The sequence below is a fragment of the Streptomyces sp. NPDC002306 genome (assembly GCF_053593435.1).
Map to the genome: position 1 here is coordinate 1 of NZ_JBSFCK010000015.1, position 57,671 is coordinate 57,671.

Below are 57,671 nucleotides of genomic sequence, written 5' to 3' on the forward strand. Positions count from 1 at the left end.
TCCCGGCCGATCGCCGCGATCAGGCGGCCGGGTGTGGTGGCCTGGAGGGCTTTGCCCCACAGCCGGTACCAGGTGCGGATGTCGCAGTCCTCGACCGTGAGCCGCACCCCATGAGCTTCGACGACCCGTTCGGCGATCCGCCGCGCCCGCTGGTCCTTCGCCGCGGCCGTGCCCGCCGCAGCCTCGACCAGGCGGGCGCGGCCCATCCGGTACCCGGCCGACAGCACATCACTCCGGTATGCCTGCCGCGGCACACCTGCCTTGTTCGCGTCCCGGGCGCCGCCGGGCACCGCGACGGTGCGGGCGGGGAGTCCGACTGCTGTGCGGCGCTCGTCCCGGGCCTGCTGCCGTTTCGACGGGCCGTACTGTGCGGGGTTGGTGGCCCGCCGGGACCGGTCGAGGGCACGCTTGCGCCCGCGTTCCTTCCGCCGGACTCGCTCGAGCGCGTCTCGTTCGTCGTCGGTGAGCTCGATCCGGCTGGTCCGTATGTCTCCGTCGGCGGGGTCGAACGTGTCCGGGAACGACACGACGGACAGGTTCGACACGTTCCCGTCGATGCCTCCGGCCCGGTCCAGACCGGCCGCAGCCTGACGGCGGGCCCGGGTTGCGGGGGACGCATATCCGCCGGCGAGGACCATCATGTGCGCTTCGTAGGCCCACCCGCCGGGCGCTGATGCGTCACGGCGGCGGACCAGGTCGACCTTGTGCCAGGAGTCCGGGTCGTTCAGGAAGTGGAGCAGGCGCGGCCAGCGGCCGGCGCCGGACGGCAGGCGGACCGGGAGGACCAGGTCGCCGCGGCGGGAGTCCGCACCGCCGGAGAATATGAGCGTGAGCGGCCCGGTGTGGTCCCACCACGTCGCCGCCCTCGTCTTCGGCGTTCCCTTCGGGGTGGTCTCCCCGGTCGGGACACGGCCAGACGGCCGGGCCAGCGCGGTCAGCCTGCACGGCTGCTCGAGGACCTTCGTCCCCGTCTCCAGCGCGGCCGCCTGCACGGGCGTGAGGGGCTCCGGGTCCAGGCTCCGATGCTGGTAGGCGGTGAGGTGTCCGGCGAGGGTGCCGTGGAGACGGAACGTCTCCCACTTCCGCGCCGTCGTGTGCGACCGGGCACGCCCGGGTATCCGGACGTAATCCCACCACGATCCCGTCCTGGGCCGGCCGGACCTGCGGCCGGACGCGTCAGGGAACAGATGCCGGGAGACGCCCTCCCACACCTCGTCGGCCTGATGCATCACCAACGCCTTCGTCACGTGATGCCCGAGGTTGCGGGATCTTTCCATGTGCCGGTACCCGCGGTGTTCCGTCCCCTCACGGGACAGACCCAGCACAGCCCGCCACGCAGCAGCATCCACCTCACGCCGGACATCGCCCGCCCAGTACGCGTCGACCGCGGCACGAGCATCCCGCTGCAGGGCACGTTTCACCGACCACATAGCCGCAAACAGCTGCTCGAGCCGGGCAATGTCCTCGGGCAGGTGCACATCGAGCGGCAGCCGGATGACCGCGAGCTCGGTGTCCGCCCCGCGCTTCCAGCGCTCGGACTTGTTCTTGCCGCGGAACCGGCGCGCAGGAACAGCAGCGGAGGCAGAAGGCGCATGCTGCGGACGTGCAGTCATGAGCCCTCCACCTCCTTTTTGGACGCGCCGAACACCTGCAGACCTGTCCGACCGCAGGCCGGATCAGCAATCGCAGGAACAGTAGCCCGCCCCACTGACAACGGGCCCTGCACCCATGCGGGTTGGCTGGCTACGCTCACCGGCATGTACCTGCGGCTCGCCCACTGCACCCCTTCCGACCTGCGGGCATGGACCGGGCTGGCGGGCCCGCAGATGCACCGGCTCGTCGAACAACTATGGGCGGCAGTGCCGGACGCGGGCGGCGCTGGGCGCTGCCGTTCCCCGCGGCACGCTGCCCGGCACCGCAGCGGCGTCCCGTCGGGCTCGTCCGGGCCCGCACTCAACACGGACGGCTACTTCGTGGGCCGGATCAAGGGCAACCTCTACTGGGTGACCGACTCGTACTACCAGGCCATGTTCCTGAGCACCCGTGAGGGTGTCGTGCTCGTCGACGCCCCACCCACGATCGGACACAACCTGCTGCGCGCCATCGAGCAGGTGACCAGGGCCAACGGCATGCCCGGCAAGGTCACGCACCTCGTGTACTCCCACTCCCACGCCGACCACATCGGAGCCTCGGCCATCCTGGGCAAGGACGTCGTGCGCATCGGCCACACTGAGACCCGCCGCCTGCTGCGCCTGGACCGGGATCCCAACCGCCCTGCCCCGACGGTGACGTTCGACGACCGTTACGTCCTGAAGGTGGACGGCGAGCGACTGGAGCTCGCCCACCACGGCCCGAACCACTCGCCGGACAACATCTTCATCTACGCCCCCGACCAGGCGACGTTGATGGTCGTGGACGTGCTATACCCCGGCTGGGTGCCGTTCAAGAACCTCGCCGTCTCCCAGGACATCCCCGCCTGGCTGAAGGCGCACGACGTGGCCATGGACGACCCGTGGAAGACCCTGGTCGGCGGCCACCTCGGACGCCTGGGAGTCCGCGCCGACGGCGACATACAGAAGCGGTACATGGCGGACCTGGACGCCTCCGTACGCAACGCCTCGGCCACGGTGGACCCCACGCCCTACTTCCAGAAGTACGGACCCACCGGAAACTCCTGGGCCATCTTCAAGACCTACCTCGACGCCGTCGCCCAGCAAGCCGCAGACCCGGTGATCGCCAAGTACACCGGAACCCTGGCCGCCGCCGACGTCTTCACGGTCGACAACGCCTTCGCGCTGCTTGAGTCGCTGCGCATCGACGCCGGACAGCTCGGGCCGTTCGGCGTCCGCCCGTAGCAGCCGGACCAGCTGGCCCATTCTCTGCAGTCGATCGGCGTGCGAGGCACCAAAAGCCCTTCGGCCAGCACAGCCGGTGCGGGACGCGGCTGCGCAGGCGCCAGCCCGCGCAGCCGCGTCACCCCCGCGAGCGGGACACCCCTGGTGCGGCGAGCCGGCGGCGCTGACCGGCCCATCCGTCCGGCAGACCACCGCACGTCGACCACCACGAGAACAGACCCCAGGAGCAGCCTCCGGCTCCTGCCGGCCCCGCGCCCTGGCACGCTCGCCCAGGACCGGCGCCCGGGATCCCCCACCTGTGGTGCCGACGGCCGCCGGCTCCCTGCAGCCGATCAAGCACGGGGAGCCGGTGACCACCGCGCCGCCTCCTCCCCTGCCTTCGACAGGTGATCCAGAAGGCAACCCAAGACGGTCACAGGGTTCGACTCGATCGCGCGGCGAATCCAGTTGCACCTTGACCTGCGAAAACTCCGCGCGCCCGCCTCGCACCAACATTCTTGATAGTTCAATCCAGAACCTGTTAGGCTCGCCGATGCAGGGTCACCGGACCTCGCCGCATCTCAATTCTGGATTGAACAATCCATTAACCAGGACGGAAACCCCATGACTCACTTGCTCCACATCGACTCCAGCGCCCGCAGCACCGGCTTCGGCTCCGTCAGCCGCCGCCTCTCCGCCCAGTACGCCGAGGCGTGGAGGGCCCAGAACCCGGACGGCACCGTGACCTACCGCGATGTGACGGCCGACGTGCCGAATCTGGTCAGCGAGCACTGGGTACGCGGAGTGTTCGGCCCGGCCGAGATCCACGACACCCACTCCCATGCCGCGGTCAGCGCCGCCGAGCAACTGATCGCCGAGGTCAAGGCGGCCGACGTCCTGGCCCTGGGCGTCCCGGTCTACAACTTCAACGTGCCGGCCTCGTTCAAGGCATGGATCGACCAGATCTGCATGGCCGGCCGCACCTTCACGTTCAACGCGGAAGGCCCGCAGGGACTGCTGAGCGGCAGGAAGGCCGTCATCCTGCGCTCGTCCGGCAGCGACTTCAGCGACCCGCGCTTCGCCCCGCTGGAGTTCCACGAGCCCTACATCCGCGGCGTCCTCGGCTTCCTCGGCATCACCGACGTCGAATTCATCTCGGTCAACGGGCAGACCGAGGACCAGCTCACCCCCCACCTCGAGAAGGCCGCCGCCGCCATCGCGAACTCCGTAGGCGCCGTCGCCTGAATCGCCGCCCGCCGCCGATCGGGCGCCGACCACATCATGGACCCCATGCCGGAGACCTGACGCAGAACGGCCACCGCGTCCTGCCAGTCCTCCTTCTGCACACATACGGAACAAAGCCCAGACAAGGAAAACACCATGGACATGCAGCTGGAAAACAAGGTCGCCGTGGTCACCGGAGCCAGTCGGGGCATCGGACTCGCCGCGGTCCGCGCACTGGCCGCCGAAGGCGTCAAAGTGGCCGCCGGCTCACGCAACGGCAGCGCCGACCTGGACATGCTCGCCGAGAAATACGACGTGCTCCCGGTGTCCGGTGACCTGTCCACCGCGAAGGGCATGGAGGCCCTGGTGACCGCCGCGCAGGAGCGCTTCGGCGGCATCGACATCCTCGTCAACAACATCGGGGTCCTGACCCCACGGCTCGGCGGCGTCCTCTCGGTCACCGACGCGGACTGGACGGCGACCCTCAATGCCAACCTCTTCAGCGCGATCCGAGCGGTACGCGCCGCACTGCCGTCGCTGATCGAGCGCAAGGGCGCGATCGTCACCGTCAGCTCGGTCAACGCCTTCCTGCCCGACCCCGGCATCATCGACTACACCGTCTCCAAGGCCGCACTCACCAACTTCTCCAAGGCCCTGTCCAAGGAGGTCGGCCCCCAGGGCGTCCGCGTCAACACCATCAGTCCCGGACCGGTCGAAACCGACATGTGGCTCGCCGAGGGCGGCATGGCCGCGAGTGTGGGCAACGCGATGGGCGTCGACAAGGAGACCGCGCGCGAGCAGATCGTCGACAGCCTCGGCGGCTTCGCGACCGGCCGCTTCACTCGCCCCGACGAGGTCGCCGACCTCATCGTGATGCTCGCCGGCCGGCGCACCGCCAACATCACCGGCGCCGACTTCGTCATCGACGGCGGCCTCATCAAGACCCTGTGAAGCGCCGCCTTCATGGACGGCGTCGGGCAGACACATACGGCCGGGTCCGGGGGTGCCGGACATCACCGCCCCCGATGCGGCACCGCGATCGCTGCGACGAACGGGCATGAGAGAGCGGTAGGTCATCTGCACCATCGGCCGCCGGAGGCGGCCGCCTCGGGCGGCCGACAGCGCGGAGGCACGCACGCGCGGCGCGACGACGCCGCGCCGCCGACATCGACCGGTAGCGCATTACCGTGGCCCACTGGCAGAAGCCCATAAGAAACGGCGCCTCAAGTCCGTCCCAGAGCGGAACTTCACGACGGTACCGATTCTTCTTGCAGAGTCTCGCGAATTCCCGCCGTCACGCGGCAGCTGGCCCAGCGCGCTGATGACCGCCGCGGTCGTAGGAGACTCGTCGCAGGCACGTAGATACGCACCTATCGCCCTCCGGTTTCGCTGCAGCACATCAATACGTCGTTCAATGCTGCTGAGTTGTCGGCGCAGTCCGTCCAGGTCCTTGGGCGCCGGGCAGGGCTTGACTTCTGTCTCCCCCTTCGCGGCTTCAATGTCTCGGCGATCAGGGCCTCTATCAGAGCCTGGGTACCCGGTCGTCGACCAGGACCGTAGCGCTCCCGGGCGTCACGACAGCCGCTACTGGTGCGAAGAGCCCACGTCCCCAACATCGTCGCACAGTCAGTACAGAGTCTTTTCCGCTTCCTTTGTGAACGGGACGAAGCCTTCGACCCGGCCGTCCAACACCTTTCTGGCCCATTCGGGATCGGCCAGGAGCGCACGGCCCACCGCGACGAGGTCGAAGTCATTGCGCTCCAGTCCCTCGACGAGCCGTTCCAACCCGGCCGGCTCGGCATTGTCCGTGGTGAGGTCACCGTCGAGGCCGACCGAGCCGACGGCGATGGTCGCCTTGCCGGTGAGCTTCTTCGCCCAAGCCGCGAGGTTGAGGTCGGATCCCTCGAACGCCGGCTCCCAGTAGCGGCGGGTGGAGGCGTGAAACGCGCTGACGCCTGCATCAGCTATGGGGGTGAGCACGGCTTGAAGCTCGTCGGGGGTGTCGGCCAGCCGGGCATCGAAGTTGTACCCCTTCCACTGGGAAAAACGGAAGATGACCGGGAAGTCCCGCGCGACCTTCTCCCGGATGGCCTGCACGATCTCGGTGGCGAACCGTGTCCGCGCGACGGGGTCGCCGCCGTACTTGTCGGTGCGCCGGTTGGTGTGGGACCAGAGGAACTGGTCGATGAGGTAGCCGTGGGCGCCATGGATTTCGACGCCGTCGAAGCCGATCCGCTCCGCGTCCGCGGCCGCTTGCGCGAAGGCGCCGATAACCTGGTCGATGTCCGCGCGGGCCATGGCGTGACCGCCGCTGCTACCGGTGAGTGTGAGGCCGGACGGGCCCACCGGGGGCGCGCTCTCGAACGGCGGTTTTCCTGGTTCGCGCACCATTCCGATGTGCCAGAGTTGCGGCACGATGCGTCCGCCTGCGGCGTGTACCGCGTCGGCCACCCGGCTCCAGCCGACGAGTTGCTCCTCCCCGTGGAACCGGGGGACTGCGGCGTCTTCACCAGCGGATGGGTGGTTGACGTAGGTGCCTTCCGTGATGATCAACCCCACCCCGCCCGCGGCGCGGCGCGCATAGTAGGCGGCTACGTCCTCGCCTGGGATTCCTCCAGGCGAGTGCGAGCGGGTCATCGGGGACATGGTGATCCGGTTGGGGACGGTCAGTCGCCCCAGGCTGAAGGGCCGGGACAAGGCCCGGGCCGCGTGGATTGTCATGTGCTGCTCCTGAATCATGTGCGGTGCCCTGGGATCGTGTCCGGGGACCCAGCCCTGGCCGGAGCAGTGCACCTAGGCCGGGAAAAGTGGCCGCGCGGCGCTACTCCGTGCTGGGGACGACGGTCTCGGGAGAGAGTCGTCGCTGTGTGATCCAGGAACCACCGAAGCTCACTTCCGACCAGTGGTCGGTGGACTGGCCGTTGCGCACGCGGCGATGGAGATGCCACTGAGCTGGACCTGGCGGCCGTACATAGGGTCCCGATCTTCAGGAAGATCATGGGTTCCTCATGCGCACAGCCGGTGACTGGACCCCACCTGACGTCTTGGACAGGACGGGGCATTTACTTGACACAGCAAGCGTCTCACTTGCCTATTGCAAGCGTCAAGGAGGTTGTGATCGAGCCCACGCGCCACGCCCGGACGTGCGCGAGACCGTTCTGACGGACGGCTGGACCCGGCAGGCAAGGCGGCGCTCTCCCGACCTCATCACCGCTGACCGCGCGAAGGCCTCCGAACGGGATGCGCATGAGCGTGCCGCCCGCGACCAGGACGCCGGAATCAAGCACAGACGTGTCCTGCTCAACCAGGCCGGCTGCTGCGGTGCCGGGCTGTGGCATCAGTCGCCTGACGCCACTGCCCGACTCACCGGCCCCATAGAGACACCATGCGATGCATCTGGGTAACTGATCGTTTCAAGACGAGGTTCGGAGTCGCTTCAGGCAGACGATGCCGCAGGCGAGTTGGAGCAGGCCGTGGTGGAAGTCGGCGCCCGTCTCGTAGCGGGTGCGCCGCGTCTCGTCCAACGCTCCGCCCGTGACGCCCTCACCCTCGATCCCCACCACCACAGTGCGCATGCCGCCGCAGCCGCACTGATCGCGGCCTGCCCGACGTCGAAACCGACACCACCCTCGCCGAGACTCCGCGTGCCGGCACCGAGGCCCCCACCGCTTGTGTCGAGACCGAGGTGCACACCCCTGACACCCACAACATGCTCCATCGCGCCAGGCGCAGCCTCGGGGAAGCCGGACAGGTGGACAGGTTGCAGCCGCCCGCGACCACCGCCGGCAGCGTCCGTCGGACAGCAGCCACTCCGGCCTCCGGGCGGAGATGCTTCGCAAGCAGCGGCCTACGGAGGTGGTACGGGTCCATGGCGTCTTCCTCGGCTCACCCAGACGGCTGGCCCCCCGGAGTCGGCCATCACTACCTCCCGATCACGGTGCCGCGCGTTCCGCCGTCGGCAGCCACACGCGCATCGTCGAAGGCCCGCGGTTCGCCCAGAAGTGGTAGGGCACCAGGACGATCCCCGCGCGCGCGGCGGCGGGAGCGGCGGCTCGGTCGAGGGGCCGGTACGGCCAAGCAGCGTCGCCCGGTTGGCCCGGTACGGCGAGTTCGCCAGGTGCGACGACGGTGTTGTCCGGGCCGTCCTGCGGCTCGGCGGACGGGTCCACTCGTACGACGTCGGCTTCGTGTCCGCCCGGCAGGTCCACCGACTCGGCGCAGTACACCAGCGGCCCGCGCTGGACGGCCGCGGTGCCGCGCACCGCGTCGATGCGCGGGTCGGGCCCGATCCAGCGCGGTGCCATGGGCAGTTCGAGTCGTATCTCGTCACCGGGCCGGAAGATGCGGGTGACCGTGGCCGTGCCCGGTGCCACTGCGCGGCGTGCTCCGTCTGCGTCGACCAGCCACGCGGTGGTGCCCTCGGTCCACGCGGGGACGCGGAGTGACAGGGTCCAGGGGTGGTGTGGGGACCGTCCGATCCGCACGGTCACGCTCCCTGCGGACGGGTAGTCGGTCCGGACCCGCAGCGCGACGCCGTGGCCGCCTGCGAGGGAGGTGGCGATCTCCGCATCGGCGTACTGGTGCAGTTGGATGCCGTGGTCGTCCGCCGTCGCCAGATACGCGGGCAGCTCTGCCAGGGTCCGCGCCACGTTGGTTGGGCAGCAGGACACCGCGAACCAGGGTGCGCGCAGGCTCGATTCGGCGCGCGGGCTCTCGGCGTCTGCCGGGGGTACGGTGCCCCGGCGCCGCCGGTGCAGGGTGTTGGCGTAGAAGAAGGCCCGGCCGTCCTCGGACGGGGAGGTCGCGATCACGTTGAACAGGGTCCGCTCCATCAGGTCGGCGAAGCGCGGCTCGCCGGTGGCGAGGAGCAGCCGCCAACTGAGCATCACGGAGGCGACGCCGGCGCAGGTTTCCGAGTAGGCGCGGTCGGGCGGCAGTACGAAGTCGTCGCCGAAGGATTCGTCCCTGTGGTGTGAGCCCATGCCGCCGGTCAGGTAGGTCCGCCGGGCGACGGTGGCCTCCCACTGCCGTATCACCGCAGCGAGCAGGGCGTCGTCCCCGGTCTCCACGGCCACGTCGACGGCGCCTGCCGCGAGGTAGAGGGCGCGGACGGCGTGGCCGCGCAGAACGGTGGCCTCCCGGACGGGCATGTCGTCCTGGTGGTAGGCGCTGCCGAACTCGATGTCGGCAAGTGTGCCGTGCCCGCGGCGGTCGACGAAGAGCGCGGCCTGGTCGAGGTAGCGCTGCTCCCCCGTCGCCCTGGCCAGTTCGACCAGGGCCGTCTCGATCTGGGGGTGTCCGCAGACTCCCTCGTTGCCGCCTCGGCCGAAGGTGGCGCACACGTGGTCGGCGGCCCGCCGGGCGATCTTCGCCAGCTCGCCCTCGCCCCTGGCCCGGGTCTGGGCCACACCCGCCTGGATGAGGTGTCCGTAGCAGTACAGTTCGTGGCCCCATGCGAGGTCGCTGTAGCGGGGCTGCTGGCCGGAACGGCCGAAGGCGGTGTTCAGGTAGCCGTCCGGTTCCTGGGCCGGGGCGATGGCTTCGGTGAGTGCGGCGATCCCCGTGTCCGGCGCGGTGTCGGCACGCCGCCCGTCCTGCCAGGTCATGGCTTCGAGCAGTTTGTAGACGTCGGCGTCGGCGAACTCGCGGCCGCGCCGGTCTTTGTGGATCCGGCCCTCGGCGGCGGCTCGGAAGTTGCCGATCCAGCCGACACGTTCCATCCAGTCCCGGCAGTGGTCGAGTGTGGCCATCGCGTTGATCTGCCGGCGCCGGGCCCAGAAGCCCCCGGTGATCCTGACCTCGTCGAGACCGAGGGGGCGCAGCCGGCCCCGGGTCGGCGCCACCGGCAGGACGAATGAACCCTGCGTGTTCTCTCTCACCAGTTCATGCCTTCGGTTCGTCCTTTCGGTCGTTGGTCGTGCGCATGCGGCAGGTGCGCGTCTCAGCCCTTGAGCGCGCCCGACATGAAGCCCCGTACGTAGTGCCGTTGCAGCAGCAGGAAGACGAGGAGGCAGGGCACGGCGAGGACCACCACGCCCGCCTCGGTGGCCCCGTAGTCGACGGCGCCCATGCTCTGCTGCCGCAGGTTCGCGACGGCCAGCGGCAGGGGTGCCTTCTCGCTGTCCGAGATGAGGATCAAGGGTGCGATGAAGTCGTTCCAGGCCGCGAGGAAGGCGAAGAGGCCCACGGTGATCAGCCCTGGTCGTACCGCTGGGAGGAGGACCCGGCGCAGAGCGCCCGCCGTGCCGCACCCGTCGACGAGTGCGGACTCCTCCAGTTCGCGCGGCACCGCTTCGAAGGAGATCCGCATCATGAAGGTGGCGAAAGGCAGTTGGAACATGGCCAGCACCAGGCTCAGTCCGATCAGTGAGTTCTGCAGGTGGAGCCTGCCGAGCAGCACGTAGAGCGGGATGAGGAGCGTGGCGTAGGGGACCATGAGGATGGCCAGCGTCAGCAGGAACAGGAGGTTCTTGCCCGGGAAGTCGAAGCGGGCGAAGGCGTATCCGCCGAGCAGCGACACCGCGAGGGTCAGGGCGACGGTGAGCGCTGCGACGACGGTGCTGTTGAGGAGGTAGCGCCACAGGCCCGCGTCGTACTCGAGGAGCGTGCGGTAGTTGCCGAAGCCGTAGCCGGACTGCTGTGCGGTGCCGGGCTGAGCGCTGACCGATGCCCAGGCGTTCCACAGCAGGGGGAAGAGGAAGATGACGGCCAGCCCTCCGGCGACGAGGTAGTGGGGCATCCGGCCGTGGGCGCGGGTGAGCACCGTGGTGTCCCTTCTGCCGGTGGTGTGGCTCATGACTCGTCGGCGCGGCGCAGAGCGCGGAACTGCGCGACGTTGAGGAGGAGCAGCGCGGCCAGCACGATGATCGAGAGGGCCGCCGCGGTGCCGAGGTCCAGGCGCTGGAACGCCTCGCGGTAGATCAACTGCACGACGGTGACGGTGCTGTTGTCCGGTCCGCCCTTGGTGAGGACGAAGAACTGGTCGAACGCGAGCAGCGATCCGGTCACACAGAGCAGCAGGGACAGGGCGAGGGATGGCCGCAGCAGCGGCAGGGTGATGCTGCGGAAGATCTGGCCGCGGCTCGCGCCGTCGATCCGCGCCGCCTCGTACACCTCGTGGGGGATGCGCTGGAGGCCCACGAGCAGGATCAGCATGTAGAAGCCGGCGAACTTCCAGACGATGAGGAACACCGTCGACAGGAGGGCGGAGGTCGGCGTGCCGAGGAAGGACACCGGATCGTCGACGAGTCCGAGCTTTTCCGCAATGCGGCTGAGCGGGCCGGTGGTGGGGCTGTACAGGCCCCAGAACAGCAGGGAGGCGGAGGCCAGTCCCAGGGCGCCGGGCAGGAAGTAGACCGTGCGGAAGAAGCCCGAGCCGGGGCGGGATTCCTGCACGAGCAGGGCGAGCAGGAGTGCCAGGGCGAGGAGGAGGACCGTGACGATCACGGTGTAGAGGAGGCTGAAGCGTACGGCGGGCCAGAACAGGGTGCTGTCGGTGACGTCGGTGTAGTTCTCGGGGGCGTTGGCGCCCTGGTCGCCCGCGAGCAGTGGCCAGTCGCTGAGCGACATCTGGCCGGAGAGCAGCAGGGGCAGCAGGAAGAAGACGGTGACGAAGACGGCTGTGGGGGCGGCGTAGCCGAGCCCTTGGACCGTGCGGGAGCGCCACAGGGGCGCGGTGGCGCGGTGGCGCGGGACGGGCGGGCCCGGCGTTGCGGCCGGGTCGTGGGTCCGGCCGCCGCCGGGTCGGCTGCCTTCACCTGCATGACTCTCCTCTGCCGTGGGACGTGGGAGGGGGTGTCGGAGGGGCCGGTGCCGGGAGCGTGCGCCGACGTGCGGTGCCGCTCAGTCGGCCAGCGAGGCGGTGACCGCCTTGTTGTCCTTGTCGACGGATGCCCCGTCTCCGAAGACGGCATTGCGCATCAAGGTCAGCCAGGGTCCGTTGGGGTCATTGAAGGTCTGGCCGAACTTCAGTGCGTACGGGGTGCGGCCGGACGCCACGAGCTGGTTGATCGTGACCAGCCGCGGGTCCGCGTCGGAGTACTTGTTGGACGCGAGGTCGGTGCGCGCCACCACGTCCTTGTGCGCGGCGACCACATCGACCTGCGCCTTGTCGCCCAGTGACCAGGCGAGGAAGTTCCAGGCCTGGTCGGCCGACCTGCTGGTGGCGGCGATACCGATGGCGTCACCGCCCACGAAGGTGGACTTGCCGCCGTCGGGGCCGGGGATGGGCGCGACTCCGAGGTCGAGGTTCTTGGGCATCAGCCCCAGGGTGGTCGACGGCATGGGCATGACGCCGACCTTCCCCTTCGGGAAGACCCCGGTCCAGGTCGTGCCCGTCTCTTCGCGTGCTCCGGGGGCCACGATGTCGTCCCGCACCCACCCTTGGTAGGTCGCGTAGACCTTCTTGGCGGTGTCCGAGTCGAGATTCGCCTCGGTGCCTTCCTTGTTGAGCACCTCCGCGCCGCCGGCCCAGATGGACGGCCACCAGGTGAAGACGCCGCAGCCACCGCAGTTGCCGCCGAAGAAGGTTCCGTTGACGCCGTTGCCGAGCGCGTCCACGGCCCGCGCCTGGCGGTCCCACTCGCTCAGGGTGGTGGGTGGCTTGGCGGGGTCGAGTTTCGCCTGCCGGTAGAGCTCCTTGTTGTAGAAGAGCACGGACAGATCGAGGGTGTGCGGTACGACGTACTTCTTCCCCTCGTACGTGCCCGCCTTGATGTGCGACTGGGCGAGGTACTTGGCGAAGGGCAGGGCGTCGATGCGCTGGGTGAGGTCGGCGAAGAGCCGGCTGGAGGTGTAGTTCGGAACGAACACCACGTCGGAGGCGAAGAGGTCGGGGAGGTCGCGGGATCCGGCGGCCGCACCGATCTTGGCCTGGTAGTCGTCGGTGGGGATCACGGTCAGTTCGATCTTGTTCTTGTGGCTCGCGTTGTACGCCTTGACCAGTGCCTCGCTCTGCGGCCGGGTCGCCGCACGCGTCCACATCGTCAACGTGGCGCCGTCGTCGACACCGTTCGCGTCCCCGGCTCCCCCGCCTCCCCCGCCGCTGGAACCGCCCTCCCCCGATCCGCATGCCGTCGCCAGGCTCGCGGCGGCGAGCAACGCGACGGCACCCGTGACGAGGCGGCGCACGCGTCCACGCGGTCCGGCCGTGTTCCCCATGGCGATCCCCCTTGCATGGCGGCGGGCGCCGAGCGCGCCCGCGGGTCGGGACGATGAAATGTTGTGGCGCTGAACTCTGGGACCGACTTCCGGGACGATCTTCAGCGGCTGGCCTTCGCAACGACCTTCAGTGGCGGGCTTCCAGGACCGGATCCAGCGACGAACGCCCGCCTGGGAAACAGACCGAAAACCCTTTCAGAAAGCTAGGACTCGGCCCGACGCCCGTCAATGCCCTTGCCACGACGACTACATGGGAGTCACCGAAACCTGGCGAAGCACCCTGTCCACAACCGCCGCCGAAACTTCTCGCGTACGGTTTTACGCGCGACGTGCCACCCCCGACATCCTCGGCACGCGACGCGAGATGAGGAGAACATCCATGACACCGGCCTCAGGCGGCCCTCGTTCGCATCCCGCCACGCTCAGCGACGTCGCCCGGCTGGCAGGCGTGTCCATCGCCACCGCGTCCAAGGCCCTCAACGGCCGCAGCCAGGTGCGCGCCGCAACACGGGAGCGGGTGGTCGAGGCGGCCGAGCGGCTGGCGTTCCGGCCCAATCAGCTGGCGCGCGGCCTGCTCGCCGGGCGGACCGGCACGGTCGGTCTGCTCACCAGCGACCTGGAGGGCCGGTTCAGCATCCCGATCCTCATGGGCGCCGAGGACGCCTTCGGAGCGGGCGAGGTCGCGGTCTTCCTCTGCGACGCCCGCGGCGACACGATCCGCGAACAGCACCACGTCCGCGCGCTGCTCGGACGCCGGGTCGACGGCCTCATCGTGGTGGGCAGCCGGACCGACCCCCGTCCGTCCCTGGGCCGCGAACTGCCCGTCCCCGTCGTCTACGCGTACGCGCCGTCGGACGACCCCGCGGATCTGTCCATCGTCCCCGACAGCGTCGGCGCCGGCCGGATCGCGGTGGAGCACCTGCTCGCCTGCGGCCGTACCCGGATCGCGCACATCACCGGCGACCCCGGGTACCTCGCGGCGCGGGAGCGGGCCGAAGGGGCGCGGGCCGCGCTCGCCGACGCCGGTCTCACCCTGATCGGCGAACCACGGTTCGGGGCGTGGTCGGAGGGCTGGGGTCGGGCGGCCACCGCACTGCTGCTCGACCAGCACCCGGAGGTTGACGCCGTGCTGTGCGGCAGCGATCAGATCGCCCGCGGCGTCATGGACGTACTGCGCGAGCGCGGCCACCGGGTGCCGGACGACGTGTCGGTCATGGGCTTCGACAACTGGCACGTCCTGACCTCCGCCTCCCGCCCGCCGCTGACCAGCATCGACATGAATCTGGAACAGGTCGGACGTGCTGCCGCGCATGCCTTGTTCACCGCGATCGCCGGGGCGGCGCGCTCGGGGATCGAGGCCCAGCCCTGCCGTGTGGTCATCAGGGGGTCCACGGCGCCGTCGTCCTGAACATCACGGCTGACGACGTCGGCTGTCACGCATCCGTCGTGACACCTCATCAGCCCGCCCCCACCTTGCGAAACCCTTTTAGGTTGCTTTTCAGCACTCCTCCGCTCATCCAGCCGCCGCCATCGCGGGCAAACCCTTGTTGCCAACCCGGCAGCGAGCATCCGATGAGCAGACCCAACGCCCCACCGATGCTGACGGGCGATCGAGTCGGCCATGGCCCGCCTCGCCCACAGCCTGACTCGGATCGGACGCAGTGGCGCTTGTTGAACCGGAGATACGACGGCGTCCCGGCTGGTCACATCCCGCGCGACAGGCCCTACGCCTCGCGGGTGCGCTGGCCCAATCCTGCGGGCGGGTCACTCCAGCCCAAGCAGACCGAGGCTGAAGGCGGCGCTGTCCCAACCGGCCACCTCCTCGCCGATCAGGCAGCGCTACAACCACTCGGCAAAGGTCATCGAGTGTCCGGCCCAGTCACCCTCCGCCCCCTGGACCACCACACCCTCTGAGGATCCATGGACCCGCGGAGCTCCGAACACTGCAGCATCTCCCTGATCGGTGGCGGCGCCGGCACCGGACCCTCGGCAGTGCCGAAGGTGAGCTGTGCGAGATCGCGCACCAGGGTGATGGCTCCGGAGAACCATGGGCCTCCCCCACGCTCTCGCCGCGCTGGTACCCGACGGCGTCCGGGCAAGCGCACCAGGTGCTCGACGAGTACGCCATCCTGGGCCCAGCGCGTCAGCCGGCTCCGCCGCTGTGATGCGCAGTGCCGCCAGTCGGGTGGCCCGCAGACGCTTCCTCCCTGCCGCGCGGACGACCCGCCATACTCCGCAGCCCGCCACGACGGCCGCCGCACTCACCGTCACCGGCCACACCTGCAGCAGCACCTGTCCGGCCGCGACCGCCGCTTTCCCCGCCATCCACAGGACTGCCGCGGCGACCACGACGGCCGCCGGCCACTGCGCGCGCGTGCGCGGAGCCCGCCACATGCTCCTCGCTCCGGCCATCAGCGACACACCGGCGCCGACACCAACGCCGACCTCGACCTCGACGGCTGGGGTGTGGGTGTGGTCCGCAGGGCAGGTCGAAGCACCGCCGAGACCGAAGGTCTGGCCCCATAACCACACTCCGGCCACCAGCCCCGCGATCGCCCAGCCACTGAGCCTGCCGCCCCGGCCCGGCCGCGGATTGCGGCGGATGTGCGTGCAGACGGGGGACGTCGCGCCCGCTGCAGCCGTCAGAACCGGCCACCTGCGGTGGCTTCCCCGGCCCGGACAGGGAGCATCATTGCCAGCAGACGTTCCGCCGGCCGAGACCGACATGGCCCGGCCGAGGCGTCAGGGAACAGCCAGACGATCTTGGTATTCCTGCCGGCATGCCTGCTCTCGCACCGTGCACCCCAGCACACCGCGGGAGTCTCGCGCGAAACGGCCAGCAATCCACCAGGCCGACCCACCGTGTCCAGCATCCGAGTGAGGCGCGACCGGCGCCCGGATCAACCCGCCGTCGCGTTGGGCCACTCGGACAACGCCCGCACCGGCGCAGTGCCCGTCTGCAGCGAAGATCACGCAGCGCCTTCGCGCCGCGGCACACGACCGGGCATCCCCGCCAGGCCGGCAGTCAGCTTGTCCCAGACCGGCCCGTAGCCGAGTACATGAGCGTTGGCCCGTGCGAGGGCAAGGTCACCGCCACGCCGCTGAGCCCGCGCCTGTTCACGGCCGACGAACTGGAGCACTTCCGCGACATCGACGGTCTCCTGTGGCTGGCCGTGACCGCAGACGTCAACGGCGAGGTAGCCGACGAAGACCTGCTGACCAACGTCGGCTGGGCCGTTCGAGGAGATGGCCGCCTACGCCTCCTGCGGCACCCGGGGCAGACCCGGCGCCGTTCTGGGCTCCGGCACCTGCGGCAACGGCGGCTGCCTGGCCGAGCTTTGGGGCCTGTACGGCAAGCCGGATCCGGCACCGCTGAAGCCCGGGGACACCATCACCGACACCGTCGTCCCCGGCCAACCCGTGCAACACATCAGCCCCGCAGGGACCCGGCCCCGCACACCCACCTGACAGAAGACACCCAGGACAGGAGAAGCCAGGAACCGCCTGCGCGGAAAGTCGTCGTGATCACCGAAGCGGCCCGCAGCCAAGACACAGCCCATGCCGCAGCCCTCGCCCGGCTGGGCGTCCCTTGTCAGCGCCAGGGACGCGGCGCCCCAGCCCGACTGAAAGCTTCTCGACGTCTCCGCTGCCAAACCTGGGCAGCACTTGGCCGTCCCCCGGCGCGCCGCCGACAGGGCCGTAACCGGCCTGGACACCAATTGCTGGCATCACCTAGCACGCCCGCCTGAGCGAAGCCATGCCCGAGGAGCTCGCGTAAGTCCTGGGCCCGGCGGGGAGTTGGGGCGGTCCGAAGCACGCTGCGGTGCGCCTGGAGGGTGGCAGCGCACCGACCCGCTCGGCGCGATTCCTCGCCTCGAACGGAGTGCCGAAGGCACCTCTTCCGCCACCGAGTCAAGGTGAAGCGTCAGCGCGCATACGAGTCCCCGCCGGACACCCGGCGGGGACTCGTATCTATGCGCGAACGTTGGTCGTGCGGCTGGGTCAGCTACAGACCGCGTAGACCGTAATGGTGGTGAGGGCGCCAGCTGTCGCGGTCACGGTCCAGTGGTCTCCGTTCGGGAAGCTCTGCCCGAGGACGGTGGCGAGGCCAACCGCAGACAGTCCTCCAGAGATGGGACTGGTGCCGGCCGGACACGCCGGGGAGTCGTAGGACGCGTTGACGCCCAACAGAACGTTGTAGTCCTGGGAGACGATCTGCGCGTCCACCGGACCGGCGGGGCCAGTGGGACCGGTGGCGCCAGCAGGGCCGGTAGCGCCCGCCGCACCGGAAGGACCGGTCGCACCCGTCGCGCCCGTGGCGCCCGTGGCACCGTCGACACCGGCAGGACCGGTCGCACCCGTCGCGCCCGTCGCCCCGGCAGGACCGGTCGCACCCGTGGCACCCGTCGCGCCCGTGGCACCGTCGACACCGGCAGGACCGGTCGCACCCGTCGCGCCCGTCGCACCGGCAGGACCGGTCGCACCCGTGGCACCCGTCGCGCCCGTGGCACCGTCGACACCGGCAGGACCGGTCGCACCCGTCGCGCCCGTCGCCCCGGCAGGACCGGTCGCACCCGTCGCGCCCGTGGCACCGTCGACACCGGCAGGACCGGTCGCACCCGTAGCGCCCGTAGCGCCCGTGGCACCCGTCGGCCCCGTCGGCCCCGTGGGGCCGGTGGGTCCTGTCGGACCGTTTTCACAGTGGTCGTATCCACAGTCCCCACCGGCCGGCTTGGCGGCAGAGGCTATGTTGGCGACCGTCTTCGTGGGCTCCATCGCGAGAGCCGGTGTGGCCATGCCCGTGAGCACGAGAGCGAGGGATGCAAGGCTGCTGCCCGCGATCCAAGTGCTCCGCTTGGGGAGCGGGAGCGGACCGAGTGAGGACCTTGTCCTGGAGTCAGGACGCATGCGTTCTCCTGATGTCGCGAAGGGGGTTAGTCACGCCGCCCCGGCAGGGGCAACATGCACATCATTACCATGTGCGATGAGTCGCGCACGTTCAGTGATATTGACGCTCCGCCGCAGGCCGCCCACCACTTTGCGTGCGCATGACATCTCCCGGCCGAGCTTCGATACTCCAGGCCCTACACCCACTTGGGCGCGACCCTCAGTAAGGCAAGGGCGGCAGCCGGCCTTGCCGGCACCCGCCGGTTTCCTGCCGCCCGGGGCAGCTCGCTCATAACAAGAATCGGCGTTGCGCCGACAATCCATGAGTCGAAGTGTCTAAGGTGACTGCGGCGACTTCCTCCCGTGTGATTCAGGCTTTTATCGTCATGCTCGATTAGAAACTCGAAGGTAGGGCCAGAACAATGAAGCCGACCATCTGTCTCTGCATGATCGTAAAGAACGAATCGGCCGTAATTGAGCGGTGCATCGCCTCGGTACGCGACATCGTCGACACCTGGGTCATCTCCGACACAGGCTCGACGGATGGCACCCAGGATCTGATTCGAAAAGCCTTCGACGGCATCCCCGGCGAGCTGCACGACGACCCGTGGGTGAACTTCGGGGTCAATCGCACACTCAACATCGAACGCGCCCGCGGGAAGGCCGACTACCTGCTTCTGATGGACGCCGACATGACAATTCGGCAGGTAGGACCATTGCCTTCGCTGTCCTGTGCGTCCTACATGATCCCGCACGCCGGCAGTCTCGCCTACCGGATCAAGCGTCTCGTCCGCGGCGATTTGCATTGGCGCTATGAAGGGGTGACACATGAGTTCCTGACCGCCGCCGAGGAGCACGAGCAGGAGAACCTCGACGCCCTGGTGATCGAGCACTTCGCCGACGGAGGATCCCGGCACGACAAGTTCGAACGGGACATGGCCCTGCTGAGCGCGGAGCTCGAGCGTGATCCCACGAACGCGCGCAGCACCTTCTACCTGGCCCAGACCATGCGTGACATGGGCCGCACCGAAGAGGCGATCACCCTTTACGAACGCCGTGCGGCGATGGGCGGCTGGGGAGAAGAGATCTATTACTCCCTCCTGCAGGCAGGAATCCTCAAGGATGAGTCCGGCGACTGGCCGGCAGCCATGGACACCCTCGCGCGGGCATGGGAGCAGCGTCCGCAGCGCCTTGAAGCCTGCTTCGAATTGGTCTCGCGGCTGCGGAAGCGTGGAAACTACCATGCCGGACATGCCTTCGCGTGTGCGGGAATCAATCGCGCGGAGCCCGACGACATTCTCTTCACTCACCCATGGGTCTACAGGTGGGGGCTGCTCTTCGAATATTCCATCGTTTCCTACTGGGCAGGGGATGTTCAGGGCTCTCTCGAAGCGTGTGATCGTCTCCTGGCCATTCCTGACCTGCCGGAGGCGCATCGTCTGCAAACACTGCGGAATCGCGAATTTGCCGTCGCCCGCCAAGCCCAGGACTCGAACAGTATCGAGGCTGAAACGTCCCGGAAGTCTGGGGCCGGAATTTAACGGAAGGCTCGGAAACCAGGGGCATAGAGGTCTTCTCGGCAACGTGATAGTTGCCGTGTGCGACGGGGCGCGGATGCCCGCTCGCGGTCTAGCTCTCCGGTGCCAGGGTGCGAACGACGTCGAACTCGTTGCCCTCGGGGTCTGCCATGACCACCCAGTTCCGGCCTGAGCCCTGGCCCACATCCGTCTTGGTGGCGCCGAGGCCGAGCAATCTGGTCACCTCGTCCTCGGTGCTGCCGTCGATCGGGCTGACATCGAGGTGAAGCCGGTTCTTCACGGTCTTGCCTTCGGGCACCCGGATGAACAGCAGGGTGGGCGGCATCTGGCGGGCCCGAACATCCTCGACGGTCGGCACCCAGGAGCCGATCTCGACCTTGCCCTCGCTCCGGTCGATCACCTTGAAGTCCAGGACCTCGCACCAGAAGGCCGCGAGCCGCTCCGGATCGTGGCAGTCAACAGCCAACTCGGTGAACCTACTTGTCATGACTCTCCCAGATAGTACGGACGGGGCTCAGAGTATGCCGCCCGTCCGACAGATCCGAGATCTTCCTGGCTAGGGATATCAGACGGGCTTGACCCGGCATCAGATTCGGGAGAAGCATCCGGTAGGAGCAGGTCTGCGAAGAACAGGTTCCGGGTACCGCGAGGCTTCACGCGTCGACCACTATCACCTGCATCGGCGTGCTCGATGTCAGCCAGGCCACTGCTGAGGCTCTCGCGAGGCTGCTGCCGGAACACCGTGAGCGTCTCGGGACCCGCAAGGGCACCCGCGTCCTGGAGCCGTTCAAACAGAGCGTGTTGATCCTGCGCTGGTTCCTGGACGGTACCCGGCTGACTCAACTCGCCCGCGACAACCGGATCTCCGTCCCGACGGCCTACCGCTACCTCCACGAAGAGCTGACCGTGCTCGGCGACCACGCCCCGGGCCTACTGGCGCGCGCGGCCGCGGCCGACACCTCGGCACGGCCAGCACCCGGCACAACCCCGCCCGCCCCCGCGCCTGGAGGCAGCTGCATCCACACCGCCGACAGCAGTACGAGTTCGAAAGTCCCTTCCAGGCGGCACAGTTCAGGCAGCGCGTTCTGCACCCACCGGGTGCTCTCCCCCGGATACTGGCTCCGCGCGGCCTACCGCAGCTCGCGCACCGGCTCCGCCGCCACCTCGTACCCACGCCGTGCCAGCGCCGCGGCGTCCCGCCCGGTTCTGGCGCGAGCGCCGGCGCCGGCATTCAACACCGAACCGAAGCCTGCGGCAGCAGATGCAGCACCTGGTCGTGCATGTCATTGAAGGTGGCCCATGCACAGGGCCTACGCGCGAGCATGGCGGCACGGGCTATGGGATGACGGGAGGCTCCAGCTCTCGGCGTACATATCCCGCTCCGCAGCCGAACAGCTCACCGAGCCGTTCGTAGCGGGCGTACTGGGCGCCGGTGACCGTGATGTCGTAGCCGTCGACGAACCGCAGCAGGATGCGAAAGCCCAGGTCGGGGTCTGCTTCCGTCATCACCTGCTCGAGCGCCTGCACCCCCTCACGGACCACGGCGTCACCGGTCGCTTCCAGAATCGGAGCGATCACCCGGAGCTCGGACAGCACCACGTGCGCGAGATCGGTGCGCACAGAACGTGGCCTGGGTGTGTAGGCAGGATCGACCACGACCAGGTGCTCCCGGCAGACTTCGGCGATCTGGCGCAGCCAGGTCCGAACGTCGGCGTCGAACTCCTCACTCGCGCGCCGCCGCCGGGAGGCCGTCCTCCACACTGCGGTGATCTGCTCGTCCGTGAGCGGGGAGTCCAGCAGGATGGTGACATCCTCCATCAACGCGGCCGCCTGCGCCCCGGGCACGAGGCCGCTGTCGGCGTGTACGAACCTGACGACGTGCTCACGTGGCTCTCCCGTGCCCTCGTACCGCCATGCGTCCCACTCCGCGTCAAATTGGCGGGAGAGCGCGGGCAGTCCGAATCCGTACACGAAATTTCGCCCGATGGTGTCAAGAGGCGGCCAACGCACGCTGAGGCCCTCGAAGACAGCAGTGAGGGGGTAGTCCAGCTGATCGCCGAGGCGCAGGAAGCTGTGGTACTGGTCGTGCGATACCCGCACGGAGTACGCCTTCACAGCGCGCAGCAGCAGCCGTAGGCCGAGATCCGCGTCGGCCTCGCGGACCACCCGTTCCAGTGCGTGTGCCAGGTCCGGCACCGGGATGGCAGTGGCCAACGCGGGCGCAAGCAGGCGCAGTTCGGCCGTCACGGCGTCGCGCAGTTCCTCCTCGGTCACCGTCGAGCCGCCCTCGGCGTCGGCCGGCGAAGGCCGCAGTGGCGGAGGCAGGGGCGGGCAGACCGTAAGTACTCGGCGCAGCCAGGCCCGTGTGTCCAGACCGTTCTCGGCCGGGTCGAAGCCGCGGCGGGTCGCGGCCAGCCATACGGCCTGGAGCGCCTCGTCGGACAGCGGCGACTCCAGCAACAGCCGCACGTCCCTGCCGAGCTGGTCGTCCTCGTCGAGGGCCGCCCGTGCGGCGAGGGTCGCCACCGTCGGTTCGTCGACGCGGAATGCCGCGCGACGGCAGACGGTTTCGGCCAGACCGCTGAGGCCGAAGTCCGCCGCGTAGTCCACGTAGTACGCCTCGCGGTGCGCCATCACAGAACCTTTCACGCCCACGGGCTCCTCCCGGCCACACAGGAGCCTGTGGCCTCATTTGGCCCGGCCGATGCCTCGGCCCCCTTCCTGCTCCTGGTCAGATGCCGTTTTCAAGCGGTCCGGGATCGGCCGTCGTCTGCTTCACTCGAGTACGACCGTGACTCCGTACTCGCGCAGGAGGTTCACGGTCGCCTCGAAGTAGGACAGGCCGTCCTGGTGGTCCAGGATGTGTTCGGCGAGGGCGTGACGGGCGGCGTCGGCATGGTGCCAGACGAGGGTGAACGGGGGGACCACGGAGGGGCCGCCGCCCAGATAGTCCTTCACCGAATCGAGGCTTCTCCCGTAGTGGGCGCCAGGGCCGAGTAGGGCTTCGCCGAGTGCCAGGAGCAGGCTGGTCCGGTCCGTGACGTGCTGACCGTCGAGGCGGTACGTCCCGCCTGAGAGGCCGTCAGGCCCGTACGGGCCGACGCGGGTGAGATCCAGCCATTCGGATCTTCCGCTGGTGTCGAACTGTGCCCACTTGTTGGGTTGGGTGGGAACCCCGTCGAACCATATCTCCAGAATTGGACGGGCGGCCAGCGTGTGACGGTCGTCGCCAGGGTCGGTGAGAGTGACGTCGATCAGGGTTCCGCCGAGGACGGACGGGCGTGCCTCAACGGTACGTAGCTCGAGTCGGTGTGTGTCCATCGTGCGGCCCTGACGGTCGAGGCACCAGAGCGCGATCGGACTGGCGTTCCGCGGAAGGGGACGGCACAGCAGGTCCAGCAGCGGTTCAGCAGGTTCGCATCCGACCAGGTGCACGGGCTGGCTCGGTTGCCGCGGGCGAGGGGAGAACAGGCCGTCGATGGACCGACAACTGCCTGACGGGCCGGTCTCCAGGAGGGTCGGGAGCCACAGGTCGAACCGCGAGTTCACGGGCAGGCGTTTACTGTCCCAGTGGTCGTCTTCCGCGACGCCGGCGCCCAAAACGACATCCACGCGCCCAGGTTCCCCGGGTGTAGGCCAGTGCGCCAGGACGGCCGTGTTCTCCAGGTCCCAGGACCAGAACGGGAACGGCCCTTCGTTCGAGGGATCCGTGGGCTCGATGGAGATCGTTCCATCGCCCAGCAGCCGTACCGGCTCAGCGGTCCTGGTCACGGCCTGGGCCAGCAAGCTCTCGCGCGGACAGCCACGCAGAGTCAGTACCTCCCGCGGCAGCGGAGGCGGGTCCATGAACAGGCCCTCGACCTCCGCGCACCGCCCCCACGGCACGGCCGGTTCCTTGTCGTCGAGGTCATCCTTCACCAGGAGATACCGGACCGGAAAGTCCCGCCCCCACACCGCATACTCCTCGGACCGCACGCTTCTCCCTGCTGCCAGGCTGACCTCGCGCGCCAACCATACGGGTTCCCTACCGCCCCGAATATCGCGTTCTCGGAAGGACGCTCCCCGCCAGTCGGAGTCGAGCGATGACGGTCCCCGGGGTGGTGAACGAGCAGGCCATCGTCAGCTCTTCCGGAGCCCCTTGCCACCGGCCGACCGCATCCCGCTTGACCCAGTTCCGCAGTCCCTCAGCACTGACCCCGAGCTCCCGAGCCGCCTCGGTGACGGTTCTCCCGGACAAGCGCACTTGCGCGATCGCGTCCCGCCTGGGCTTCTCCGTGTACCGCAGCCCGCCGCGGTTGCTTCCCCGGTCTCCAGATGTCCACATCGCCAGCAGATCGGCACTCTCGGAGTCGGCGTCCTGGCTCCTGTCGGCGGCGTCCGCGTTACCGGCCTCGGCGTGCATTTCGCGCTCCACCAAATCCCCCAGCTCGCTCCAGCTGTCCTCGAACTTGGTCAGTCCTTGCTGATCTGCGGTCTGGGTGCGCCAGAGTGACCAGCGCCGCGTCCCAGGTACTCTCGCCCGGCTGGCGGTAAAATCGGTATGGGTGATCGGCAGGAAGTCCTTCAGCCCCGAGCCGACGATGCAGGGCTCTTCTCGCCGTAGGTCTCCGCCGGCACCCACACGATCAGCGGCGTCTCAAAGGACCAGGCGCGCCGCGTCTTGCGGGGAGAGTGTGCGCCAGTTCCTCGTGGGTCAGATTGTCCTCCTCGCCTACGTCGTCGGCGGACGCCAGCTGCGGGTCAGCGAGGACAGGGCGCCGCAACACCAGCATGGCGCCGATCAGAGTCCCCTAGCGGGCAGCGTCTACGACGAGGTCCAGTCCTCGCTCGGCCGCAGCCGTGAGGAACTCCGGTCGGCATCCACCGCGGCGGCCTGTCCGCACAGGCAGGTCCACCGTCAGGCCGAGCGGCTACCGCGCGGGGACACGTCAGCCAGGATCCACCACCATGCATCCGCCCACCTTGAGGTCCACGTCACCCCTTCGCCCTGCATCTGTCATCAAGGTCAGAGGTGAAGTTCTCAGTGCCCCCTCTCGCCGCACTGGAGGTGCTCCATGAACACGCGGTACCTTCCGATCCCTACGGGGCACCTCCGAAGCCGCCACTACCGCCGCCGAACCGTGCACACCGACGTTCCGGCTCGCCCGTCAGCATCGGACGCGATCGATGTACCGGCCGCCGGTCGTGAAGACGGAGGCATCCGGACATGACCGCCTTCCACTGGATCTTCGGAGATCAGCTCGGACCTCACTTCCTCACGCCCGGTCCGGGCGGCCCGGAACGCGACTCGCCCGTCGTCATGATCGAGGCGCGGTCGGTCTTCCAGCGGCGCCGCTTCCACCGTGCCAAGGCCCATCTTCTGCTCTCCGCGATGCGCCACCGCGCCGCCGAACTCGGGGACCGGGTCCACTACGTCAAGGCCGACACCTACGGCCAGGCGCTGCGCGAGACGGTCGGCGCCAACGCCGTGACGGTGCACCACCCCACCTCACGCGCCGCTCTCGGATTCGTCCGTGCGCTGGACGGCGTCCGTGTGCTGCCCGCCCGGGGATTTATCGTCCACCAGGAGGACTTTCGGGCGTGGGCCGACGGTCACGGGGGCGAGCGCCTGCGCCAGGAGGACTTCTACCGATGGGTGCGCCGCACCCACGACCTGCTGATGGACGCCGGAGAGCCGGCGGGAGGGCGTTGGAACCACGACCACGACAACCGTGAGCCCCCGCCCACCGGCGCCCGCACGCTGAACGCCTCAAAACCGTATCGTCCGCGCGAGAACGGTATCGACGACGAGGTCCGCCACGACCTCGACCGCTGGGAACGCTCCGGCGAGGTGTCCTTCGTCGGGCGGGACGGTCCGCGGATCTTCCCCGCGTCCCGCCGAGAGGCCCGCATCGCCCTGCGCAGCTTCGTCGCGCACCGGCTCGCCGGGTTCGGCCCGCACGAGGACGCCATGCTCGCCGCCGATCCGGTACTCAGCCACAGCCTGCTGTCCTCGTCGCTCAACTTGGGGCTCCTGGATCCGCAGGAATGCGTCGACGGCGCCGAGCGGGCCTGGCGCAGCGGTGACGCACCAGTCAACAGCGTCGAAGGATTCGTGCGCCAGATCGCGGGCTGGCGCGAATACGTATGGCAGCTGTACTGGTACTTCGGCGAGGACTACCGCCATTGCAACACCCTGCGCCACCACACCCCGCTACCCGACTGGTTCCTGGAACTCGACGCCGAAGCGGTCACCGCACGCTGCCTGTCCACCGTCCTCGCGCAGGTGCGGGACAGCGGTTGGACCCACCACATCCCGCGGCTGATGCTGCTGGGCAGCCATGCGCTGCAGCGGGGATGGGACCCGGCGGCGGTGACCGACTGGTTCCACCGCTGCTTCGTCGACGGCTACGACTGGGTGATGCTGCCGAACGTCATCGGCATGTCCCAGTACGCCGACGGCGGACGGATGACGACCAAGCCGTACACCTCGGGCGGCGCGTACGTGAACCGTATGAGCGACTACTGCGGCCCCTGCGCGTACCGACCGACGGTACGGGCGGGCGAGAACGCCTGCCCGTACACAGCCGGATACTGGGCATTTCTGCATCGCCACCGCTCCCGGCTCGAACACAGCCCTCGGATGTCGCAGGCCGTACGGGGGCTCGACCGCCTGACCGACCTCGACGAACTACTGGAACAGGAACGGCAACGTGGAGACGAGCCGCCCTGATCAAGACCACGAGCATGGAAGCGTCGGCCGGTAAGTCGAGCCAGCTGCGGGCGCGTTGGTACCGAGACGCAAGAACTCTCACGTGTTTCGGTGTTCACCGGTGTGCGCGGAAGAACTCGGTGAGGTCCTGCGCGAGGAGTTCGGGTTCTTCGTGGGCGGCGAAGTGTCCGCCACGGGGCATGCGGGTGTAGCTGGTGAGGTTGTATGTGCGTTCTGCCCAGCTGCGGGGCGGCTGGGTGAGGTCGGCCGGGAACAGGGCGAGGGCCGTGGGCACGTCGACCCGTTCCACCCGCCTCGTCAGGCGCTGCGCGTATTCGTAGTAGGGCCGGAAGGAGGTCGAGATGGTGTGGGTGAACCAGTAGAGCGATGCCTGCGTGAGGAGGAAGTCGTCGCTGAACCGGGACGACAGGTCTCCCCCGCAGTCGCTCCACGCCCGGTACTTCTCCACGATCCAGGCGAACAGCCCGGTGGGCGAGTCAGCCAGACCGTAGCTCAGCGTGAGAGGGCGGGTGCTCTGTTGGTGCTGGTACCCGCCCTCTTCCGCGGACCACGCGGCGACGGAATCGAGGTACTCCTGCTCCTCGGGGGTGACACCGGCAGCGTCATAGGCGGCCGGGCTGGCGATCGCCGTCAGATGGATGCCCGTCACGGCCTCGGGGTGGGCTTCACCGAGCCGGGAGGTGATGCCGGCGCCCAGGTCGCTGCCGTGTGCGGCGTAGCGTGCGAAGCCGAGTTCGTCGTGCATGAGCCGGTGCCAGATCTCGTGGGTCTGCGGCAGTTCGGAGAGCGAGGGACGCTGAGGTGAGAAGGCGAATCCGGGCAGCGAGGGGATGATGACGGTGAAGGCGTCGGCGGCGTCACCCCCGTAACGCGACGGCGTGGCCAGCCGGCGGGCGAGGGTGGTCAGTTCGAGGAAGGAACTGGGCCACCCGTTGGTCAGGACGATGGGCAGGGCGCCGGGGTGTTCGCCGTCGAAGCGGAGGTAGTGGACGGGGGTTCCGTCGATATCCGCGAGATGGGACGGCAGGGCGTTGATGGCGGCTTCGTGGGCACGCCAGTCGTATCCGGAGGCCCAGTAGGTGACGAGGCGTCGCAGTTCTCCGGACTCGGCGCCGGCCTCCCAACCTGTGGTGGGCCAGGCGGTCGGCCAGCGTGTGTTGCGCAGTCGTGAGCGTAGGTCGTTGAGCTCGTCCTCAGGGACGGCGATCACGGGCGCGTGGCGGGTCATGGGAATCTCCAGGTTTCCTTCTCACAGAGCGGCGGTGTGTGCCAGGGCGTCGGAGCCGCTCTGCGTGCGGTTGTCAGGGGACCGGCGGGTGGTCCCGGCGATCGCAGCGGACCGGGGCATGAGAACCGCGATGACGAGCAGGGCAGGCCCGACAGTGGTCTCGTTGCTGAGGAAACCGCTGAGCGGCGGGCCACCGACGAAGCCGCGGTATCGCGTGCCCGTCAGAGAGGACCACGTCGCCCCGGCGAGCCCCAGACCGGCGAAGACCGTGTAGGTCGCCCTCGGGCCCGCCGTCACCTTCCGTTCTGTCGGCGCCGTTGGGATGGCTGCAGACGTTCCGGTCACGATCCCGGCCGACCGGCTGGGCCGAGCGTCTGGTCGATCGCGTCCCGCGTCCTCTCGCGCGACTCCGGCGCTGTCGTGAGCAGAGCATGCATGATCATTCCCTCGAGCAGGGAGTCCAGGCGGGCGGCGCTGTCCGGGCCGGTGAAACGGGCCAGAACGGCGCGGCTGTCCTCCGTCCATACCTGCGTCAGGGCTCGCAGTGCGGGGTTACGGAGGGCCGCCAGGTGCAGCTCGAAACCGAGGACCGCACTGCGGTGCCTGGCAGGACCTCCGTGGACGAGATCGACCAGGACATCAACGAATTGCTCGTGCGTTTCGACATCCTCGAACAGAGCCTCAAACAACGCGGACTGTAGTTCGACATGCCGGGCGAACGCCTGCGTCTGAAGATCGGCCAAGCTGGCGAAGTGGTAGGTGATCGACCCGAGCGGCACGCCGGCCCGGGCGGCGATGACCCGATGCGTCGTCCCGGCCACCCCGTGATCCGCGATGACGTCGAGGGTGGCGTCCAGGATGTGCGTCTTGCGGCCGGGGTCGTTGCGGCGGGCCCGTCGCCGCCCGCCCCCGGATTCGGCCGAGGTCTGGCGCCCACCACCGGCCATTTCCTCGGCCGTTTCACCTTGCGGAGGGTCCGCTGACGGCGGCTCGATGTGCGGCATGCCGGCAAACGTACAAGGCTTAAGAACAGATGTACAAATCAACGGATGCTCATCGCCACCGCACTGCGGCAACGCACCCGCACCTACCGCACCGCCTGCGGTCCGGACGGCGACCATAGGGCATGCGTCCGACGTCGTCAGCGGGATCGGGCCCCGGGGAACTCCGCCAGATCCCCAGGGCCCGTACGCACGGCGCTGCCCGTGAGCGATCGCATGCTCGGCACGCCGCATACGCCCGGGGGAAGCGGTCTCGGGGGCACGCTTCCCCCGGGCGATGCTCCTCAGACTCACACGCTGTCGACAGCCCGGCTCATTGGATCATCACCCTGGGTAGCCGGATCTCCATTCGCTGCACCACTGATGCGGCCACCGCGGCTCGAATCTAGACTGGCGAAAAGCATAGAAAGCCCCGGATTAGGGAGATATGCACCATGGCTAAGCGAGGGAACAAGCGACGCGCCCGTAAGAAGAAGAAGGCGAATCACGGCAAGCGTCCCAACGCTTGAACCGACCTGAGCACCCCACCGAGGGCTTCCGCCTTGGCCACTCGGATGGGAAGCAAGGACCGGGATCCTGCAGAGGTGCGCGGCCGGCAATGCTCACCGCTGTCCGGAACTGCGGAGGCGGCGGGTGGGGTCGCCCCACCCGCCGCCGTGGGTTCAAGGGAACCGAAGGTCCCCTCCTCGCCCCTTGAGTTCGCCGGCACTCACAGCAGGATGCGCAACGGGTGTTCGAGAACGTCCACGAACGCCTTCATCCACTCGGCCGCGGTGGCACCGTCCACCGACCGGTGGTCGACGGCGAGAGTCAGACGCAGGACTGACGCGACGTTGATCGCACCTTCGTCGACGACTGCTTCCTGCCGCACCGCGCCGACGGCCAGGATCGCGGCCTGTGGCGGGTTGATGATCGCCGCGAAGCTTTCGGTGCCGTACATGCCGAGGTTGGTGATCGTGATCGTGCCGCCTTCCAGCTCGTCCTGCTGGAGCCGGCGCTCCTTCGCACGGGCGATCAGGTCCTTCGTCGCCTTGGCCACGCCACTCATCGACAGCGAGTCCACACCGCGGACCACCGGGGTGACCAATCCCCCGTCGGTGGCGACGGCCACAGCGATGTCGACATCCGAGAAGTGCCGGATCGAGGTGTCGTTCCACCGCACGTTCATCGCGGGAACGCTCGCGTGCGCGGACGCGATCGCCTTGACGAGCAGGTCGTTGATCGACACTTTCACGCCCTGGCCGGCGTTGATCTGTTGGCGCAGCTCAAGCAAGGCGTCGACGCGGGCGCCGGCGTTCAGATAGAAGTGCGGCGTGTGCTGCTTGCTCTCCGTCAGACGGCGGGCGATCGCCGTCCTCATCCGCGTGTTGGGCACGTCCACGAATCGCGGGCCGCCCGCCGAAGTCCCGCTGACCAGGATCTCCGCCTCGGTGACAGCCGGCACTGTTTCCGCCGGTTCCACCGGTTCCACCGGTTCCACCGAAGTGACGACGGCTGCCTCGACGTCGGCGCGCCGGATTCGTCCGTGCGGGCCGCTCCCGACCACGGCTTTCAGATCGACGCCGAGTTCACGCGCACGACGTCGTGCCAGGGGGCTGGCGAAAATGCGCTCGCCGTCGTCCGCCGCCACGGCGGGCGCCGCAGCGACCGTGTCCGCCGGCGTCGCGGGCTCTTGCGGCGCGGTCGCCGTAGCTGTGGGCGCCGTCTCCGGCGCTTCTTGGATGCCCAGCGAAGCCACCAGGGCGTCGACCTCGGACGCCGGCGCGTCCTTTGCGCCCCAGACCGCGATCGGTGTACCCACCGCCACTGTCGTGCCCGCTTCGACCAGGAGACGCAGCAGTACGCCGTCGCTCTCGGCTTCCACGTCGACCGTGGCCTTCTCGGTCTCCACCGTGACGATCGGGTCGCCGGCCGCATAGGGGGTGTTCAAGCCGACGTTCCAGGCTTCCAGGATCGCCTCTGTGGTGTTGGCGGCGACCTCGGGCATGCGCATGATCTCAGCCATTGTTGTGCCCCTGCGTGATCTCGCGGAGCTTGGCGACGACTTCCTCCGTGGAGGCGAACGCGGCACGCTCCAGTACCTTGCTGATGCTCGGGGACGCCTCGCCACCCGTCACGCGCTCGATCGGGGCGTCGAGCCAGTCGAACAGCCGGCGTTGGATCTCGTCCGCGAGCCAGCCGCCGTAGGAGGTGCCGATGGCGCCCTGCTCGGCGATGAGCACGTTGTTGGTCTTCTTCACCGATCGGGTGATCGTGTCCCAGTCCAGGCTGGCCCGGTCCAGCCAGCGCAGGTCGATGACTTCGGCGTCCACTCCCGTCTGTTCGACGGCGGCCAGAACGGCGGGCGTCATCGCCAGGTAGGTGATGATGGTCAGGGCCGCTCCCTCGCGGCGTACGGCTGCCTTGCCGACGGGGAGGTAGTGGTCGTAGTTCTCCGGCAGTCCGGGTCCGGTGGAGTTGTACAGATCCACGTGCTCGAGGACCACGACCGGGTCATCACAAGCCAGAGCCGTGTTCATCAGGCCGACGTAGTCGAACGGCGTTGACGGAGCGACTATTCGCCAGCCCGGTGCCGTCGCGAAGATGCCGGCCGGGTCCATCGAGTGCTGCGATCCATAGCCGGTACCGGTGGCGACCTTGCTGCGCAGGACGAACGGCACCCGCCCCTCGCCTCCGAACATGTGGCGGGCTTTTCCTATCTGGTTGAACAGTTGATCCGCTGCCACCCACATGAAGTCGGCGTACATGAACTCGACGATCGGGCGGAACCGGCCGTCCAGAGCCAGTCCGCCGCCGAGGCCGGCGAACGCGTTCTCCGAGATCGGGGTGCCGAGTACGCGGTCGGGGAACGCCTCGCTCAGACCGCGGGTGGCGCCGTTGGTGCCGCCGTTGAGCCGGTGCACGTCCTCCCCCATCACCACGACATGAGGGTCGGCCTCCAGGCGGCGTCGCATCACGTCGGCGACGGCGTTGATGAATTTGACATCGGTCAAGCCGTCGGCGAAGTCCTCGGCGTCGGTGAACTCGATCTCGGCCAGCTCCGACAGGTCGCCCCGGACGCCTTCATCGACGAACGCCGGGTCGGGCCACTCCGAGGGCCGGATGCGTCGCTCGCCTGGCTTGCCGCCCGGACGCGGTTCCAGGAGGACGTCGCCGAGTTCGGACATCAGAGCCTTGGCCCGCTTGATGGTCTCCGCGACCGCCCTCTTGCTGAGGATCCTGCGTCGCACCAGGTGCTCCACCATGGTGTCGATCGGGTCGCGAGCGCGCCACTGCGCTTCTTCCTCCTTGCTCCGATACCGGAACGCCGATCCGGGGAAAGGACCGTTCTGGTGGAAGTAGCGGTAGACATCGGCTTCGATCATCGTCGGACCGTCGCCGCTGCGCATATGGGCGAGTGCCTGCTGCGTCACGAGGTGCACGGCCAACGGATCCATGCCGTCGACCTTCCAGCTCCGGATGCCGAAGCCCGGGCCGCGGCCGGACAGCCGTGGTTCGGCGGTGACTTCGGACACGTGGGTGGAGACGGCGTAGAGGTTGTTCTCCACGAAGAAGCACAAGGGCAGCGACCACGCGGCCGCGAGATTGAGGGTCTCCAGCGTGGATCCAATGTTGATCGCGCCATCGCCGAAGAACGTGAAGGTCACCGCGTCGGTTTCGGCCTTCTTGTGGGCCCACGCGGATCCGGCCGCCAGCGGTACCCCGCCACCGACGATCGCGTTGGTCCCGATGGCGCCGGCCTCGTGCCACTGCAGGTGCATGCTGCCGCCTCGACCGTGGCTGAAGCCCTGGTCCAGTCCGCATATTTCGCGCAGGCTGCGCAGGAGTACGGCCCGTACATCCTCAGGGAACGACTTTGTCGGATCTATGCCCTTCGGGTACAGATGGGCGAGCACCTTGGCCAGGAACTGGTGATGGCCACGGTGTGACCCGTTCACGGTGTCCTCTGACGTGAGGGCGAAGCACGCGCCGACCGCGCCGCCCTCCTGGCCGATGCTGGAGTGCGCGGGGCCGTGGATGAGCCCGTCGGCGGCGAGCTCCAGGACGTACTCCTCGAAGGTCCGGATCAGCACCAGCTGGCTGAACATGCCCGTCAAGAGTTCTGGAGCCGCTGCGTCCCAGTCGTCCTGGGTGACGACGAACTCCGACCACGCGGCGTTCGCTTCGAGCGGGTGTTCCGCAGGCATCGGGAGCCTCCTTCAATCGGCCAGCATGCGAGCGACCCTGCCACACGATTGGATCCAATGACAAGAGCAGGCTCGACTTCCGGCCCTCAAGCGCGCACCATGGGAACGTGTTTGTATCCAAAGGAGGAAGATCATGGCTCTGCCCGGCCTCAAGCGTCTGGACCACATCGGCTTCACGGTGCCGGACTTGGACCAAGCGCACGCATGGCTCGTGGACGTCCTCGGTTGTGAGTACCTGTACTCGCTCGGCCCGTTCAGCGGGACCGGGGACTGGATGTCGGAGCACCTGAATGTGGACGCGCGCACAGTCATGCGGCAACTGCGCTTCTACCGGTGCGGCGAGCAGGCCGTCTTCGAGGTCTTCGAGTACCAGGCGGACGGGCAGCACAAGGCCGTCCCGCGCAACAGCGACGTCGGCGGTCACCATGTCGCGCTGTACGTCGAAGACCTGGACGAAGCCGTATCGTTCCTCAGGTCGAGGGACGTTCCCGTGCTGGGCGACCCGACCGTCAGCGCCGGACCGTCGGAGGGACAGCGGTGGGTCTACTTCCTCTCACCATGGGGAATGCAGTTCGAGCTTGTGTCCTATCCTGGCGGCAAGGCCTTCGACCGTGACCCGTCCAAGTTCAGAGGTGACCGCTCTTGACTCCTGAGCCCGCTCGCGATCCGCGCGGGTCGGACAGCGTCAGAAGTCAGCGCATCGTCGGCATCCTCCGCGAGGAGATCCTCGCCGGCGAACTGACTCCGGGCACGTGGCTGCGCCAGGACGAACTCGCGGAGCGCCTCGGCACGAGCCGGATCCCGGTCCGCGAAGCGCTGCGGATCCTGGAGTCGGAGGGGCTCGCGGAGTCGTTCCCCAATCGAGGGTCGCGAGTTCCCGTGCTCAGCCTCGAAGACGTGAACACGTACTACCGGATGCGCGAGCGACTCGAGCCGCTGACTCTGGCCGAGAGCCTTCCCCATCTCACTGATCACCACCTCGCCCGCCTGGAGCACATCCAGGACGAGATCGAGAACCAGAGCGACGTCAATCGGTTCCTTCTTCTGGACCGCGACTTCCACATGGCGACCTACGCGGGTTGCCCCAGCGGCCACCTGCTGGCCATGACAGAGCGGCTCTGGAACTCCACCCAGCACTACCGGCGTGCGTTCATGGTGCTCACGGACCCCGACCGGGCCACCATCGTCAACGCCGAGCACCGGCTCATCCTCGACGCCGTGCGACGCCGTGACCCTGAGGACGGCGAGCGGTACCTCACGGGGCACATCCGCCGCACGAGGGTCGAACTCACCGCTCACCCCGAACTCTTCGTCGAATACCGCTGACGCGGGGCGGACTCCTGCGGCGGTCTGCCGGCGGGTGCGGGAGTCCGTCGTGGAAGGCGAGATCAGCGACCGCCTCGGCCACGAGAAGTACGGTTCGGCGGGAGCCGGCAGCGGAACTCCGGTATCGGCGTCCGTTCTAGGAACGTGCCCGTCGGCGTCGGCCTTCTCGAGCTCCTTCCTGATCTTCCGGGTCGCCGACTGAGCGGTCTCCGCGTCAGGGCTGCACGCCCACCCTGGGACCGAGACGCCCACCCAAAGACCGGGACGTCGGTGCGCGTGCCGAACTCGGCGCGTACGGACGGGACGAACGCCCGCTTCGGCCGTCACCCGTGAGAGCCGAGCCTCTCATCGCGTCGCGACATGCTCTCGCATGACCCGCCGAGAATGTATCCAACTAGACGCCCACGAAGGACATCTACCTCCTCTTTCCCTAGCACAGCCGTTCCATGAACCTTACAATGGATCCAATCTAAGCTCATGGAGTGACCTACACCGCGAGGAGAGCGTCGTGCCCATCGCTACTGTCAATCCCGCTACCGGTGAGCTCATCGAAGAGTTCGCCTCACTCACGAAGGAACAGGTCGATCAGCGGCTGACGCAGGCGGAGGCCGCGGCCGCGATACTGCGGGCGACCGACTTCGACACGCGCGCCCGGTGGATGCGCGCAGCCGCGGACCTGGTCGAGGCAGAGGCAGCCCACACGGCGCGAAGGCTCACGTCCGAGATGGGCAAGCCGATCACGCAGGCCCGCGGAGAAGTCCTCAAGTGCGCGCACGCGATGCGGTTTTACGCCGACAACGCCGAAAGCCTGTTGGCCGACCAGCCGCTCGCCGACCCGAGCTCGGTCAGAGCTTCGGCTGCCTACACCTCGTACGAGCCCCTGGGCGTCGTTCTTGCCGTGATGCCGTGGAACTATCCGATGTGGCAGGTGATCCGCTTCGCCGCGCCTGCGCTGATGGCCGGCAACGTCGGCCTGCTCAAGCACGCCTCGAACGTCCCGCAGTCCGCGATGTACCTCGACACGCTCTTCGAACGCGCGGGCTTCCCCGTCGGGTCGTTCCAGACGCTCCTCATCGGCTCAGCCGACGTCGAGGCGGTCGTCCGCGACCGGCGCGTCGCCGCCGTGACGCTGACCGGTTCCGAGCCGGCCGGGCGGTCGATCGCAGCTGTCGCGGGCTCAGAGGTGAAGAAGGCCGTGCTGGAGCTGGGTGGGTCCGACCCGTTCATCGTGCTGCCCTCCGCCGATGTTCGCGCGGCCGCCCGAACGGCCGTGACCGCTCGTACGCTCAACAACGGCCAGTCCTGCATCGCGGCCAAGCGGTTCATCGTCCACACGGAGGTGTACGAGGAGTTCGTCGAGGCCTTCGTCGCGGGCACAAAGGCGCTGACAGTCGGTGACCCGCTCGACGAGGAAACCGAGATCGGGCCGATCGCCACCGAGTCCGGTCGACGCGAGCTCGTCGAACTGGTCGACGACGCCGTCGCGAAGGGCGCCGTCCTGCGGTGCGGTGGGTCGGCGGTCGGTACCGCGGGATGGTTCTTCGAGCCGGCGGTGCTGGAGGAGGTCACCACCCAGATGCGCGTGTACCGGGAGGAGGCCTTCGGTCCGCTGGCCGTGGTGCACCGGGTCGACGACATCGAGCAGGCCGCTGCGCTCGCCAACGACACGACCTTCGGCCTCAGTTCGTCGGTGTGGACCACTGAACCGGACGAGGAGCGGTTCCTGATCACCCGCCTCGAGGCAGGTGCCGTCTTCGTCAACGGGATGAGCGTCTCCTACCCCGAGCTGCCTTTCGGCGGCATGAAGGACTCCGGTATCGGCCGCGAGCTCGCCGCGGAAGGCATCCGGGAGTTCTGCAACCTCAAGACGGTCTGGAAGAACTGACGGGAAACGCTGGTCCCTTCGGACCGGGCGCGATGGGCTCGGCTGACCCCTGTCGGCTCCTCGCGCGCGGTCCGGCATCACGGCCTGGAACCATCTCCCCGCACCACCTCCGAGCCTCGAAGCCGACGCGCCGACCGCCTGTCTCGCCAGAGAAGGCGGTCGGCGCGCCGATGTCCTTCCCGACGCTTGCCAACGGAAGTTTCCGCAGAAGCCGCCAGGACTTGAGGATCGCCATGGCGCGTTCGCCCAGGCTGCGGATGTTGACGTGGGCCCGATTGTGACGCCGGCGCCAGCCGTGCAGGTGCTTGCCCCGGAACGGGACGCGGATGGCGGAGCCTGCACCCTGATACGCATGGGTCGCCCAGCGCTTGATGCCGTCGGCTGCCAGAGCGACGGGGATCCCGTGGGTCCGGGCTGCGGTCAGGTCGTGCGTGGCTCCCGGCAGCGCGTCCGACACCCAGATCAGGCGTCCGGCTGGATCGGCGAGGACCTGCACGTTCATCCCGTGATGCTTCTCCTTCCTCGAGTAGTACGGCCGGTCGGCGGCGATGCGGTCGATCGGCAGGAGCGTGCCGTCGAGGATCACGTATGCCTTCTTCCGTACGGTCTGCATGGCCTGCTCAAGCGTGGGCGCGAGGGCGGCCAAGAGGTCGACGGCCTCGCGTATGTAGCGGTAGACCGTGGCGATCCCGACGCGGAATCCCGCCGCGAGGCGGGCCTAGGTGTCGCCGCAGCGCAGGTGGGCCAGGACCAGCAGGGCCTGTCGGCCAGGTCGGGTCTGCCGGCCACCCGTTGGATCATGGAACGCCTGGCTCACTGACCGCTCTTGAGAGGGAACCAGGCGTCCCACGACAATGTCCGGTAAGGCGTGGAAGCCATTCTCTTCTTGATCCTGGCGTTCTCGCCCCTCGTGTGTCCATGGGTGGTCGTGGGCACGGCCGTGCAGCTTGTGTGGCGCGCACGTCACGGTCAGCCACCAGACGGGTGGACGTCACCGGACGCCATGTCGTGTGCGCTGGTCGTGCAACTGGCCGGCGCAGCGGCTGTGGGCGCGTACGCCTGGGGCGTGATGTCGGGGTTCTACATCCTGGACCCGGACCAGATGTGTGCGGCTTCCGGTGCCGACGGCGACCACGTGGTGACGCGCATGACGCTGCCGGTGAGCGTGCAGTGCGTCACGGACCAGGGTGTGGGGAGCGAGTTGGTGCCGGTCTGGGTGAACCCGGTCGTCTTCGCCGGCCTGGCGGTCTGCGTGCTCGCCGTCTGGGCGGGAGTCTTTGCCGCGATACGCCGACGCGCCGACCGGGCGCGCGGTGAGGTTGAGGTGGGAGGCGGCGAACTCCGTAGCGGCGGGGTCGGCTGACCGCTCCGACACCCCTTTGCCCGAGCCGTGGCCCGGGGAGCGTGGCCGATCGGGTGCGAAGAACGCGCCATGAGGCGCGAGGGGGGTGTGCCGGGGAGTCCGGTCGGCGTGGCAGGAGCCTGTGTGCTCGTACGTTGATGCCGTGGAGGTGTCCGGATGCGTGCCGGCCGTCGCGAGCGTTCCGTCTCTCCGGTGCGCTCCAGTACCACCCCAGGGGCCACAGCCAGCCAGCGGATTACCTCGGCAGCAACTACGGCGCCGAACACAGCCAGGGGATCGTCTCGATCCCAATTGGACGCAGCGGCCCTTTCCAACGTGCCGGGCAGTTGGGCTGACAACGTGGTGAATCCCCTGGTAGATGGGTTTTCGACCAAGAGAACCGTCTCCACCAGAGGCTTCACGTGCTTGCTCACCCGTCGGGCGTCGACGTGTCCAGCTCTGCCCTCCGCTTCCTCACGCAGCGGTTGCGGCGGCACCGCCCTACGATCGGCTCCCGTTGGCGGCGCCTGAGCGCCGGTCGCCAGGCTCTGCTCGCGCTCGCTCATCTGCGAGTGGGGCACACGTATGCCCAACTCGCGGCAGGGTTCGGCGTCGGAACCACGGCGGCCTACCGCTATGTCACCGAGGCTGTCGAACTCCTGGCCGCTCTTGCCGCCAGTCCGGCCGACGCGGTGCGAACCGCCTCGGTGAAGGCGTTCGTGATCCTGGACGGCACGCTCCTGCCGATCGACCGCATTGCCGCGGACCGCCCGTTCTGCTCCGGCAAACACAAGGAGCACGGGATGAACGTGCAGGTCATCGCAGACCCCTTCGGCCGACTGCTGTGGGTCTCGCCGACGCTGCCCGGAGCGGTCCACGACATCAAGGCCGCGCGAACCCACGGCATTATCGACGCCCTGGAGGAAGCCGGCGTGGAGTGCTGGGCCGACAAGGGCTACCGGGGCGCCAACGGCACCATCCGGGTGCCCTACTGGGGTCGCTGGGAGACGCTGTCCGCAGGTCAGCAAGCCGTCAACCGCTCACACGCGAAGATCCGCGCGCTCGTTGAGCAGGCCATGGCCACTCTCAAAACCTGGCGGCTCCTGCGCAAGGTGCGATGCTCCACAACCCGCATCACCACCCTCGTCCAAGCCGTCCTCACGCTGCACCTGACCTGCTCAAACTGAGGTTGGAAACAGCTCAGTGACTAAACGCAGCCGGTGCCATCGGCCGTGCCGGCAGCCGTCCACCAGGACATCAGCCGGGCAGCCATCGTTTTCGGCTCCGACGGCAGAGGGGCAAGACCGTAGTGGTCCTCCAGCTCATACCGCAGGAGCTCATCGATCTCCCCCTGGTTGGCGCCACGCCGCAGCCGCTCGAGGAGAGGGGCGAGCATGCAGTCGTACTCGTCCTGCACCTCGTCAGCGACGCCGAGCGGATCCCGCTCATTGAGCAGATGCCGCAGGCCGTTCTCGGTGGTGTCGGTTCCGGATCGCATCGCTCCAGGGTGCCACCCGGGAACCGCCGTCGTCCCTCCCCCCAGGGTGCCCTGAGACCCTCGTCCCAGGGCCGGGGAGATCCGCCGTTGATATGGGCGGCACGACCAGGTCGCGGACGTCAGCCGTACCCCGAAGATCGGCACATGTCATCCCCGGCGGCACTCCGACGAGGTCAGCGGGCGAAGAGCTCGACGAAACGAGATAGCGACGCGTCGAACGCGTCGTCGTACGACATCGCTGCGAACTCGTAGAGGGAGCGGCGGCCGATGGCACCCGCGCCGGCCGCCCTCAGTGCCTTGCCGAGCCACTCCTGGGCGACCTCAGCTGCTCGGCCGGCCTCGACCACGGCCTGCACGAGACCGACCTCGCGGGCCCTGTCGGCGGTGAACGGCTCGCCGGACCCTATGTTCTCCATCGCCAGCCGCGGCCCGATCCGATGGATGATGGGCACTTGCGCGATCATCGGCCACATCCCGGCGCTGACCTCGATCGTGCCGATGCGGGCAGTGTCCACCGCGACGGCGAAGTCGCAGGCCGCGACGAACGAGGCGCCCCCGGCGAGCGCGTCGCCGTTGACGGCGGCCGCGACGGACACACCCAGGCGGGGGAAGATCCGAAGGGTCTCCACCAACGCCTTGCCGAACAGAGCGGGGTCCGCACCCGCTTTGATGGGAGCGATGTCGAGACCGCCGCAGAAGGTGTCACCCGCGCCGGTGAGCAGGACAGCGCGGATGTCCGGGTTGTCGTCACACTCCTGGAGCCGGGTGCGGAGGTCGGTGAGGATGCCTGGGTTCAGCAGGTTCCGCTCGCCGTTCCGTATGGTCAAGACGCTGATGGCGCCGACCGTTTCCTGCTCCACACCGCCGCTCCAGTCGCTGTCCGCACTGTGCATCATCGGAGTCCTCTCCATTCGTTGACTGTTGTCGAAATCGGCGCGTCCGGTTCCTGGCATGTCGGCCTTGCCGCGCCGCGCTACGTCACTCCTGCGTGCTCGCCGAGGTATCAGAGGACTCGGAGAATGTCTTGGACGCGGTCCTTGGCGTCGCCGAAGAGCATGGCGGAGTTCTCGCGGTAGAAGAGCGGGTTCTGGACGCCGGCGTATCCGGAGGCCATGGAGCGTTTGAAGACGACGACGTTCTCGGCGTTCCAGACCTGGAGGACGGGCATGCCGGCGATGGGCGAGTCCGGGTCCTCGGCGGCCGCGGGATTGACGGTGTCGTTGGCGCCTATGACGAGGACGACGGTGGTGGCGTCGAAGTCGTCGTTGATCTCGTCCATCTCCAGCACGATGTCGTAGGGGACCTTCGCCTCGGCGAGCAGGACGTTCATGTGGCCCGGCAGCCGGCCCGCGACCGGGTGGATGCCGAAGCGCACGTCGATGTCTCGGTCCCTGAGTTTGCGGGTCAGCTCGGCGACGCCGTACTGGGCCTGGGCCACGGCCATGCCGTAGCCGGGGGTGATGATCACCGAGTCGGCCGACCCGAGGAGTTCGGCGACTCCCTCGGCGGTGATCTCGCGGTGCTCGCCGTAGTCCTTGTCGTCGGCCGGGCCGGCCTCGATGCCGAACCCGCCGGCGATCACGGAGAGGAAGGACCGGTTCATCGCCTTGCACATGACGGAGGACAGGTAGGCACCCGAGGAGCCGACCAGGGCGCCTGTGATGATCAGCAGGTCGTTCTCCAGCAGGAATCCTGACGCCGCGGCTGCCCAGCCGGAGTAGGAGTTGAGCATCGAGACCACGACCGGCATGTCACCGCCGCCGATCGAGGCAACGAGGTGCCAGCCCAGAGCCAGCGCGACGATCGTGACCGCGACCAGCAGCCACAGCCCCGGGTCGATCACGAACCATGTGGTCAGCACCACGAACGCGGCCAGGGCACCGAGGTTGAGGTAGTTCTTGCCGGGCAGCATCAGCGGGGACGACTTGATCCGTGCGGAGAGCTTGAGGAACGCCACGACGGAGCCGGTGAAGGTGACCGCGCCGATGAACACGCCGATGAACACCTCGGCGGAGTGGATCCCGAGCAGTTCCTGAGCCTCCAGCAACTTGGCCTCGGCACTGGCCGGGCCGTCCAGGGTGGCCTCGACGTGCAGGTAGCCGTTCCAGCCGACCAGCACCGCGGCCAGACCCACGAAGGAGTGCAGCAAGGCGATCAGTTCGGGCATCCCGGTCATCTCCACGACCCGGGCCCGCCACAGTCCTATGGCGGCACCGACCGCCACGGCACCGATCATCAACGCCAGACCGACTCCGGAGATGTCACGGTGGACCGCCAGCGAGATCGTCGCGGCCAGGGCCACCGCCATGCCGCCGATGCCGTAGGTCTTGCCGGACTTGGCGGTCTCGTGATGGGACAGTCCGGCCAGTGCCAGGATGAAGAGCAGGGCCGCGACGATGTAGGCGGCGGCTGCCGCGGTCTCGACGGTCATCAGATCAGACATGACAGGGCCCTTCAGCTTCTCGAGAACATGGAGAGCATGCGGCGGGTCACCGCGAAGCCACCGAAGATGTTGACCGAGGCCAACAGAATCGCGATCGTCGACAGCACCGTGACGACATCACCGTTCGGGGTCTCGCCGTGGCCGATCTGCAGCAGGGCGCCGACCACGATGATTCCTGAGATCGCGTTGGTCACGCTCATCAGAGGGGTGTGCAGGGCGTGGTGCACCTGCCCGATCACGTAGTAACCGATCACGATCGCCAGCGCGAACACCGTCAGGTGTCCCAGCAGCGCCGACGGGGACAGGGCCGTCAGAAGGAACAACAGCGTGGCGCCTGCTCCGACCGCTGTGTACCGCCGCTGGGTCGACACCGGCTGCACGGCAGGGGAGGCGACCGGCTTCACCCGAGAGGCTGGCGCGGCTGCCGGGGCGGCGGACACCTGGACCGGCGGTGGCGGCCAGGTCGACTCGCCGTCGCGGACCACGGTCATCGACCGCTGCACCACGTCGTCGAAGTCCAGCACCAACCGGCCGTCCTTGCCGGGGGTCATCAGCTTGATCAGGTTGACCAGGTTGGTGCCGTACAGCTGAGAAGCCTGCGCGGGCAGCCGGCCAGGCAGGTCGGTGTAGCCGATGATCGTCACACCGCCCGCCGTGACCACCACCTCGTCCCTGACCATGCCTTCGACGTTGCCGCCGCTCGCGGCGGCCATGTCCACGATCACGCTGCCGGATCTCATCGACGCCACCATCTCCGCGGTGATCAGCGTCGGGGCCGGCCGGCCCGGGATCTGTGCCGTCGTGATCACGATGTCCATCTCGGCGATCCGGTCGGCATACAGCTGGGCCGCGCGGGTGTTGTAGTCCTGCGACATCTCCTTGGCATAGCCCGTCGCCGACACCTCCACCTCGTCGGCGTTCTCGGGCTCGACCGAGAGGTACTCACCGCCCAGCGACCGGACCTGGTCGGCGACTTCCGGCCGCGGGTCGGTGGCGTACACGATGGCACCCAGACTCCCCGCCGCACCGATCGCGGCCAGACCCGCCACCCCCGCACCGCAGACGAGGACCTTGGCCGGCGGCACCTTGCCCGCGGCCGTCACCTGACCGGTGAAGAACCGGCCGAAGGCATGAGCCGCCTCCACGACCGCCCGGTAGCCCGCGATGTTCGCCATCGACGACAGGACGTCCAACGACTGTGCCCGCGAGATACGCGGCACCGCGTCCATCGCCAGCGCCGTGACCGGGCGGTTCGCCAGGTCCTCGACCAGCGCGGGGTTCGACGCCGGGCTCATGATGCCGACGACCGTCGCACCCGGCTTCAATCCGTCCAACTGTTCCGGCGACAGGGCGTTCACCCCGAGCACGACGTCCGCTGCCAGCGGGTCACCGATCCTCGCACCCGCCTCGGTGTACGCCGCGTCGGGGAAGCTCGACGACTCACCAGCACCCGGATCCACGACGACTTCGTACCCGAGCTTCACCAACTGCACCACCGTGGCGGGAGTTGCGGCAACGCGCGTCTCTCCGCGGCGGGCTTCGCTCACGATTCCGATCAACATTCCGATAACTCCCGGCTGTCGATGTTGCAGAGCACTCCGCGGATTCTCAGGTATGCAAACCAGGAGCGCCATCCAAGGTGAGTGCGGTCCTTGGATGGCGCTTGCCCTGGTGCCTGGGATCAGGCGACGTACTTCGACAGTCCGCCGTCGACGCGCAGCACCTGCCCGGTCACGTAGGAGGCGTCGTCGGACGCCAGGAACGCCGCCGCGGCGCCGATCTCGGCGGGCTCGGCCCAGCGGTCGAGGCGAATGCCGAGGCCCTTGGCCATGCCCGCCCGAACCTCTTCGGCGCTCTTGCCCTGCGCCTTGCCCATACCCTCGGTCTTGGTGAGCCAGCCCTCGGTCTTCGTCATTCCGGGGGAGATCGCGTTGACCCGGATGTTGCTGGTGGCCGCCTCACTCGCCAGGTAGCTCGTGAGCGCGACCACGCCCGCGTTCACGATGGCCGTGGGACCGGTGTTGGGAATCACCGCGTGTGCGGTGGCGCCGACGACATTGACGATGGTGCCGCTGCCGGTCTGGCTGAGGAACGGCAGAGCGGCCTGCGAGACACGAAGGAACCCGAGCAGCTTCGTGTCGAAGGCCGCCGCGACGACCGTGTCGTCGACCTTGTCCAGGGTGGACGGCGCGAGCTGCGGCCCTGCGTTGTTCACCAGGATGTCGAGGCTGCCCTGCCACGCGTGCACCTCCGCCAGCACCCTGCTGACGGAATCCGTGTCGGTGACGTCCATGACGACGGGGAGCACGTCCTCGGCGCCGGCTCCAGCGGTGAGGCGACCGGCCGCAGCCTTGACGGCGGCTTCGTCCCGGGCCGCGATCGCCACCTTGGCGCCACGCTCGAGCAGCGCCTGCGCAATGGCGAAGCCCAGGCCTCGACTACCACCGGTCACGAAAGCCGTACGGCCTTCCAAGTTCCAACCTGCAGCCATGTTCGGCTCCTCCAGTCAGCGGGTCATTCCTTACTGCGCAGAGTGGATCCGAAGCGTCGAGCCCCTGCAAGCGCGGTTAACGCAAGGTTCACGAGCGGGCTGTGGAGCCCTCTCGCACCTTCCGAACGGATAACGGTGCCAGGCGGACACTGCGCCCAGCATGCACGGACGTCGAAGGAGGGAGGGGTGATGGAGGTCATCAGCCTCGCGGTACCCCACGGGATGGGGGGCGCCGTTGGTCGCCGCACTCGTGGAGCGCGCTCGCGCGCCACAGTTGCGATCGGGACCTTCGACGGCGTTCACCTCGGCCACCGCCAGGTCCTCCACGGGTGCGACACAGTGCTCACATTTGACCCTCACCCCATGCAGGTGCTCAAGCCGCATCAGGTGCCGAGCCTGCTGAGCGATCGCCGACGGAAGCTTCTGAAGCTGTGCGGCCTGGGGGTCAGGCGCGTGGCCATCGTCCCGTTCGACCACGCCTGGTCGCGAGTCTCCGCCGCGGACTTCATCGAAGATGTCGTGGTCGACCAGCTCGGCGCGGGGTTCGTCAGTGTCGGCCAGGGTTTTCGATTCGGCGCTCTGGGCGCCGGGACGACGACCACTTTCGAACAGCACCCTGAGCTGAGCACCCGGGTTGTCCCGCTCGTCACGTGGGGCCCTGCCCATGAGCCGATCTCATCGACGCGCATCCGCAGGCTGATCTTCGACGGCGACGTCGAATTGGCCGCTGACCTGCTGGGAGCCCCCCTGACCCTTTCGGCAGTCGTGAGCGATGAGGGACGATTGCTGATCTCGCAGGAATACGCCCTCCCCGCACCAGGGTTGTATCTCGGCTACGTCGACAGTCACCCTCACGCGCTTCGCGTGTGCCAGGACCGCACGGTCGAGGTGATGGTCGCCGCGGGAACCGGTACCCAAGTCGAGGTGGCGTTCGTGAAGCGGGCCCCATAGACCGAGCCGACGTTCCCCTGTCCCCTGCGGTGCTCGGGTTCCGCGGATCCCACCGCATGCGCCGGTGCGTTCTCGGCCTCGAAGTCGGCGGGGCAGAGCGCGATGCGGATCCCGCCGGCATCACCGCCGTCGTGTTGGACTTCACCTGATCCGGGCCGCCGTACCGGAAGGGCCCCGGGTTGACGCACGTGAAGGCAGGCTGCCGGCCCTGCCCTCGGTGGCCACTCCCGGATGCCCGCAGGCATCTCGCACCTCCCCGAGCCGTTTACTATTACTGCACATCAGTCCTGGGTAACGTCCGGCGACGGTCAACGACTGCGCGTGGCCCGCCTGCCGGAATCGAGGAGGGAACGCACCCGTGGAACCCGAAGCACGCGCTCGCCTGCGCGCCGCTCGCACGGCGGCCAAGCTCAGCGTTCGTGAGTTGAGTCGCCGCGTCGGCATCTCACCGAGCATGTTGTCCCAGATCGAGAACGGGCACTCCGAACCCTCGGTCGCCACCCTCTACTCCCTGGTGTCGGAACTCTCGATCTCGTTCGATCAGCTCCTCGCCCGGCCGGGGGTGGAGCACAGTCCCGGCCCCTCAACGCCCCCCATGTCCCCCCTTGTGGCGCCCGACCAACGAGCCGTGCTCGTGATGGACAGCGGCGTCACCTGGGAGCGGCTCACACCCAGCCCTGACCCGCTGGTCAACGCACTGCTCGTGACCTACCCGCCGGGCAGCAGCTCCTCCACGAACAAAGGGTTGATGAGTCACCACGGACGGGAGTACGGCTTCCTGATGTCGGGACGCCTGACCGTCCGCCTCGGCTTTGAGACGTACAGCCTCGAACCCGGCTCGTCCATCAGCTTCGACTCCGCGGTTCCCCACCTGTACGTGAACGAGAGCCAGGAGCCGGCGAAGGGCCTGTGGCATGTGGTGGCGGGCTGCGGCGCGCCGGGAACCGAGGGCTCCATCCCCTCCTGTCACCCCACTGACACCGGGCCAGGAGGAAGCCGCTCCTGAAGACCCGGCTGCTCAGCGGAGGTTGACGTCGCTCGCCCAGCGGATGTTAAGTATTACTGAACAGCGTGCATCAGGCCGCATGCAGGCGGTGCACGTGCGTCTCCCACACCCGCGACTGTGCGCTTGGCAAAGGACTTGTGATGGCGATTCCGACGTTTGGACCGAACGCGGTCGACTGGGAAAACCGCATCGACATGAACAGGCTCCGCGACGAACGGCTGGCCCGTCTCCGCGAGTCGTTGGAGCGGTCCGACGTCGGCGCGGTCCTGGCCTTCGACTTCTCCAACATCCGCTACATGACCGCAACCCATATCGGCACCTGGGGAATCGACAAGATGATCCGGTTCTCCCTGCTGGTCAGGGGAGGTCAGCCGATCGTCTGGGACTTCGGTTCAGCCGCCAAGCACCACCAGCTGTACAACCCGTGGTTGGACTACTCGAAGGCCCACACGGACGCCGATCCGCACGGAGCCCATCACGGGGCCGACGCCCGCAACCCGAGCGGCGCTCGCGCCGGCATCTCGACGTTGCGCGGCGCCATCAACCCTCTGGTCGGGATGGCCGACTCCGTCGCCCGGAAGATCAAGCACGAGCTCGAGCTGTACGGGCTTCAGGACGAACCGCTCGGCGTCGACGTCATCGAGCTCCCCGTCCTGATGGCCCTGCAGAACGCCGGCATCACCGTCGTCGACGGCCAGCAGGTGTTCCTGGAAGCCCGACGCATCAAGACACGCGACGAGATCCAACTGCTCACCCACGCATGCTCGATGGTCGACGCCGCCTACGAGAACCTCTACGAGTTTCTCCGGCCGGGCGTGCGCGAGAACGAGTGCGTGGGTGTGGTGGCCAAAACCCTCTACGACCTCGGCTCGGAATTCGTCGAAGGTGTCAACGCGATCTCCGGGGAGCGGTGTGCACCACACCCCCACGTCTTCTCGGACCGCATCGTGCGACCCGGGGATCCGGCGTTCTTCGACATTCTGCACAGCTACAACGGCTATCGCACCTGCTACTACCGCACGTTCGCCGTCGGCAGCGCCTCCTCCGCCCAACGCGACGCCTACACGCGCTGCCGCGAGTACATGGACGAAGCGATCAGCCTCGTCCGGCCCGGAGCCACGACGGCCGACATCGTGTCAGTGTGGCCGACGGCCCAGGAATTCGGGTTCCACGACGAGGAAGCCGCCTTCGCGCTTCAGTACGGCCATGGGGTCGGGCTGTCGATCTGGGAGAAGCCGGTCTTCTCCAGACTGGTCTCCCTCGAGCACCCCGAGGTGCTCGAAGAGGGCATGGTGTTCGCGCTGGAGACCTACTGGCCGTCCAAGGACGGCTGGGGCGCGGCCCGGATCGAGGAGGAGCTCGTGGTGACCGCGGACGGATGCGAGGTGATCACCAAGTTCCCGGCAGAGGAGCTTCTCGTCGCCGGCCAGCGCTACTTCACCGTCTCGGGACCACTGTCGACCGAGCGCGACTCCCAGTCGCATCTGAACACGGCCGCCGGCACCGGGTCCAGTCACCGAAACAGCTCTGCCGGCCTCTGATTGACCACCGGTCGGCCGACCCTGCGGTCACGGCTCCGTGAATGCGGGAGTCCATCGTCCTCGGCGAGAACCCGTGCGGATCGTGACGCGACGTCCAGAGCGGTGAAGGACACATGAGCCTGCCCGAGCAAGACTCTCAAGCGAAGACTCCCCCTGACACATGGAGCGTGGCGCTACGAGGCGCCGTACGAGGCAGGTCCATGGCGCAGACCACCACGGCCGCCCTGATAGTCGGGTCGACCCTGTTCATGGTCAACCTGTATTCGCAGGTCCGGGACGGCCCGTTCACGTGGGTACTCGCGATGCGCATCGCCCTGACGTTCCTCGTGCCGTGGTTCAACGCGACGATGGGGATCGCGATCGGCTCGCGGAAATCCAGCGCCTCACCACGTTGTCAGGGCGAGCCCGCAGATACGACGACCGGACCCCAGGAGTCTGTCTCGCCTTCACCCCGATCCAGCCGCTTCCAGACCGGATCCGTCGAAAGGTAACTCTCATGTCACTGGTGCCTATACTCACCTCCGATCAGTTCTCGTCGGTCGACCAACCCGCTCTCGCCCAAGGGGTGAATCTCTACGGCGACGTGCTGAACACCTGGGCGGGCATCGGCAACAGCCCCGGCTTGCTCGCCAAGTACCTGCCGTTCCTCGGGCAGCTCAACGGCCCGGGCGCCTTGGAGCTTCGGGTGAAGGATCTGGTCGCCGTACGCGTCGCCGTCCTCAACCACTGTCGCTACACCGCAAGTCACCGATGCACGTCCGCGCTGGCCAAAGGGGTGACGGTCGACGAGCTCGCGGCCGTCGCGAACGGCAAACTCGAAGGCTTCACCGAGCAGGAGCGGCTCGCTCTTCAGCTGGCTGAGGAGATGACGGTCGCCATTCCGACGGTGCCCCTGGAAAGCAACCCCACCGGCGTCTCGACGAGTCTCCGCGACGACGTGCAGCGGGTGTTCGACGCACCGGCGCTGGTAGAGCTGGTCATGTGCATCAGCATGTGGAATGCGTTGTCACGCTTTCACCGTGTCATGGACTTCGAGATGGACATGCCGGAGGCACCCGCACCTGTGGCAGCCCAGCTCTGAAACCCCGTAGGGCACTGAGGCCGGTCAGGCAGAAGCCTGGCCGGCCTCACGCGTGAGCGGATGAGCTCCACCGGACCGAACCGAGTGACGAGCTGGTCCGGTGGCTTGGCGGGTGGGTCACCTTCAGCGGACCCAGGGCCCGGGAGGATCCTTGCGCACGATCTCGAGATCAGCAGTCGTGTGTCCGCGCGCATGGATCCAGGACTGGTCCTGGATCCCGTCTCTGCGTACCAGCCTGCCAGGTGCCGCGTACCAGCGCACGGGCGAGTCGTCCTTGCCGGCCCACATGGGATGGTCGGGAAGGTTCACTCGGGCATAGCGCTCGTGGAGGCTCGGCAGCAGCGAATCGGGCAGCTCGCAGGCATCGTAGAGACCGAGGTCGTCCGCTCCGAAGAGGGACTCGCTCAGCACGAGTTCGACCCATGCGAGGGACATCCGATCAAGGAACGGGATCCAGCCGTCGCATGACTCCACCACCACTGGCGGATCGTCCTGTTCGATCTCGGCCAGGGGGATTGCCCAGAAGGCGCAGTCCTGATTCTCATGCCGGAAGACCAGGATGCCGCCCAGATCGTCGGTGACGTAGAGCCCTGTCGCCGGGACCAGGGGGTCCTGCTGCTGGGTCAGATCTTCCCGGCGCCCGAACAGTGCGTACCCCTCGCGCAGGGCAGCCGGGAGTTCGAAGCCCAGCTCGGCTTCGATCGCCGCCAACTCGCCCTCGCTGTAGCCGTCTGCCGACTCCAGCGGGCGCCCCATCCACGCGTCGGCGAACCAGCGCACGAAGTCCCAGGCTTGCGTGCGAGTGCGCACCCCGCCTCGCAGTGCCACCGAAATATCAGGACCGTCCAGCATGCCGAGGACGCTACCGCCTTCGAGCCTGTGGCGGAGCACGGGCACAGCTCCACGAGACCGCCGGCAACCAACCTGCCCCAGCGCCGACATGAGTTGTCTTCGACCGCTCGGCCACGGCGTGATCGGGGGTGGGCAGGGTGCGTCCATGATGAGCACGGCGTCGTCGACAAACCGCTTCCGTGGCTGGAGCGCGAGCATCGGCCCCAGCTGGTGCCCTGTCCTTGCCGCAGGGCGAGGTAGGTCCGCCGCTACGCGGCGTCCAACAGCACCCGGTCTTCCAACCCAAACTTCCAGGGTCGTCCTGCCTGTGCGCATCGGCGTCCCTGCGGCGCAGGGCTGTCAGCAACCGACCGAAGGCGTGCGCGCTACACCGTGCTTCTCCATCGAGGCCCAGCACCCGGCGGTCACAAAGGCCCAGCTGTCGCTGCGCGGGCCGGGCTCCACGACGAGAACTCGCAGATCGGGCACTGTCTCTCGCCGATCTGACTCGAGGTCGTAGTCGACGACCTCCACGGCATGCCCCATGAAGAATGCCCGGACGTGTGACTCAACGGCCTCCGCGGCCCGGCAGCCTTGCATCACTCACCGCGCGATCGTTTCACACTGCGATCGACCGCCTCTGACGCTCACGCAGCCCCATGGGGCCGCGGCCCCAGCCCCGCTACCCGACACCTCAACTTGCTGCCTCACCAGCGTCACCGCCGTAGCGGCACCGTCCTTGGACTTCGTCTCCTACGGTGCTCTTGCCGTTATCGTGCCTGGGGGCACCCTTTGTCGGGATGAGCAAGGAGCTGGGGGATCGTGGACGAGACGTTTGACGCCGTGGGAGAAGCACTGTGTTGCGCCGCGGCCATTCGGCTGAGCGGAGCCGTGCAGGTGCTGACCGAGCGATCTGGCCTGCTTGATCACTACACCCCGATCATGGCGGGAGTGGAGAACATCAGGGCATTTCTTGACGGCCTAGAACTCGACAACGACTTGCTTGGCCATGCGTTTGGCGAGAGCTGGTGTCTGGGTGCCAGGTACCCGACAGGGCTCGCGGGCCGTGCCTTCGTTGACGACTGGTCGCGTCTGGTGTTCGGCACGGTGGGCCTGACCAAGCCAAAGCAGTGCAGCTTCGGGTCAGCCCAGGCGCTGGACTACGCCTCGCGGGCGGCGGCAGCGTGGCCGTCCGCCGTCCGTATCGGCTCCTTCGACAGCCTGGCCGCCTTCGAGCGGGCTTGCCAGCAGGAGGCGGAGGACCGGCTGCGTAAGGACGGTCTGCCTGCTCTGTGGAAACTGGCGGAAGTCCGGTCGGAACAGTATCGCCGGACGGCGGAACAGCTCAGCGGGTAGTCGACGCCTCAGCCCGTGAGTCTTCGACAGCCGATGCGCGTTGCGGCCACGCCGACGAGGGCGAGAAAGTGTTCGACCTCGCGTTCCTACCTGCGGCGGAGCCGGCGGCGGCCTGCCGGCCAGGGCACCACGACCCTGATCGAGTGCGTATCCGACGCCCATGCAATGCTTCTTGCCGCGGCGATCGTCCAAGACGTGCGCGTCGGGTGCGCCACCTCGGCGGCGGCGCACCGGCGGACGTGCCCGTGCTCCAGGCGGAAGCGCTCGGCCCGGCCTCTTCGCTCCACCACTGTCACAGGGGCTTCACCGCTGCTACGAACCGGTCCGCCGGCTCGCTCCGTGTCGCTGCACGAGCCTCCTCCACGTCCAGGACGTGGAACCAGGCGTCCATACGACGTGATGGCCGAGCCACGGACCAGTCCGTGATCGCCCCGACGACCGTGACGGCCCAGCGCAGACTCCGACAGGCGTCGCGAAAGACCGAGGTCAGCGACGTATCGGCACGATTAACAGCCCGTTAACGTCGTCTGCCTAAACTCCAAGGAAATCAACGAAGCGTCAGCCGATTGTGGCACTGATTTTCCGGCTTCTAATCCGTTGAGGGCAGGTTCGCAAACGGGTTCGGCAATTCCCTTTGACGTTCTGTCGAGTGGAATTCAGATGGCGACCCGACAAGAACAGCCCATGCACGATGGTACCTGGCGAAGTGGAGAGGGTGGCGTTTGATGCGAACTGGCGACGAGTACTTGGAATCCCTCAGGGACGGGCGCGTTGTCTGGGTCGGAGGTGATCGGATCGATGACGTCACGACACACCCGAAGACCAGGGCAGCGGCCAAGAGCTTCGCGAAGTTCTACGACCTGCACCACGAGCCCGAGATGCAGGACGGGATGACCTTCGTCGACGACGACGGAGTGCGTCGTTCGATGATGTGGTTCAAGCACGCGGACGCCGCAGGGCTGCGGCGCAAGCGTGAGTATCTGGAGTCCGTGGTCCGGGAGCTCGATGGCGGATCGATCGGGCGGACCCCGTGCGCGAACAACTACGGCCTGGTCACCTACGAAGAGGACCCGCAGCCGTGGAGCGACCAGTCCGTGGGCACGGGCGGGCGTGACCTGACCGTAGGCATCCGGAAGTTCCTGAATCTGGTGAAGGAGGGCGACCTCAACTGCGCCTTCGCCTTCATCGACCCTCAGATCGACCGGTCCAGGACGCACGCGGCCAAGACCGCGTTGCGTGTCATGGAGACTCGCGACGACGGCATCGTGGTCAACGGTGTCAAGGCCGTGGTCACCGGTGCTCCGTTCGCCGACTACCTGCACATCGGCGTCTTCTACCGCCCGGGTATCGAGAGCGAGCAGATCATCTACGGTGCTGTTCCGGTGAACGCGCCGGGCATCACGATCACCTCGCGCGAGGCGACGGGGTCTGAGGACTCCGCCAACCACCCGATCTCCTCGGCCGGTGACGAGCTCGAATGCACCGTCATCTTCGACAACGTGTTCATACCGTGGGACTGCGTCTTCCACATCGGTAGCCCCGAGCACGCCTCGCTGTACCCGCAGCGCATCTTCGACTGGACGCACTACGAGGCGCTGATCCGGCAGATGGTCCGGGCCGAGCTCATGGTCGGTCTCGCGATGCTGATGACCGAGCACCTCGGTACGTACAAGATTCCGGGGGTGCAGGCGCGCGTGGCGCGTCTGGTGGAGTTCTACCAGACGATGCGAGCCCACGTGATCGCGTCCGAGACGGAGGGATTCATCTCGCCGTCGGGGCTCTACAAGCCGAATGTCCTGCTCTTCGACTTCGGCCGGTCCTACTACCTGGAGAGGTACGTGGACATGAGGAACGAGGTGGTCGACCTTGCCGGCCGCGCCTCGCTCCTGTTCCCCACCGAGGAGCAGTGGAACAACCCCGAGCTGCGCCCCTGGCTGGAACCGCTGCAGGAAGGTGCGGTCGGGGAGCCGTACGACCGCCTGCGCATCTCGCGCGTCATCCGTGACCTGTTCCTCTCCGACTTCGGTGACCGGGTCAGCACCTTCGAGCAGTTCAACGGGACTCCGCTGCTCGGCACTCGGATGCGCACGATGACGCGCTCGGAGCTGTCGCCCTCCGGGCCGATCACGCAGCTCGCCCGGAAGGTCTGTGGGCTTCCCGAGCCCAAGGCCCCCGAGGTGACGGCTTACACCGAGCAGGCCGAGTACGCCCGACGCCTGGACGGCGTGCGGCTCGAGGGCTCACGGGTCCGCTGACCCGACGAGGTGCAAGGGCGGTTCGTGGCGGCTGTCGGCCGCCACGAACCGCCCGCCCTCACCGGTGCCCCTGGGCAGAGGCTCGATGAGGATCAGCAACAACTGGGCGAGGGACGCCGGCCCGGGCACCTTCGCGTGAAGACGGAGAGAATGGCATGGCTTATTACATTGCACGTGCGGCCGACCGGAAATTCTTCGATGTCGAGGGCGTACCGGGGCTTCGGCAGGCACTCCTGGTCGGACACGAGCAGGGTGCCGACCACCTGGAAGTGAGCCTGTACGAGCTGGCTCCCGGGGCGACGACGGGCTGGGCACGCTGCCCGTTCGAGGAGTCGTGGTTCATCACCGGCGGATCCGGCGAAGCCGCCTTCGCCGGGCTGCGCTACGAGCTTGGTTCGGGCGACTACGGTGTGGCGCCTGTCGGTGTGGCCCACTCGCTCTCCGCCGGAGACGAGGGACTGACCTGGCTCGGGGTACGCGCACCGAAGCCGCCGACGTTCGACGGAGCCCGCAGCAGCATCGCCGCCAAGGCCACTCCGGGTGAGAATCTCGGTCGTCCGTCCGAGACGGACCCGCGGCATCGCTTCGTCGGGCACTTCGAGGACTCGGACATGGCCCCGTACGCGCAGCTGTCGATGCCTGGCTACCACGGTCCCAACGTCAAGAACATCAGCCTCAGGATGATGGTCGACCAGCTTCTGGGAGCACAGCATCACACCGTCTTCGTGTGCGAGATCGCACCGAAGTCCGGCCCGGGCAAGGCGGCCAAGGTCCACTACCACCCGTTCGAGGAGATCTACTACTTCACCTCCGGCGGGATGCGAGGGACCCTCGACGGCAACGACGAGGTCATCCAGACCGGTGACCTGGTGTGGGCGGGCACCAACGGCACCCACGGTTTCGTCAACGAGCGGGACGAGCCGGCGCGCTGGATCGAAGTACAGTCGCCGATTCCTCCGACTTCGGACGGGTTCTTCTTCCCGGACGACTGGCGTAAGGTCCCGGATGATCACTGAGGTCGACTGAGGTTCACTGACGAGCACTGAGGAGCACGGAGGCTCGACGATCGATGGGTGACTCCGATTCCGATCGGCCAAGCGGCTCAAGGACGCCAGGCCGCCAGCATCGCGCGATCATCAGACGGAAACTGGCAATGCCGGAGCCCGGCAAAGGCGTCGTCGTCCGCGACAGACTCAGTCAACGGCTGAGAGGACTGCTCGACCGCCACACCGTGGTGAACGTCTTCGCGACGGCCGGGGCCGGCAAGACCACGGCTGTGGCCCTGGCCGTCAGTGAACTCGACAGACCCGTCGCCTGGCTGTCTCTCGACGGGACGGAGCAGGCGGCGGGCCGCCTGCTCGTCTATCTCGAGGCGGCGGTCGAGAGCGCTGTCCCCAGCGAAGCCGATGTGGCGACTGATGCCCTGAGCAGCAGTCTTCACATCGGTGAGGCAGCCGGGCTGCTGGCTGAGAGCCTCCAGGGGAGTCGGCTCATCCTCGTGTGCGACAACGTGGAACGTATCGCCCCCGACGACACGTGCCTCGTCGTGCTGTCGTCCTTCGCCCGCTACCTGCCCTCCGGCGTGAACCTCGTACTGATCTCGCGCGTCGATGTCCGTCTCGACCCGGGCTCGACGAGTGAACGTGACCGGGTGGGTGAGCTGGTCGAGAGCGATCTCGGTTTCGACGCTCAGGAAGCGGGCGCGGCACTGCGATCTGTCGGCCATGTCGATGTGAATCCGGCTCAGGCGGTGGCGGCGACAGGAGGCTGGGTCACCGGCGTCCTGTTCGAGGGCTGGCGTCACGCACGGCCATGCGAGCTGGATCCCGACTCGCTGCGGTCCTATGTCGCGGCGAACGTCTTCAACTCGCTCTCCCTGATGGAGAGGACGTTCCTCCTTCACACGAGCCTGTTGGAGGAGGTATCGGTTGAAGGGGCCCAGGCCCTGGGGCAGGAGAACGCCGCGCAGGTCATGGTGGATCTCCGCGCCCGGCATCTTCCGGTGACGTGGTCCTCGGACGGCTCACGCATGACGCCGCACCCGGTGTTCCGCGACTTCCTCCAAGAGGCTCTGGGACGGGAGGACGCCAGGACGCTCCGCGTGGTTCGTCGCCGGCACGCCGAGATTCTGATCGCCCGCGGCGAGCACGAGGAAGCCGTCGACGAACTGCTCCGGCTCGGTGACCTGGAGGCGGCCGGGCGGTCGGCTGCCGTGGCACTGCCCAGCCTCGTCGCACGGATGGACTTCGCGCCCGCGGCACGGTGGCTCGATGCCCTGGGAGCGTCGGTCCGGACCCTGACCCCGAAGATCGGATCGGTCATCCTGCGCGTCGCGTTCGCCCTCGAGCAATCTCACCGTGGGGTGGAACTCGTCGACCGCCATGGCTACGACTGGCTGCCGGAGCGCGGAGATCCCGACTTCGAGGAGGCCCACGTCCTGGCCTGTTGGTGCCTTTGGCACTCCGGGCGGATCAGGGACGCGCAGTCCGTTGCCGACCGGCTGCCACCGGGCCGCAACCGGCTCATCGCGCAGACGCTGATCGCGCTGGCCACTGGCGAGAACCAGCCCTCTTTCCCCGAGTACTCGACCATGCCGTCCGGTCCGCTCGACGGCTTGCTGATGCGGCTTGCTTTCATGCGCGGCCGGCTTGAAGGACTCGACGACCCGGGTTCGTTCGATCCGTGGCGCACCATACTCGGCGGCCCCTGGGTCGTCGCCGCGCTGCGCGCCACCGGGCGGCTCGACGCCGCGATGTCCATGTTCGAACCTCGCAGTGGTTCATCGCAGCCGGTCTGGCTGCATGCCGTCGACGCCGTCGATCTCATGCTCGACCTCGGCCACGGAGAGGAAGCCTGCGCGGCCATCAAGCGAGGAAGGGAGCTCATCGCGTCGACCGGCTCGAAGGTGTACAGGAACATGAGCCTGCTTGTCGAAGCCAAGCTGTGGCTGCGCCTCGGGGGTGACACACAGCGTGCCGACCGCGTGCTGGCTGAGGCGACTGTCAACGGAGCCTTGGACTATGCCCTCACCCGGGAGACGTGGCAGATGTGGTCGGGCCTGTCGATGCTTCTGCAGAACAGAGATACCGAGGGATACGAGCAGCTCTCGGAATGCCTCCGGAGCATGCAGCAGGGAGACCGCCATCTCGATCTCCCGACGGCTGCCGTGTACCTGGCCGAGGCCCAGTGGCGCCTCGGTCTGGAGGATGAGTCCGACGCCATGGCCGATCTCGCGATGGATTCCGCCTCGACGCACCGAACGAAGCACCTGCTGCTGACGGCCCTGGCGGACGTCCCGTCAGTCGCCGCCAGGGCCGCGGACACCAAGTCGAGTCGCATGTCGCCCTGGCACGAGGTCCTCGCTGTCCTCTCGGGTCAACATCCCGTACGCGTGAACGCGAGTACGCCCCGACTGGTGCTCGAGGAGTTCGGCGAGCCGACCCTCACGGTCGACGACAGCGTGGCTCCGCTTCGGCTGACGAAGAGTGTCGAGCTTCTCAGCTACTTGCTCTGGACCCCCGATCGCCGGGCCACACGCGAAGAGCTTCTCGGCGCGCTCTTCGGTGGCCGCAACGATGCCGCCGGCCGAAGCTATCTGCGGCAGGCGCTCTACCGGCTTCGCGAGGTGCTGCCCGAAGCCTTGGGACCGACGCATGACGGCGACGTCGTGCAACTGGTCGGCCCCTCGTTGGCCATAGGTTCGGCGCAACGGGCAGTCGACCTCATCGCCCAGGCGGGAAGGCAGGACGGAGAGATTCGTCTCCGGACGCTGTCGCTCGCTCTCAGCATTGCCGAGAGGGGGCCCTACCTCGCGACGGTTTCAGGGGATTGGGTTGTCGAGCGTCGCGCGGTCCTGGCGGAGACCTTCTTGTCGGCTCGCGTCGCCGCAGCCAAGCTCGCGTATCGAATGAACCGTTATCGCGAGGCAAAAGGACTGGTCGACCACGTACTTCGCGAAGACCCGTACCGCGAGCAGGCCTGGCAGCTCGCCATCGGGCTGGCGCATGCCAGCGGCAGCGACGACACCGTACTCGCGCTCTACCAGCGGTACGTCGCGCGGATGCGGGAGCTCGGCGTGCCGCCGTCCGACGAGGTTCGCCGGCTCGTCGTGCAGCTGCGCCGATAGGTCCGGACCGATTTCGCCTCGATAAACACGTCGTCAGTCACACTCAAGCGGCTGGATACAGGAAACGCTCAAGCCATCTCGTCACAGGCAATGGAGGCATCATGGATGCATCGACCCCGCAGGAAATGCGTACCGCATTTCGCGGAGCAATGGCGCGCTTCACGACCGGCGTTACGATCGTGACCACCAAGACTCCGAACGGACCGGCAGGAATGACAGCCAGTGCTGTTGCTTCTGTTTCACTGGATCCCCTCCTGCTGCTGGTATGCGTCGGAAACACCCTTGCGACGAGGGACGCCATCTCCAACTCCGGAGTCTTCGCTGTCAGCGTCCTTGCGCAGGGCCAGGAACAGTACGCGCTTCGGTTCGCGAGCCGATGCGAGGACAAATTCGCAAACATCGGTCTGCGAACCGACCACGACCTCCCCATAGTCGACGGCTCAGTCGCTCACTTCGCTTGCAACGTGAACGAAGAGATCGCCGGCGGAGACCACACGATCTTCATCGGCGAGGTGGTCAGCTGCGGTTACTCCGTCACCCCGGACCCCCTCGTGTACTTCGGCGGAAAATTCGGCAGCCTCTGCGATCCCCGTTCCCATGCGCAGATGGAGTACGACTGGCAGCTCGCTTCATCGGTGTAGCAGAACCCCGCCCACGTGCCCAGGCCTGTACCGCAGCATCACCGTGCGGTGTCGGGCCTGGGTGATATCAACACCCCTTTGCGCACGGCGCGCACCTTATCCCCAGGAGATGAACGTGGACGTATCCG

46 protein-coding genes and 3 pseudogenes (1 of these 49 running past the window's edge) are annotated in these 57,671 nt (G+C 67.9%); 25 read left to right on the plus strand and 24 right to left on the minus strand.

The features are described from left to right. On the minus strand, positions 1-1,613 hold a 1,613-nt coding region (locus ACWCQK_RS26095), incomplete at its 3' end, for a transposase (protein ID WP_451158821.1). A 144-nt stretch (positions 1,614-1,757) separates the two neighbouring features. Here ACWCQK_RS26095 and ACWCQK_RS26100 point away from each other — a divergent pair. The 3 genes from ACWCQK_RS26100 to ACWCQK_RS26110 all read left to right on the plus strand — a co-directional run bounded on the left by ACWCQK_RS26100 (position 1,758) and on the right by ACWCQK_RS26110 (position 5,009). Further along, positions 1,758-2,855, plus strand: a complete 1,098-nt coding sequence (locus ACWCQK_RS26100) for an MBL fold metallo-hydrolase (RefSeq protein ID WP_451158823.1) — start codon at positions 1,758-1,760, stop codon at positions 2,853-2,855. Between the two features lie 603 nt (positions 2,856-3,458). Continuing rightward, positions 3,459-4,079, plus strand: a complete 621-nt coding sequence (locus ACWCQK_RS26105) for an FMN-dependent NADH-azoreductase (protein ID WP_451158825.1) — start codon at positions 3,459-3,461, stop codon at positions 4,077-4,079. A gap of 135 nt (positions 4,080-4,214) precedes the next feature. Further along, on the plus strand, positions 4,215-5,009 hold the full coding sequence (locus ACWCQK_RS26110; RefSeq protein WP_451158827.1) for an oxidoreductase: 795 nt from the start codon (positions 4,215-4,217) through the stop codon (positions 5,007-5,009). Positions 5,010-5,684: 675 nt separating this feature from the next. Here the strand turns inward: ACWCQK_RS26110 and ACWCQK_RS26115 are convergent. The 6 genes from ACWCQK_RS26115 to ACWCQK_RS26140 all read right to left on the minus strand — a co-directional run bounded on the left by ACWCQK_RS26115 (position 5,685) and on the right by ACWCQK_RS26140 (position 13,217). Further along, positions 5,685-6,797, minus strand: coding sequence for an NADH:flavin oxidoreductase (locus tag ACWCQK_RS26115; RefSeq protein WP_451158829.1), 1,113 nt, complete (start codon positions 6,795-6,797; stop codon positions 5,685-5,687). A 674-nt stretch (positions 6,798-7,471) separates the two neighbouring features. After that, the gene (locus tag ACWCQK_RS26120; RefSeq protein WP_451158831.1) at positions 7,472-7,633 is read right to left on the minus strand and encodes a hypothetical protein; all 162 of its coding nucleotides are present in this window, start codon (positions 7,631-7,633) and stop codon (positions 7,472-7,474) included. 357 nt (positions 7,634-7,990) lie between these two features. After that, positions 7,991-9,937 (minus strand): glycoside hydrolase family 127 protein, encoded by a 1,947-nt coding sequence (locus ACWCQK_RS26125; RefSeq protein ID WP_451158833.1) that lies wholly within the window; start codon positions 9,935-9,937, stop codon positions 7,991-7,993. 62 nt (positions 9,938-9,999) lie between these two features. Further along, a complete protein-coding gene (locus tag ACWCQK_RS26130; protein WP_451158835.1) occupies positions 10,000-10,854 on the minus strand; it encodes a carbohydrate ABC transporter permease in 855 nt (284 codons plus the stop codon). Beyond that, a complete protein-coding gene (locus tag ACWCQK_RS26135) occupies positions 10,851-11,627 on the minus strand; it encodes a carbohydrate ABC transporter permease (RefSeq protein WP_451158837.1) in 777 nt (258 codons plus the stop codon). Before ACWCQK_RS26135 ends, ACWCQK_RS26130 begins: the two co-directional genes overlap by 4 nt. A 273-nt stretch (positions 11,628-11,900) precedes the next feature. After that, complete coding sequence (locus ACWCQK_RS26140; RefSeq protein ID WP_451158839.1) at positions 11,901-13,217, minus strand: ABC transporter substrate-binding protein; 1,317 nt, start codon at positions 13,215-13,217, stop codon at positions 11,901-11,903. Between the two features lie 379 nt (positions 13,218-13,596). Between ACWCQK_RS26140 and ACWCQK_RS26145 the strand changes: the two genes are divergently transcribed. The 3 genes and pseudogenes from ACWCQK_RS26145 (at position 13,597) to ACWCQK_RS26155 (ending at position 19,645) form a co-directional block, all read left to right on the plus strand. Further along, complete coding sequence (locus tag ACWCQK_RS26145; protein ID WP_451158841.1) at positions 13,597-14,625, plus strand: LacI family DNA-binding transcriptional regulator; 1,029 nt, start codon at positions 13,597-13,599, stop codon at positions 14,623-14,625. Positions 14,626-16,282: 1,657 nt separating this feature from the next. After that, a pseudogene (locus ACWCQK_RS26150) lies at positions 16,283-16,685 on the plus strand (fumarylacetoacetate hydrolase family protein); the annotation flags it as partial. 1,841 nt (positions 16,686-18,526) lie between these two features. Further along, positions 18,527-19,645 carry a glycosyltransferase gene (locus tag ACWCQK_RS26155; protein ID WP_451158843.1) on the plus strand — a complete coding sequence of 373 codons (1,119 nt, stop codon included), beginning with the start codon at positions 18,527-18,529 and terminating at the stop codon, positions 19,643-19,645. Positions 19,646-19,733: 88 nt separating this feature from the next. Here ACWCQK_RS26155 and ACWCQK_RS26160 read toward each other — a convergent pair whose 3' ends face one another. After that, positions 19,734-20,129 (minus strand): VOC family protein, encoded by a 396-nt coding sequence (locus ACWCQK_RS26160; RefSeq protein WP_451158845.1) that lies wholly within the window; start codon positions 20,127-20,129, stop codon positions 19,734-19,736. 197 nt (positions 20,130-20,326) lie between these two features. Here ACWCQK_RS26160 and ACWCQK_RS26165 point away from each other — a divergent pair, with 197 nt between their 5' ends. Continuing rightward, positions 20,327-20,932, plus strand: a complete 606-nt coding sequence (locus tag ACWCQK_RS26165; RefSeq protein ID WP_451158847.1) for a hypothetical protein — start codon at positions 20,327-20,329, stop codon at positions 20,930-20,932. Positions 20,933-20,977: 45 nt separating this feature from the next. On the opposite strand, the gene ACWCQK_RS26170 is transcribed toward ACWCQK_RS26165, so the two are convergent. From ACWCQK_RS26170 to ACWCQK_RS26180, 3 genes are all read right to left on the minus strand, one after another. Then, complete coding sequence (locus tag ACWCQK_RS26170; protein WP_451158849.1) at positions 20,978-22,291, minus strand: hypothetical protein; 1,314 nt, start codon at positions 22,289-22,291, stop codon at positions 20,978-20,980. A gap of 126 nt (positions 22,292-22,417) precedes the next feature. Next, positions 22,418-23,617, minus strand: coding sequence for a barstar family protein (locus ACWCQK_RS26175; RefSeq protein WP_451158851.1), 1,200 nt, complete (start codon positions 23,615-23,617; stop codon positions 22,418-22,420). 49 nt (positions 23,618-23,666) lie between these two features. Further along, a complete protein-coding gene (locus ACWCQK_RS26180; protein WP_451159077.1) occupies positions 23,667-24,044 on the minus strand; it encodes a transposase in 378 nt (125 codons plus the stop codon). Between the two features lie 804 nt (positions 24,045-24,848). Here ACWCQK_RS26180 and ACWCQK_RS26185 point away from each other — a divergent pair. Continuing rightward, positions 24,849-26,354, plus strand: a complete 1,506-nt coding sequence (locus tag ACWCQK_RS26185) for a cryptochrome/photolyase family protein (RefSeq protein ID WP_451158853.1) — start codon at positions 24,849-24,851, stop codon at positions 26,352-26,354. Positions 26,355-26,448: 94 nt separating this feature from the next. Here the strand turns inward: ACWCQK_RS26185 and ACWCQK_RS26190 are convergent, their stop codons facing one another. Genes ACWCQK_RS26190 through ACWCQK_RS26200 form a run of 3 tightly spaced genes read right to left on the minus strand, consistent with a single transcriptional unit; the run spans position 26,449 to position 28,586 of the window. Beyond that, a complete protein-coding gene (locus ACWCQK_RS26190) occupies positions 26,449-27,582 on the minus strand; it encodes an epoxide hydrolase family protein (RefSeq protein WP_451158855.1) in 1,134 nt (377 codons plus the stop codon). Positions 27,583-27,603: 21 nt separating this feature from the next. Further along, complete coding sequence (locus ACWCQK_RS26195; RefSeq protein ID WP_451158856.1) at positions 27,604-27,879, minus strand: hypothetical protein; 276 nt, start codon at positions 27,877-27,879, stop codon at positions 27,604-27,606. A gap of 44 nt (positions 27,880-27,923) precedes the next feature. Continuing rightward, positions 27,924-28,586 carry a TetR/AcrR family transcriptional regulator gene (locus tag ACWCQK_RS26200; RefSeq protein ID WP_451158858.1) on the minus strand — a complete coding sequence of 221 codons (663 nt, stop codon included), beginning with the start codon at positions 28,584-28,586 and terminating at the stop codon, positions 27,924-27,926. A 431-nt stretch (positions 28,587-29,017) separates the two neighbouring features. On the opposite strand from ACWCQK_RS26200, the gene ACWCQK_RS26205 reads away from it, so the two are divergent. Further along, positions 29,018-29,092 (plus strand): 50S ribosomal protein bL37, encoded by a 75-nt coding sequence (locus ACWCQK_RS26205; RefSeq protein ID WP_100661309.1) that lies wholly within the window; start codon positions 29,018-29,020, stop codon positions 29,090-29,092. 200 nt (positions 29,093-29,292) lie between these two features. Here the strand turns inward: ACWCQK_RS26205 and ACWCQK_RS26210 are convergent, their stop codons facing one another. Together ACWCQK_RS26210 and ACWCQK_RS26215 are read right to left on the minus strand one after the other, a co-directional pair. Continuing rightward, positions 29,293-30,588 carry a dihydrolipoamide acetyltransferase family protein gene (locus ACWCQK_RS26210; protein ID WP_451158860.1) on the minus strand — a complete coding sequence of 432 codons (1,296 nt, stop codon included), beginning with the start codon at positions 30,586-30,588 and terminating at the stop codon, positions 29,293-29,295. Next, a complete protein-coding gene (locus tag ACWCQK_RS26215; protein WP_451158862.1) occupies positions 30,581-32,770 on the minus strand; it encodes an alpha-ketoacid dehydrogenase subunit alpha/beta in 2,190 nt (729 codons plus the stop codon). Before ACWCQK_RS26215 ends, ACWCQK_RS26210 begins: the two co-directional genes overlap by 8 nt. A gap of 133 nt (positions 32,771-32,903) precedes the next feature. Between ACWCQK_RS26215 and ACWCQK_RS26220 the strand changes: the two genes are divergently transcribed. From ACWCQK_RS26220 to ACWCQK_RS26230, 3 genes are all read left to right on the plus strand, one after another. Beyond that, on the plus strand, positions 32,904-33,416 hold the full coding sequence (locus ACWCQK_RS26220) for a VOC family protein (RefSeq protein ID WP_451158864.1): 513 nt from the start codon (positions 32,904-32,906) through the stop codon (positions 33,414-33,416). Further along, on the plus strand, positions 33,413-34,096 hold the full coding sequence (locus tag ACWCQK_RS26225) for a GntR family transcriptional regulator (RefSeq protein ID WP_451158866.1): 684 nt from the start codon (positions 33,413-33,415) through the stop codon (positions 34,094-34,096). The genes ACWCQK_RS26220 and ACWCQK_RS26225 overlap by 4 nt, the downstream gene beginning before the upstream one ends. A gap of 508 nt (positions 34,097-34,604) precedes the next feature. After that, positions 34,605-35,981, plus strand: a complete 1,377-nt coding sequence (locus ACWCQK_RS26230) for an NADP-dependent succinic semialdehyde dehydrogenase (RefSeq protein ID WP_451158868.1) — start codon at positions 34,605-34,607, stop codon at positions 35,979-35,981. Positions 35,982-36,177: 196 nt separating this feature from the next. Here the strand turns inward: ACWCQK_RS26230 and ACWCQK_RS26235 are convergent. Continuing rightward, positions 36,178-36,774, minus strand: a pseudogene (locus tag ACWCQK_RS26235) (transposase family protein); the annotation flags it as partial. A 75-nt stretch (positions 36,775-36,849) separates the two neighbouring features. Here ACWCQK_RS26235 and ACWCQK_RS26240 point away from each other — a divergent pair. Next, on the plus strand, positions 36,850-37,344 hold the full coding sequence (locus tag ACWCQK_RS26240; RefSeq protein WP_451158870.1) for a hypothetical protein: 495 nt from the start codon (positions 36,850-36,852) through the stop codon (positions 37,342-37,344). A 401-nt stretch (positions 37,345-37,745) separates the two neighbouring features. Continuing rightward, on the plus strand, positions 37,746-38,510 hold the full coding sequence (locus ACWCQK_RS26245; RefSeq protein ID WP_451158872.1) for a transposase family protein: 765 nt from the start codon (positions 37,746-37,748) through the stop codon (positions 38,508-38,510). Positions 38,511-38,530: 20 nt separating this feature from the next. Here the strand turns inward: ACWCQK_RS26245 and ACWCQK_RS26250 are convergent, their stop codons facing one another. The 5 genes from ACWCQK_RS26250 to ACWCQK_RS26270 form a co-directional block, all read right to left on the minus strand. After that, entirely contained in the window at positions 38,531-38,821 is a 291-nt protein-coding gene (locus ACWCQK_RS26250) for a hypothetical protein (protein WP_451158874.1), read from the minus strand. Positions 38,822-38,994: 173 nt separating this feature from the next. After that, complete coding sequence (locus ACWCQK_RS26255) at positions 38,995-39,717, minus strand: enoyl-CoA hydratase/isomerase family protein (RefSeq protein ID WP_451158876.1); 723 nt, start codon at positions 39,715-39,717, stop codon at positions 38,995-38,997. 107 nt (positions 39,718-39,824) lie between these two features. Then, positions 39,825-41,252, minus strand: coding sequence for a Re/Si-specific NAD(P)(+) transhydrogenase subunit beta (gene pntB, locus ACWCQK_RS26260; RefSeq protein WP_451159079.1), 1,428 nt, complete (start codon positions 41,250-41,252; stop codon positions 39,825-39,827). Positions 41,253-41,275: 23 nt separating this feature from the next. Further along, complete coding sequence (locus tag ACWCQK_RS26265; RefSeq protein WP_451158878.1) at positions 41,276-42,826, minus strand: Re/Si-specific NAD(P)(+) transhydrogenase subunit alpha; 1,551 nt, start codon at positions 42,824-42,826, stop codon at positions 41,276-41,278. Between the two features lie 119 nt (positions 42,827-42,945). After that, a complete protein-coding gene (locus ACWCQK_RS26270) occupies positions 42,946-43,755 on the minus strand; it encodes an SDR family NAD(P)-dependent oxidoreductase (RefSeq protein WP_451158880.1) in 810 nt (269 codons plus the stop codon). Between the two features lie 222 nt (positions 43,756-43,977). Here ACWCQK_RS26270 and ACWCQK_RS26275 point away from each other — a divergent pair, with 222 nt between their 5' ends. The 5 genes from ACWCQK_RS26275 to ACWCQK_RS26295 all read left to right on the plus strand — a co-directional run bounded on the left by ACWCQK_RS26275 (position 43,978) and on the right by ACWCQK_RS26295 (position 48,334). Next, positions 43,978-44,706, plus strand: a complete 729-nt coding sequence (locus tag ACWCQK_RS26275) for an FAD synthetase family protein (RefSeq protein WP_451159081.1) — start codon at positions 43,978-43,980, stop codon at positions 44,704-44,706. 358 nt (positions 44,707-45,064) lie between these two features. After that, positions 45,065-45,712 carry a helix-turn-helix domain-containing protein gene (locus ACWCQK_RS26280; RefSeq protein ID WP_451158881.1) on the plus strand — a complete coding sequence of 216 codons (648 nt, stop codon included), beginning with the start codon at positions 45,065-45,067 and terminating at the stop codon, positions 45,710-45,712. 140 nt (positions 45,713-45,852) lie between these two features. Then, positions 45,853-47,253, plus strand: a complete 1,401-nt coding sequence (locus tag ACWCQK_RS26285; RefSeq protein WP_451158883.1) for a M24 family metallopeptidase — start codon at positions 45,853-45,855, stop codon at positions 47,251-47,253. 200 nt (positions 47,254-47,453) lie between these two features. After that, positions 47,454-47,744 (plus strand): hypothetical protein, encoded by a 291-nt coding sequence (locus tag ACWCQK_RS26290; RefSeq protein ID WP_451158885.1) that lies wholly within the window; start codon positions 47,454-47,456, stop codon positions 47,742-47,744. Between the two features lie 14 nt (positions 47,745-47,758). Continuing rightward, complete coding sequence (locus ACWCQK_RS26295; RefSeq protein ID WP_451158887.1) at positions 47,759-48,334, plus strand: carboxymuconolactone decarboxylase family protein; 576 nt, start codon at positions 47,759-47,761, stop codon at positions 48,332-48,334. 123 nt (positions 48,335-48,457) lie between these two features. Here ACWCQK_RS26295 and ACWCQK_RS26300 read toward each other — a convergent pair whose 3' ends face one another. After that, positions 48,458-49,186 carry an SMI1/KNR4 family protein gene (locus ACWCQK_RS26300; protein ID WP_451158888.1) on the minus strand — a complete coding sequence of 243 codons (729 nt, stop codon included), beginning with the start codon at positions 49,184-49,186 and terminating at the stop codon, positions 48,458-48,460. A gap of 97 nt (positions 49,187-49,283) precedes the next feature. After that, a pseudogene (locus tag ACWCQK_RS26305) lies at positions 49,284-49,604 on the minus strand (hypothetical protein); the annotation flags it as partial. Between the two features lie 383 nt (positions 49,605-49,987). On the opposite strand from ACWCQK_RS26305, the gene ACWCQK_RS26310 reads away from it, so the two are divergent. From ACWCQK_RS26310 to ACWCQK_RS26335, 6 genes are all read left to right on the plus strand, one after another. After that, positions 49,988-50,521, plus strand: coding sequence for a hypothetical protein (locus tag ACWCQK_RS26310; protein ID WP_451158890.1), 534 nt, complete (start codon positions 49,988-49,990; stop codon positions 50,519-50,521). A gap of 725 nt (positions 50,522-51,246) precedes the next feature. Then, positions 51,247-52,776, plus strand: coding sequence for a 4-hydroxyphenylacetate 3-hydroxylase N-terminal domain-containing protein (locus ACWCQK_RS26315; protein WP_451158892.1), 1,530 nt, complete (start codon positions 51,247-51,249; stop codon positions 52,774-52,776). Between the two features lie 155 nt (positions 52,777-52,931). Beyond that, positions 52,932-53,792 (plus strand): cupin domain-containing protein, encoded by an 861-nt coding sequence (locus tag ACWCQK_RS26320; RefSeq protein ID WP_451158894.1) that lies wholly within the window; start codon positions 52,932-52,934, stop codon positions 53,790-53,792. A gap of 137 nt (positions 53,793-53,929) precedes the next feature. Next, on the plus strand, positions 53,930-56,902 hold the full coding sequence (locus ACWCQK_RS26325) for a BTAD domain-containing putative transcriptional regulator (protein ID WP_451158896.1): 2,973 nt from the start codon (positions 53,930-53,932) through the stop codon (positions 56,900-56,902). 101 nt (positions 56,903-57,003) lie between these two features. Next, on the plus strand, positions 57,004-57,543 hold the full coding sequence (locus tag ACWCQK_RS26330; RefSeq protein WP_451158898.1) for a flavin reductase family protein: 540 nt from the start codon (positions 57,004-57,006) through the stop codon (positions 57,541-57,543). Between the two features lie 61 nt (positions 57,544-57,604). Next, on the plus strand, positions 57,605-57,671 hold the 5' end (the start) of the coding sequence (locus ACWCQK_RS26335) for an NAD(P)-dependent oxidoreductase (protein ID WP_451158900.1). The gene runs 869 nt beyond the window's last position; the window shows 67 of its 936 coding nt (coding positions 1-67); its start codon is at positions 57,605-57,607; its stop codon lies off the right edge, out of view.

Coding starts and splice junctions, on each gene's coding strand:
- ACWCQK_RS26100 (WP_451158823.1), top strand. CDS start 1,758: ATGTACCTGCGGCTCGCCCACTGCACCCCTTCCGACCTGCGGGCATGG.
- ACWCQK_RS26105 (WP_451158825.1), top strand. CDS start 3,459: ATGACTCACTTGCTCCACATCGACTCCAGCGCCCGCAGCACCGGCTTC.
- ACWCQK_RS26110 (WP_451158827.1), top strand. CDS start 4,215: ATGGACATGCAGCTGGAAAACAAGGTCGCCGTGGTCACCGGAGCCAGT.
- ACWCQK_RS26115 (WP_451158829.1), bottom strand. CDS start 6,797: ATGATTCAGGAGCAGCACATGACAATCCACGCGGCCCGGGCCTTGTCC.
- ACWCQK_RS26120 (WP_451158831.1), bottom strand. CDS start 7,633: ATGCGCACTGTGGTGGTGGGGATCGAGGGTGAGGGCGTCACGGGCGGA.
- ACWCQK_RS26130 (WP_451158835.1), bottom strand. CDS start 10,854: ATGAGCCACACCACCGGCAGAAGGGACACCACGGTGCTCACCCGCGCC.
- ACWCQK_RS26135 (WP_451158837.1), bottom strand. CDS start 11,627: ATGTCGCTCAGCGACTGGCCACTGCTCGCGGGCGACCAGGGCGCCAAC.
- ACWCQK_RS26140 (WP_451158839.1), bottom strand. CDS start 13,217: ATGGGGAACACGGCCGGACCGCGTGGACGCGTGCGCCGCCTCGTCACG.
- ACWCQK_RS26145 (WP_451158841.1), top strand. CDS start 13,597: ATGACACCGGCCTCAGGCGGCCCTCGTTCGCATCCCGCCACGCTCAGC.
- ACWCQK_RS26155 (WP_451158843.1), top strand. CDS start 18,527: ATGAAGCCGACCATCTGTCTCTGCATGATCGTAAAGAACGAATCGGCC.
- ACWCQK_RS26160 (WP_451158845.1), bottom strand. CDS start 20,129: ATGACAAGTAGGTTCACCGAGTTGGCTGTTGACTGCCACGATCCGGAG.
- ACWCQK_RS26180 (WP_451159077.1), bottom strand. CDS start 24,044: ATGCACGCCGAGGCCGGTAACGCGGACGCCGCCGACAGGAGCCAGGAC.
- ACWCQK_RS26185 (WP_451158853.1), top strand. CDS start 24,849: ATGACCGCCTTCCACTGGATCTTCGGAGATCAGCTCGGACCTCACTTC.
- ACWCQK_RS26190 (WP_451158855.1), bottom strand. CDS start 27,582: ATGACCCGCCACGCGCCCGTGATCGCCGTCCCTGAGGACGAGCTCAAC.
- ACWCQK_RS26200 (WP_451158858.1), bottom strand. CDS start 28,586: ATGCCGCACATCGAGCCGCCGTCAGCGGACCCTCCGCAAGGTGAAACG.
- ACWCQK_RS26210 (WP_451158860.1), bottom strand. CDS start 30,588: ATGGCTGAGATCATGCGCATGCCCGAGGTCGCCGCCAACACCACAGAG.
- ACWCQK_RS26215 (WP_451158862.1), bottom strand. CDS start 32,770: ATGCCTGCGGAACACCCGCTCGAAGCGAACGCCGCGTGGTCGGAGTTC.
- ACWCQK_RS26220 (WP_451158864.1), top strand. CDS start 32,904: ATGGCTCTGCCCGGCCTCAAGCGTCTGGACCACATCGGCTTCACGGTG.
- ACWCQK_RS26250 (WP_451158874.1), bottom strand. CDS start 38,821: ATGCGATCCGGAACCGACACCACCGAGAACGGCCTGCGGCATCTGCTC.
- ACWCQK_RS26255 (WP_451158876.1), bottom strand. CDS start 39,717: ATGATGCACAGTGCGGACAGCGACTGGAGCGGCGGTGTGGAGCAGGAA.
- pntB (WP_451159079.1), bottom strand. CDS start 41,252: ATGACCGTCGAGACCGCGGCAGCCGCCGCCTACATCGTCGCGGCCCTG.
- ACWCQK_RS26265 (WP_451158878.1), bottom strand. CDS start 42,826: ATGTTGATCGGAATCGTGAGCGAAGCCCGCCGCGGAGAGACGCGCGTT.
- ACWCQK_RS26270 (WP_451158880.1), bottom strand. CDS start 43,755: ATGGCTGCAGGTTGGAACTTGGAAGGCCGTACGGCTTTCGTGACCGGT.
- ACWCQK_RS26275 (WP_451159081.1), top strand. CDS start 43,978: ATGGGGGGCGCCGTTGGTCGCCGCACTCGTGGAGCGCGCTCGCGCGCC.
- ACWCQK_RS26285 (WP_451158883.1), top strand. CDS start 45,853: ATGGCGATTCCGACGTTTGGACCGAACGCGGTCGACTGGGAAAACCGC.
- ACWCQK_RS26290 (WP_451158885.1), top strand. CDS start 47,454: ATGGCGCAGACCACCACGGCCGCCCTGATAGTCGGGTCGACCCTGTTC.
- ACWCQK_RS26300 (WP_451158888.1), bottom strand. CDS start 49,186: ATGCTGGACGGTCCTGATATTTCGGTGGCACTGCGAGGCGGGGTGCGC.
- ACWCQK_RS26315 (WP_451158892.1), top strand. CDS start 51,247: ATGCGAACTGGCGACGAGTACTTGGAATCCCTCAGGGACGGGCGCGTT.
- ACWCQK_RS26320 (WP_451158894.1), top strand. CDS start 52,932: ATGGCTTATTACATTGCACGTGCGGCCGACCGGAAATTCTTCGATGTC.
- ACWCQK_RS26325 (WP_451158896.1), top strand. CDS start 53,930: ATGCCGGAGCCCGGCAAAGGCGTCGTCGTCCGCGACAGACTCAGTCAA.
- ACWCQK_RS26330 (WP_451158898.1), top strand. CDS start 57,004: ATGGATGCATCGACCCCGCAGGAAATGCGTACCGCATTTCGCGGAGCA.